Source organism: Frankia sp. RB5 (assembly GCF_059816245.1).
In genome coordinates, this window is the sequence record NZ_JCBATA010000023.1 from 57,314 (window position 1) to 101,152 (window position 43,839).

Below are 43,839 nucleotides of genomic sequence, written 5' to 3' on the forward strand. Positions count from 1 at the left end.
CTGGACCGGTCGAACGAGACGCGCCGCATCGCCGCGATGTGGCGGGAGCTCGGCGGCGAACTGCCGGAGACGACGGTCGTCGCGAACGTCGACGATCCGCTGGTCGCCTGGGCGGCCGCCGGCTGGCGGCGCCAGGTGTGGGTGTCGGCCGGCCAGAACTGGACGGCGGACGCGATGGTCTGCCCCCAGTGCGCGAAGCTGCTGTACCGCAACGAGAGTGGCTGGTGGTCCGAGTGCGGCCTGGCCCGCCCGGAGCCGATCGTCGCCGTCACCGGCCCGCGGGAGCTGCTCTGGTACGGCCGGACGATCCCCGCCCGCATCGACCTGCCCGGCCGGGTCAACCTCGGCAACGCGGCGATGGCGGCGGCGGCCGCCCGCGAGTTCGGCGTCGAGGTCGAGGCGTCGCTCGGCGCGATGACCGGCCTTGGGGACGTCCAGGGCCGTTACCAGGAGGTCGTCCTCGGCGAGCCGGGCCGGCGGGGTCGGCTGCTGCTGGCGAAGAACCCGGCCGGCTGGGTGGAGATGATGGAGCTGCTCGCCGACGCTCCGCCGCGCCCCGTCGTCATCGACTTCAACTCGCAGACCGCCGACGGCCGCGATCCGTCCTGGATCTGGGATGTTCCGCTCGAACGGCTGCGCGGCCGCCAGGTGCTCGTCACCGGCGAGCGCAAGGAGGACATGAGCGTGCGGCTCGCGTACGCCGAGGTGGCGCACAGCCTGCATCCCAGCGCCGAGGCCGCCGCGCTCGCGGCGAACGAGAAGGTGGTCGACGTGGTCGCCAACTACACCGCGTTCCGTGACCTGCTGGTCCGGTGCTCCCGGTGAGGGGCGTCTCGGCGACCAGGATCGCGCTGATCTACCCCGAGCTGCTCGGCACCTACGGCGACGGCGGCAACGCCATCGTGCTGGCCCGCCGGCTGCGCTGGCGGGGTCTGCCGGCCGAGGTGGTCAACGTTCCCGCGGGCTCCCCGGTGCCCGACGGGTGCGACATCTACCTGCTCGGCGGCGGCGAGGACGCGCCGCAGGTGCTCGCCGCCGACGGCATCCGGCAGAACCGGGCCATCCTGCGCGCGGTCGGCGGCGGCGCGGCCGTCCTGGCCGTCTGCGCCGGCTACCAGGTGATCGGGACCAGCTACCCGTCCGGCGGGCGGATCCACGAGGGCCTCGGCCTCGTCGACATCGAGACCCGCCGCTCGTTCGGCCCGCCCGACGCCGCGCCGCCCCCGCGCGCCGTCGGCGACATCGTCGTCGAGCCGGACCCGCGGCTCGGCCTGCCTACCCTGTTCGGGTACGAGAACCACGGCGGGCGCACCCGGCGGCTGCCCGGCGCGGGCGGCTTTCCGCTCGGCATCGTGCGCCGCGGCGTCGGAGACGGCTCCGCCGCCGGCGGGGGGGAGGCCGGCGGCCGTGCGGACGACCACGGCGGCGCTCCCGGCACCGACGGCATCGTCGACGGCCGGGTGATCGGCACCTACCTGCACGGACCGGTGCTGGCGCAGAACCCGGCCCTCGCCGACCTGCTACTCGGCTTCGTCCACGGCAGTGCGCTGCGGCCGCTGGACGGCCCGCCGGAGACGGTGGCGCTACGCGAGGCCCGCCACCGCGCGCTGGTCACGCCCTGACGCCCTGACGCCCCATGCCCGCCCCTGCGACCCATGCCCTGACGCCGCACGCCCAGATGTCCCACGCCCTCGCCGCCGGCCCACGACGGGCCGGCCAGGGCGTCATCTGATCACGCGTTTGCGGCGTTTCCCGGCGGGCGGTGTGGTTCGGTTGGATCGTGGCATCGAATCCCCTTGCCGGCTGGTGGGGCAAGAACAAGCGAACCGTGTACATCGTCGCGGCGGTCATCGTCGTGCTGTATCTGTTCATCGGCAACAACGGTGGCACCAAGACCAAGCGGGTCACCATGCCGAAGGAGTACGGCTCGGCGGGGCGGGAGCTGCTCGTGCACGCACCAGGCCATCCGAAGAACCCGATCCCGCTCGTGCTGATCCTGCACGACGACAACGCGGCCGCGAAGAACCTTGACCATGACAGCGGCGCGGGCTCCGTGGCGAACAGCGAGGACTTCGCGGTCGCCTATCCGGAGGCGGTCGGTGGACTGTGGCGCATCGACGGGCCGGACAGCCCCGACGCCCAGTACATCCGGGACGTGGTCAGCTTCGTCGCCGACAGGAAGAGCAAGATCGACCTGAACCAGGTGTACATCTGGGGCGTCGGTGAAGGCGCCCGGCTCGCCCAGACGACCGTCTGCGGCGGCGCGAAGCCGGTCTTCGCGGCCGTCGGCGTCGTCGGGCAGTTCACCCAGGAGCCGCAGTCCCCCTGCCCCGCTCGGGCCCCGCAGGAGCGGGTGGCCGAGACGAAGTGGAACAAGAAGGTCAGCGAGGCGCTGTGGAAGGCGTCCGAACCGCACCGCCTGCCCACCGCCTGACGGCCCGCCAGCAGCCCGTCCAGGCCCGCGCCGTACGGATGTGGGCCGGGCGGGCCGAGCGGCTGGCCTGTGACACCTGGGTTCTGTGACCTGGGCGCACCTGTCACACCTGGGCGCACTGTCACACCTGGGCACACCGTGATGACGGAGAACGGGGTCCGTCGATGCCGCCGGGAGGGGGGTAGCGGCATCGACGGACCCGCGGCCGTGGCTCCCGAAGGCCCGCCGGCCTTCCGCTGCGGATGGGGGGGGAATCCGAGGGAAGGCCGGCGGGGTCGGGGGCCTTCCGGCCGGACGGACGTCAGATGGGGGGGAGATCTGACGTCCGTCCGGCCGGAAGGAGACGCGACTTCGGCCGGGGTCAGGCGCAGGCACGGTCAGGCAGGCACGGTCGGGCACGGCGAACTACGGGGACGGCGTGAGGCGCCCCGCGGGACCAGGCGGACCGTGATCAGGCGGGCGGTGTCAGGGCCCGGCCGATGCTCGTCCTGGGCGGTACTCGTCCGGGTCAGCGGCGATGGTGACCCACACGGCGAAGAAGCGACGCCTACATGGAGTGGCGGGCGTCAGAGCGCATGGCGGCGAGCGCCGAGGCGCCGAGCCGGCGGCACGGACTCTGTCTGGTGGTCGCGGCCGGAGGGGGGAGGCCGCGACCCGGGAGTCTGGGACGCCGGGGAACGGCTCCTAGAGGACTCGGCCGACGTAGTAGGAGGTCGTGTAGATCTTCTGGAGCTTCACGACGTCACCGGTGTGCGGCGCGACCCACATCTTGCCGTCGCCGGCGTAGATGCCGACGTGGTAGATGTTGCCGGGCGTGCCGAGGAAGATCAGGTCGCCGGGCTGCTTGTTGTACATCGAGACCCGGGTAGAGGCGGCGAACTGGGCGTCCGTCGTCCGCGGCACCGTCTTGCCGAGCTGCTTGTAGATGTACTGGACGAGGCCGGAGCAGTCGAAGGAGCTGGGCCCCTCGGCGCCGTAGACGTAGGGCTTGCCCGCCTGCAGCGAGGCCAGGTAGACGGCCTTCTCGCCGATGGAGCTGGTCGGCACCGGCACCGAGACGTTGACCTCGGGGGTGTCGACCCGCACGCCGGCGCTCCGCGAGACCGAGGCGGTCGGCTGCGGGGCCACCGTCAGCGTGGCGTCGTTGGACGAGCGGGCGGACTGCAGGGCGTCGGTGCCGTCGAAGATGGCGGTGACGCTCGTCGTGGTGAGCACCCGCGCCGTGTAGGAGGCGTAGCCGCGCGAGTCCGTCTGCAGGTGCTTGAAGGTGGCCCACCCGGTGGGGAGCTTCACCTGGACCTTGACGAGCTGGTTCGCGAGCGGCTCGTTCGTCGCCTGGTTGTACAGCGAGAACCCGACGTTGATCGCCTCGTTGGCGTCAACGGTCTGCTGGGGGGTGGTGCTCCGCAGACCAACCTGGATCTTGCCGGACAGCGGCGGCGCGTCGACGCCGTTCGTCATGCCCAGCGTCGCGCCGGAGGTGCCGCCATGGGCACTCACGGCCGCCGCGGCGATGCTGCCACCCAGGGCGGCGCGCGAACCGATCTGCGCGGCCAGGGTGACCGGAGCCGTGTTCGTCGACTCGTCCGAGGGGGCGGCGGCGTGAACGTCAGTGGCGCAGCCGGCCAGGGCCACCCCGGAGACCGCGACGGTCCCGGTGGTCATCGCGGCGAAGGCGCGAGCGCGGGCCCTGCTACGGGCGACCGGCGCGGTGGACGGGGCGCGGTGACGGCCGCGACCTGCGATCCGCGAATCTTCGTCGAGCTGCACGCTTTGCGCGGACAACGGTGTATTCCTTCCCGTACGCCTGCGAAGTGAGCTGTCGGGTTCGGGCTGGGCTTGCCCGGTCCGAGGGCGTGACCTTCACGCGCCTCGGACTTCACCCCTAGACCGGCGCCGCGGATCGGTGCCAGCCGGTGGAGGTGGGTCCCCCGCTCCTGCCCCATGTGACGACTCGGAGGGGACACCGGGGCCGGGGGCAGGATTCGGCGTTCGGCCCGGTGTTGTCGTGACGTCGGCGTGAGACTAGTCCACTTGGAGGGGGTGGGTAAACACTAGTCCTTCCCAACTACAGCCAGTGTGCGCTGATGTGCCCGCCGCGCGAAGCCCTCTCCCAGTCTGGCTACCGCTGTCCCGGATCGGCCCCCCATCCCGAAAAACCCTTCCTGTCCTGCGGTTCTGGCGGGCATTCGAGGGCCTGGGAGGGATGCGGAGAAGGGGGTGAACGAGAGTGCCACCCCGGTCGTGCGGCTTCGGGTTGAGTCGGTTCGAGAACAGAAAGTAATTGCTTGCCGCGGGCCCGCCGCAGCGTCTCGGGGCGTCCAGGACGCCGCCGGAGGCGGGTTCGGCGAAGGGCGGCCCGGCCCGAGGTCGCCGCGGATCGTGACGGAGGGATCGCCGAAAGGTGACGCGGGCGGGTGGATGGCTGCGGCGGCCCGGCAGGGCGCGGTGGCCCGGGAGTCAGCGCCCCCGCGCGCGCCGGCTGAGGAAGCCGGCGGCGTCGAGCACCTGAAGCTCGACGGCGAGCTCGTGGACCTCGCGGGGCAGCGACCGGTGGTGGCGCAGCGCGGTGACGGCGGCGCGGGCGCGGTCGGCCAGCTCGTCGAGTGCGTGCTGGCGCTGGCGCATGCGGGCCCGCTCCTCCTGGATGGTCCGCACGGTGTCCTCCTGCCAGCGCCGGGTCCGCACGAGGTGCTCGCTGGCGTCCTTGGCCTGCTGCTCGGCGTCCTCCAGCCGGCTCAGGAGCGTGTCGAGGTCCTCAAGGCGGCTCGCGAGCTCGGCGATGAGGTCGCCCCGGTCGGGGAGGGTGGCGGTCTCTCGCCGCTTGGGGTCAGACGAGGGCATGTACTCCCCTGGCGGGTGGGGGGATCGGTGGGGACCACACCGAGCGGCAGGCACGCGTCCCGGCTGCTCCGACACGGTTGGTTACGGTAGCTGACGAAGGTGGCCGGGTGTAACCCATCGTACGGATACGTCATGACTGTCGACTCATGGCAAGAAAGAGCTATGGGTCGGCTACCCGCGCCAGCGATTTTAGGGCTTATAGCACCCAACATGTTGTTTCTATGGACATTTGCCCGATCTCGCGCCACTCACACCCAACGAGCCGACGCGGCGGTGAATGCCGCCGGGCCGGCCGTCTCGCACCCGGTCCGGCGCACTGTCGGCAACCTATCACCGTGTGTGACAGATCGGCCGGTTGCCGCGGGTCGGGTGGGGCTGCCCGCGGCCCGCGACCGGACCCGCGCCGCCCGTGTGGGCGGCGAACACGTCCTACAGCCAGCCGTTGCGCTTGAACGCCCGATAGAGAAACAGGCAGGCCACGGCCATCAGCGTGAGAACGGCCGGATATCCCCAGGTCTGGCGCAGTTCCGGCATGTGCTCGAAGTTCATTCCGTAGATTCCTGCCAGGGCGGTGGGGACGGCGGCGATCGCCACCCAGGCGCTGATCCGGCGCATGTCCTCGTTCTGCGCGATGGTGAGCTGGGTCAGGGTGGCCTGCAGAACCGACGAGAGCAGCTCGTCGAAGTGCGAGATGCGCTCACTGACCTGTTCAAGGTGGTCGGCGACGTCCCGGAAGTACCGCCGCATGGCCACGTCGATCATGCGCGGGCTGTCCGAGGTGAGCGTGCGCAGCGGCCCGGCCAGCGGCTGGACGGCGTGCTTGAGCTCCAGCAGCTCCCGTTTCATCTGGTAGGCGGTTTCCGTGGACGGAGCGCGTTCGCGCCGGAACACTCCGGCCTCGATCTGGTCGATGTCGACCTGGATCTTTTCCACCGTGTCCACGTAGTCGTCCACGATGCTGTCGCAGATCGCGTGCAGCACCGCGGTGGGACCGTGCCGCAGCATCTCCGGGGCGGCCTCCAGCCGGCCCCGCAGCTTCGTCATCTCGCCATGCTGGCCGTGGCGCACCGTCACGACGAAGTCCTCACCGAGAAAGATCATGATCTCTCCGGTGGTGACGACCTCCGAGGTTCCGGTGACCTCCGTGTGGGCGACGTAGGTCGTCGTCTTGAGCACCATGAACAGGTGGTTCTCGTAGTACTCCAGCTTGGGCCGCTGCCCGCCGGTGACCGCGTCCTCCACGGCGAGCAGGTCCAGCCCATACTCCTCGGCGACCGCCACGAGCTGCTCGTAGGTCGGCTCGAACAGGCCGAGCCAGGCGAAGCCGTCGCGCTCCGTCCGGGCCAGGCGCAGCGCGTCGCGGTGGTCGACCTCCGTCGTCACCCGCTGCCCGTGGCTGTAGACGCCGCAGGCCATCACCCGGCCGTCCGGGGTCGCCGGGATCTCGACCCCCCGGGGCCGGCGGCGCTTGCGGCCGACCCGCACCAGCGACACCGCCGGCCGGCTCAGCGCGCCGGCCAGGCGGTGCGCGTTCGCCGAGGCGTGTTCCAGGGCGTCGAGGACGGGATGCTCCTCGCCCCGCCCGGGCCGCGGCGGACTCCCGCCCGGCGGACTCCCGCCCGGCTGGTCCGTGCCGGCCTGGTCCGTGCCGGCCTGGTCCGTGCCGGCCTGGTCCGTGCCGGGCGGGGCCGCGCGGTCACCGGGTGGCTCCGCCCGCGTCGTGTGCGTGTGCGTGTGCGTCGCGTCGTCTCGCACGCTCGCCTCTTTCCCTCGCTCTTTCCCCGCTGCCCGACCGGCCTGACCCGATCTGACCTGACCTGGGCCTAGCCTCATGGTGGCAAGGCGCTGGCCGGCATCGCGAGGTGATCCACGGCTCGCGATGTACCCGGATGCCCGCCGACTGTGCCAGCGTGGGCGGGGAACGCCGGCGACGGGAGGGTGAGATGACCGAGACAGAGGTTCGCAGGCTGCGGGTGTTCACGGACGAGACCGGCGCCGCGGGCAGTCTGCTCGTCGTGGTCCTCGACGCCGGCAAGCGGTTTCCCGAGCCTGATGAGCGGGAGCGGATCGCCCACGGTCTCGGCCTGCCGGCCACGGTGTTCGTGGACGATGCCGAGCAGGCGGAGCTCGCGGTCTACACGCCCGGCGGGGAACTGCCGACCGCCGGCGACGCCCTGGTCGGCGCTGCCTGGAAGCTCGGGCGCATCCTCGGTGGCCACCCGGCGGTGCTGCGCCCCACCGGCGGGGACGCGGCGAGCTGGCAGGACCAGGGCCGGGTCTGGGTTCGGGTGCCGCTGGCCACCGTGCCGCCCTGGAGACATCGCCAGCTCGCCGACGCGGCCGCGGTCGACGCTCTCACCCTGCCCCGCCCGGTCGGCGAGGATCTCGAGCAGGTCTGGGCCTGGCTGGACGAGCCGGCGGGCATCGTGCGGGCCCGGGCCTTCGGCTCGCGCCACGGGGTGGCCGAGGACGAGGCCTGCGGCTCGGCGACGATGCTGCTCGCCGTCACGCTCGGGCGGCGGCTGACGGTCCACCACGGCGCCGGCTCGATCGTGCTGGCGGCGCCCGGACCGGAGGGCTTCGCGGACGTCGGCGGCCTCGTCGTCGAGGACGAGCGCCTCGTCATCGACGACGTGGAGGGGTTCCTCGCCCACTGAATGGCCCGTCCCGCCGTGGAGACCGGCCCGCTGATGGGTCCCCGCGGGTCAGGTGGGAGACGCGGCGGGCGCGCGCAGCCTGCGGGTCCACGCCCCGGTCACGATCTCGCCGCGCGCGTCGATGATCGCCCAGTCGACGAGGTCGTCGCTGTGGATGCGCAGCGGCAGGCCCATCCGGATGTGGGCGAGTGACGGGTGTGTGCCGTCGGTGAGGCTGCGCCCGCGCAACAGGGCGGGGTGCGGCCAGCTGGACACCCGGGCCCAGGGCCACTCGACCCCGTCCGGCACCGTCACCTGGTGACGGACGATCAGACTGCCCAGAGGTGGCAGGTCGTGGCCGACGAACCGGCGGCGCGCCCCGGCGAGGCGCGAGCGAGCGGCGAATACTGCCTGGTCCCGGGCCATGGGGACGTTACTGGCAACCATGGGGGCAATCGTAGTCGAAACCTCTCTCACGGTAGACATCCCGGCGGACGTCTCGCACGGTTGGTCGGGATATCATCACTCTGTGTAGCTGATTCCAGAGTGCGATCTTGATGTCGAAGGCGTACCTTGGCCGTGTTGGCGACCCTGCGTAGATATCTGGTGTCATTCCGGTGAGGTGATCATGGTTGAGGCCTTGACGACTCTGGTGGACGCGGCGCACAAGGACGCCCGTCACCTCGTGGAGCTGTCCCGTGAGCACGGTGACGCGGCCGGCGCGCCGGACGCCCCGCCGAGCGATCCACGGCAGGCCCTGCACGCCAGCGACGCCGCGGTCGCCGCCATCTCCGCCCACCTCAGCGCGATGGAGGCCGTCGTCTACCCGGAGCTCGCCCGAACGGTGCCCGGCGGCCGGGCGCGGGTCGCCGAACTCGGCCGGCTGGCCCGGCGCTGCTCGTCGGTGATGCGCGGCATCGAGCAGTACGTGCAGGGTGACCTCAACCATCCGCCGGACAGCGTCGCCAGCCTGCGCCGGGACCTCGCGGCCCTGCTCGCCGAGCACGCGCGAGCCGAGGACGGCCTGCTGCGCGAGCTCGACGAGCGGCTCTCGGATTCCGAGCGGGCCCGCCTGCACGAGCGGTTCGCCGACGCCATGCGCCACGCCCCCACCCGTCCGCACCCGCACCTCGGCCACGGCGGGATCTTCGGCGGCCGGCTCGCCATCCGGCTGCTCGGTACCTTCGACCACGCACTGGATGTGATGGATGCCCGCGAGGTCGCTGGCGCTCCGGTGCGAGCCCCCGCGCCCGCCGGCCTATGGGGCTGGTACCTGCTGGGCCGGCCGACCTCGCCCGCCCCCGAATGGCAGACTCCGGGCCGGGCCGCGCCCGCGGATGATCCCGCTCGGCGCTCCGCCGGGCTGACCTGAGGGTGAAAGTGTGCTGACCTTGGTCGGGTAGCCGTGGGACCGGGCAGCCCGTCCGCCATTTCGCTGCGCGCGTTCGCCCCTCGCCATGCCATGCTTCGGGTCCAGGTTGGGCCGGTATGGCCCGCACGTCGTGCACTGCCGAGGAGATGTGAGCCGAACCGAGAGCGCCGCGGTCCGTGCGCCCCAGCCCAGGCCGGCAGAGGTGGTCTGGCCGATTCTCCTCGTCGAGGACGATGACGCGGATGCCTACCTGGTGTCCGAGCTGCTCGACGAGGCCGCGGCGCCGGTCGAGGTGACCCGGGTGCGCACCGTGGCCGAGGCGGTGCGGGGCAGCGCCGGCACCGCCTGCGTCCTGCTGGACCTGGGCCTGCCCGACAGCGAGGGCCTGTCCGCCCTGAAGCGGCTGCTGGAGGTCGAGTCCGGCGCCCCGGTCGTCGTGCTCACCGGCCTCGTCGACGAGTACCGGGGCGCGCAGGCGGTGGCCGCCGGCGCGCAGGACTATCTGGTCAAGGGCCAGGTCGACGGGCGTGACCTGGTGCGCGCCGTGCGCTACGCGATCGAGCGCAAGCGGGCCGACACGGCCGCCCAGGCCCTGCGCGAGTCGGAGCTGCGCGCCCACGAGCGGGCCCGGCTCGAACGCGGCCTGCTGCCCCGCCCGCTCTACGACGACGACCGGCTGCGCCTGGCCGCCCGCTACCGGCCCGGCCGGCGCCAGTCCCTGCTCGGCGGCGACTTCTACGACATGGTGTCGACCCCCGACGGCACGGTGCACGTGCTGCTCGGCGACGTCTGCGGGCACGGGCCGGACGAGGCGGCCCTCGGGGTCAGCCTGCGCATCGCGTGGCGCACCCTGGTGCTCGCCGGGGTCGACGAGGCCGACCGGCTGGGGTATCTCCAGCGGGTGCTGGTCAGCGAGCGGGAACACGACGAGATCTTCGCCACCGTCTGCGCGCTGTCGATCGCGCCCGACCGGGCGAGCGCCCGCATGCGCCTGGCCGGCCATCCGCCGCCGGCCCTGCTGCACCCGAGCCTCGCCGCGCTGCCGGGCGGCGTCGTCGGCCCCGCCCTGGGCATCCTCGACGAGGATCTGACCGAGGAGGTGCTCGTCGAACTCGGCCCCGGCTGGGCGCTGCTGCTGGCCACCGACGGCCTGCTGGAGGGCCGCGACGGCCCCGGCGGCGAGCCGCTGGGCTGGGAGGGCGTGCTGCCGGAGATCGCCCGGCTGTGGCCGGAGACGGGGCCGGAGGCGCTGCTCGACGACCTGATCGACCGCGTCGAGGCCCGCAACGGCGGCCCGCTCACCGACGACGTCGCCCTCATCCTGCTGCTATGGGGAGCCGACTGATGGGAACCGGCTGATGGGGATCGGCTGATGGGGATCGGCGACCCGGCGGTGGGCGGCTGGCCGCTGCGCCGGCGGCTCGGCGTCACCTACACGGTGGCGGCGACGGTGATGCTCGTCCTCGTCGGGCTGGTGTCGTGGTCGCTGATGCGCCTCGACGACGCCATCCACACCCGCAGCGACGTGCTCGCCCCCGCCCTGCTGAGTTCCACCCAGCTCGTCGGCAGCCTGGTCGACCAGGAGACCGGGATGCGCGGCTACCTGCTGCAGGGCAGCGAGGACTTCCTCACGCCGTACAACACCGGGCGCACCGTGGAACGCGCGCGTATGGACGATCTGCGCCGCCGCCTGGCCGACCAGCCGGACCTGTTGGGCCGGGTCGCCGCGCTGGAGGCGCGCATCCGCGCCTGGCACGTCGACTACGCCGACCCGGCGATCACCGCGGTGCGCGCCCGCGGCCCGGCGGCGGCCCGCACCGTCCCGCTCGAGCTCGGCAAGACCCGTTTCGACGCGGTCCGCGCCGCCGCCACCGACCTCGAGTCCGGGCTGCGTGCCCGGGCGGCCACGGCCCGCCGGGAGGTCAACAGCGCGCTGCGCTTCCTGGTCATCGCGCTGGCGATCACCGCCGCGGCGCTGGTCGCCCTGCTGAGGCTGATCGCCTGGGCGCTGCGCAGCTGGGTCACCCGCCCGATCGAGCAGGTCGCTGCCAACGCGCGCACCGTCGCGTCCGGTCATCTCGATCACATCGTCGAGCCGACCGGGCCGCCGGACATCGTGGCGCTCGCCGCCGACGTCGAGTCGATGCGCCAGCAGCTCATCGGCGAGCTGGGCGTCGCCCGCTCGGCGCGCAGCGCGGTCGAGGCACAGGCCGAGGTGCTGCGCCAGTCCAACCGGGATCTGGAGCAGTTCGCCTACGTCGCCTCGCACGACCTGCAGGAGCCGCTGCGCAAGGTGGCGAGCTTCTGCCAGCTGCTGGAGCGCCGCTACGGTGACAAGCTCGACGAGCGCGGCACCCAGTACATCGCCTTCGCCGTCGACGGCGCCAAGCGGATGCAGCAGCTCATCAACGACCTGCTGGCCTTCTCCCGGGTCGGGCGCACCAGCGAGAGCTTCGTCGAGGTGGAGCTGGGTGAGCTGTTCACCCGGGCCACCACGACCCTGTCGATGAGGATCGAGAGCCTGCGGGCCGAGGTCACCGCGGCCGAGCTGCCGACCGTGCGGGGCGATCCGGTACTGCTCACCCAGTTGCTGGTGAACCTCATCGGCAACGCGCTGAAGTTCCGCGGCGAGGCGCTGCCGACGGTGCACGTCGGGGTCGAGCAGCGGGCGGACGAGTGGGAGTTCTCCTGCGCGGACAACGGCATCGGCATCGATCCCGAATATGCTGAAAAGATCTTCGTCATCTTCCAGCGCCTGCACGGCCGCGAGGTGTACGAAGGCACCGGCATCGGGCTGGCGCTCTGCCGGAAGATCGTCGAGTTCCACGGTGGGCGCATCTGGCTCGACGCCGAGGCCCGCCCGGGCACCACGTTCCGGTTCACCCTGCCCCGCCATTCGGTGCTCGTCCCGATGACCGAGCCCGCCGCCCTGGTCCACGGGGACGGCACCGTCAGTCCAGCCGGAGGAACACCGTGACCGAGCCGATCGTCCCGGTCGAGGTACTGCTCGTCGAGGATGACCCCGGCGACGTCCTCATGACCCGGGAGGCGTTCGAGGAACACAGGCTGCGCAACCACCTGAACGTGGTCAGCGACGGCGAGGAGGCGCTCGCCTACCTGCGCGGCGAGGGCCGCTACGCCGGGGCACCGCGCCCCGACCTGATCCTGCTCGACCTCAACCTGCCGCGCCGCGATGGCCGGGAGGTGCTGCGCGAGGTCAAGAACGACGAGCGGCTGCGGCGGATCCCGGTGGTGGTGCTCACCACCTCCGAGGCGGAGGAGGACGTGCTGCGCAGCTACGACCTGCACGCCAACGCCTACGTCACGAAGCCCGTCGACTTCGAGCGGTTCGTCGCCGTCGTCCGCCACATCGACGACTTCTTCATCACCGTCGCCCGCCTGCCCGGGCAGTAGGACGCCGCGCGAGCCACGTTTCCGGCCATGCGTCGCCTAGAGTGCGGACATGGCCACCGGACCGCAACCCGTGACCCGCCGCGCCCGCCTGCAGCGCCAGGCGCTGGCCGAACTGCTCGGCGAGCTGGGCCCGGGCCATCCCACCCTCTGCGCGGGCTGGACGAACCACGACCTGGCGGCCCACCTCGTGGCTCGGGAGCGGGTGCCCTGGGCCGCGCCCGGCCTGCTGATCCCCTGCCTGCACGGCCTCACCGAGCGGGCTGAGCGGGCCACGATGCGCGCCCACACCTACCCGGAGCTTGTCGAGACCTTCCGGTCAGGCCCGCCCTGGTGGCAGCCGAGCCGCATCGGCCCGGTCGACGACGCGACGAACCTCATCGAGTTCTTCGTCCACGCCGAAGACGTCCGCCGCGCCGGCGCCGGCTGGGAGCCGCGGGAGCTGGATGCCACCAGCCGCGACGCGATGTGGGCGGCGCTGCGGCTGGTCGGGTTCGCCGGGTTCCGCCGCGCCGGCGTCGGAGTCGTCGCCGAGCGGGTCGACCGCCCCGGGCGGCGCACCCTGCGTTCCGGCCCGCCGGCGGTGGAGATCGTCGGCCTGCCGGAGGAGATCGTGCTCTACGCCTTCGGCCGCGGGCGGGTGGCCCGGGTCGAGCTGCGTGGCGACGATGCCGACGTGGAACGCCTGCGCGAGGCCCCCGTCGGCCTGTAGACACGACAGCGTGCCGTCGCGAACCCGCCGGGCCGCGCGAGTCGTGCTCGTCGACCCCACCGACACGATCCTGCTCATCCGCTCCCACGACCCGACCCTCGAGGCCGCGCCGCAGTGGTGGCACGTCCCCGGCGGCGGCCTCGACCCCGGCGAGACGCCGGCGGCGGCCGCCGTCCGCGAGGTCTTCGAGGAGGTCGGCTACCGCCTCGACGACCCCGGCCCGCCCGTCGCCACCCGCCGGGCGTCCTTCACCTACCTGGGCGAGGACTACCGGCAGGCCGAGACGTTCTACGTCGCCCGGGTGCCGCGCCGGCTCGTCCTCGACCCGTCCTCGTGGACGGCGACCGAGCAGCGCTCCATCCTCGGCTGGGCCTGGTGGAGCGTGCCCGACCTGCGGGCGACGACGGAGACGGTGTACCCGACCGGGCTGGTGCGTCTGCTCGACGACTGGCTCCGGTCGGGCCCGCCGGCCAGGCCGCGGCGCCTGTGACCCCGCGGCTGACCGGCGTCGGACCCACGGCTACCAGAGGGAGGCGTAGGTCGCCGCGCCGCTCGGGTTCTCGTTCGGGTTGACCAGCGAGGAGTGGACGTTGCCCGCCTGCGAGTCGTTGAAGTACGTCTCGTAGGCCAGCACGTCGCTGTTCGCCTTGAACGTGTTGTACATGTTGCGGATGTAGACCGGGTTGTCGCCGCCGGCCGCCCCGGCCCGGCCAGCGCCGGTGTCGGACTTCGAGACCAGCCCCCACTCCGGCACCGAGAACTGTTTGCCGTGCTGCCGGGCGAACCTGATCACCGAGCACAGTCCGGTGTCGGCGTTGCACTGCTGGCTGAAGGCGGCGTCGCTGGTGCTCGCCGGCCACTGGTCGTAGCTGTCGATCCCGATGATGTCGACGTAGGCGTCGCCCGGGTAGGCCGTGAAGCCGCCGGGGCTGTGGGCGTTGAGGGCCCAGTCGATGCGCGCCTGCGGGTCGGTCGAGCGGATGGCGCTCACCACCTGCCGGAAGCAGTTGATCCAGGTGGTGGTGTTGGTCTTCGAGACCGACCAGGGGAACCAGTTGCCGTTGAACTCCCAGGCGAGCCGGACGATGCTCGCCGGGCGGCCCTTGCTGACCAGCCAGCGGCCGAAGCTGGCCCACTGGCTGGAGTAGGCGCCGTTCGCGCACGAGTTCATGTCGCCGCCGCCGTTCGGGAAGAACGGCTGTGAGATGACCCAGGTGCCGTTGAAGGTCGAGAACTTCTCCGGGCCGCTGCCGATCCACGGGTTGGTGATCGTCTGCCAGCTCGACCGGTCGGAGAAGGTGTTCACCACGTTGACGGGCGAGCCGCGGAAGGCCTCCCAGGCCCGCACCTGCGTCATCGAGCCGGCCGAGACGCCGCTCATCCCGCCGGGGACGGCGCCGCCACCACCGCCGGCCGGCACGACCGGCGCCGCGGGCGGCGCAGGGGCCGGAGGCTTGGTGGTCGTGGCCGGCTTGGGAGCCGTGGCGGGCTGCGTCGGCGTGATGCCGCCGCCGGTCCCGCCGGTGCCCACGCCGATCGGGCTGGCGCTGGGGGAGGGTGAGCCGCCGACGGCCGTGCCTGCGGTGGCGCCGGGCCGCGGCCGGGCGGTGGAGGTGGGCTTCGGCTTGTGGTGGCGCTGGTGCAGCCCGACGGCGGCCGCCTCGACGGTGGCGGACCCGCCGTCGTCGTGGCCGCTGGGGGCGAGGTTCCAGCCGAGCCCGGCGGCCAGCAGGGCCAGCACGCCGAGCGAGGCGATCCAGGCGGGGTGGTGCGGACGGCGACGGCGCCCACGCCGCGAGCCGGCGCGGGTTCGGGGCGGACTGGGGCTGGGTGTGCCCTCCGCTCGGTGTCTCACCGCGGTATCCCTCCGTGCGTGGCGTGTCGGCGTCAGAACCCCCCCGGGTCCTCGCTTCGAGATCGAAGCCGTTGACCTCCATGTCGCGCAGCGGCCAGAGATGTGTGGGTCAGAGATCCATGGGGCGGATGCCGGGGTACCCCCTCGGTGTCCCGACGTCCTGCCTGGTCAGATATGGCCAGACATTACACGGCCGAATTCCCGCCTGCTGTCCCAGGTCGGGCCATATGGTCGATTTGTCCGGCTCGATAGGCTGTGAACTGTGTGTAGCCCTTGTTCCGTCGGTGTGTTTCGGTGTTCATCCGAGATTCGGGGGCCCTCGGCGGGACTCCCGCGTCACCCCGTTTCCGCCCGTGTCGTGGGACTGGGACGGAGCCGGGTTGACCGGCCCCGGTTGTGCCACAATCGGCTCCGCTCGACAGCTCCACCAACATCCGCTACGCCGACATGCAGGAGCGCCCCATGTCCCAGCCCCCCGAGTACCCGCCGGGCGGATATCCCCAGGGCGGCTACGGTCAGGACCAGGGCGGCTACAACCAGGGCGGCGGCTACGGCCAGGGCGGTCAGGACCAGGGCCAGGGCGGCCATGGCCAGGGCGGTTACGGCCAGGGCCAGGGCGGTTACGGCCAGGGCCAGGGCGGTTACGAACAGGGTCAGGGCGGCTACGAACAGGGTCAGGGCGGTTACGGTGGTGCCCCCGGCTACGGCCCGCCGCCAGGCGGCTATGGTGCCCCCCAGGGCTACGGGGCGCCCCAGGGTTACGGCGCGCCGCAGGGCTATGGCGCGCCGCAGGGCTACGGAACGCCGGGCGGGTTCGGCCCGCCGCCGCCGTTCGGGCAGCCGATCCCGAACTATCTCTGGCAGTCGATCGTCGTGACGGTGCTGTGCTGCCTGCCCGCCGGCGTGGTGGCCATCGTCTTCGCCACCAAGGTCGACAGCCGTCGCGCCATGGGCGACATCGACGGCGCCCTGGACGCGTCGAAGAAGGCCCGGACCTGGTGCATCGTGTCGGCCGGCGTTGGCGTCGCGGTGACCGTCCTGGCGATCATCCTCGCTGTGGTGGGCGCGTTCGGCGCCAGCTCGGACTCGGCCTACTCCACGCTCGGTCCCTTCGCCGGCTGAGCCCCCGTGCCGCCCGACCCCGACGCCGAGCCGTCCCGCTGGGCGGATCCGCCCCGCGGCTCCTGGGCGTCTGATGAGGACGTGCCGACGAGCGAGAGCGCCCAGCCGACAGCGGACGCCCAGCCGACAGCGGACACCCAGCCGACAGCGGACACCCAGCCGATCGAGGGGACGGTGTTCCCCGCGGGTGCGGGGATGGGCGAGCCTGGCGCGGCCGAGCGGCCGGTGCGGACGTACCTGTGGCAGTCGCTGGTCGCGACGCTGCTGTGCTGCCTGCCCACCGGTGCGATCGCGCTCGTCTACGCGGTGCTGGCGCAGAACCGGCTGCAGACCGGGGACGAGTACGGGGCCCGGCAGGCGTCGGCCCGGGCCCGGCGCTGGTGCCTGGTGTCGCTCGTCGCCTTCGTCGTCGTCCTGCTCGTCTACGTCGTCGCCGTGGTGATCATTGTGGCGATCGCGCGGGACCGGCACTGACCTGCCCGCCGGCCTCCGGTGCGTCCACCGGCGCCGGCGACCAGGCGGGATGGGCCCGTGCGGCTCAGGTGGCGGGAACCATCCCGGTGCGCATCCCGACCAGCGCGACCGGGTCACGCGCGGCCATCCACACGTGGCCGGGCACCCCGAACAGCAACCCGTAGGCGAGCACGTCGTGCACGAACGTCGTGCTGGTGCGGTCGGCGACCGGCAGCCCGCGCAGCGGCCCCGCCCCCCACTGCATGATCACGCCGGTGGCGAGCATGACCAGGACGCGGCGCTGAGCCCGGCGGCCCGCATCGGTACCGGCAGCTCTCGGTGTAGCTTCCGTCGAACGAGCGGAAGGTCAGCGCCCGTGCCGCCGGCTGGACGCCGACGGCGGCGAGCAGGTCGCGCAGCAGCACGCCGGACCAGCGCACCCCGCCGACCCGCCGAGTACGACGCGTCGCCCCACCGGCGAACCGTCGGATGCCACCCGTCCAGGAGAACACCCGTCAGCCGCGGTGCCCGCCGCCGGTCGCGGCGAGCGCGGCGAGCAGGAGCATGCCGGCGGCGGTCGCGGCGAGGGACCAGGCACGGCCGCGCCGCGCCACCCGGCGTGCGCCGGGGACGTCGCCGCGGGCCAGATGGTCGGCGGCGCGCAGGGCGTGTAGCAGGCCGAGCGCCCCGACCGGCGCGCACAGGATGGTGGCGACGATCGACAGGCCGAGATGGTCCCGCACGCGCTGGCGGTCGTCCCGGCGCGGCGCCCGCCCGTCCGGCTGACCCGCCGAGACCGAGCGGCCCTGGTCCACCGTGGCCGCCGGCTGGGGCTGGCGGACCGGGCGAGGGTAGCCGGTGGCGAAGTGGTTGCCGCTGGCGGAGAAGCAGGCGACCGGGCCGGCGGCACCGCGGGCGGGGACGGTCGCGGCCGGCCGGGGCACCGGCGGGCGGCGGGGGGCGGGAATCGAGCCGATGGGGTGGGCGACGCGGGTGTGGCGGGCGTCGTAGACGTCGCGCCACCGGGCGAGCAGCTCGTGGGAGACGGTGAGCAGCTGCATGGTGCGGGCGGCCTCCGGCCCACGGGCCGCGGGGTTGTCGGGATGGTGGGCTCGAGCCCTGGTCCGGTAGGCCCGGCGGATCTCGGCGCGGTCGGCGAGACGGCCCACGCCGAGGACCGCGTAGGGGTCGGATCCGCCGAGCTCCCGAACCAGCCGCTCGTACGGGCTCACCGGGCGATGCGTCCGAGCGCAGGCATGGCATCTCCTATCGTCGTCGTCCGCACACGCTAGGTGTCAATTGTAGTCAGGTTCTCTCAAACGGTGACGTCTCGGCGTGTCAGCGTGATTGTCCCGAGGGCGGCCGCGCCGACGGCGTACGCGGCGCCCACGAGCAGCGCCGTCACGTAGCTCGCGTCGGCGACACCACCCTGGCTGACCGCGTCGAACGCCAGCCCGGGGAACACCCTGGAGGCGCCGCTCCAGGAGTTCTGGATGATGTGCTCGATCGGGAACATCCAGGCCACGCCGATGGACAGGGCCAGCGCGGTCGAACGCAGCACGAGCCCGAGCACCGTTCCCGCCACGGCGAAGAACGTCGCCGCGAGTAGCACGTTCAGGTAGCCGGAGGCGAGTGCCCGCGCGCCGTCGGCGCTCCACCAGGCGGACGTGTCGATGCCGCGCACGCCCGCTACGGCGACGGCCACGGCGACGCTGAGCACCAGCGCGGCGAGGAGGGCGAGCGCGACGAGTGTCAGTGTCACCGCGACCCGCCCGGCGAACCAGCCGCGTCGGCCCGGCTCGCGCAGGAACAGCGTCCGCAGCGTCCCCTGGCCGTACTCCAGGGTGATGGCGATCGCGCAGACGAGGAAGATCAGCAGGCCGACGAAGGTGGCTCCGCCCGTGAAGCCGCGGGCGATCCCGGTGGCGCCCGCCAGCTGCTGGGTCGTCACATCGAAGCCACCCGGCCCGTTGCCGTCGCCGGGTCGCGGCCCGCCTGGGCTGGCCGGATCGGCGAGACTGACGACCAGCACGGTGGACAGCACGCTGAGCGCGGCGAGCAGGCCCATCGCCACCGCCGTGCTGGGCCGCCACAGTTTGATGAGCTCGGCGCGGAAGGACCGCCGGGCCGCGAGGACGACGTTCATCGAGTGAGCTCCATCTCCGGGGCGCGGGACTGGGTGACCAGCCCCTGGTAGCGGTCCTCCAGGCTGTGCCGGCGAGGGGACATCTCGATGAGGGTGATGCCGCGCGACGCCGCGGCCCGGTTCACGGCGGCGAGCGCGCGGGCGTACTCGCGGGCGCCGTCCGAGCCGGGAGTGGTGAGGGTGGCGACGACCTCCGCCGGCCCGCGCGTGGCGGGGACGGAGAGACCGGCGAGCAGGTCGGCGAGCGGGGCGACGTCCTCCTCGTGCTCCGGGCGCAGCACGACCTCGGTGGACGTGCTGGCCATCAGCCGGTCTGTCGGGCCCTGATAGGCCAACCGGCCGCCCTCGACGACGATCAGCCAGTCGCACATCTGCTCCACCTCGGCGAGCAGATGCGACGAGACGAGCACGGTGCGGCCATCGCGCGCGGTCAGCGAGCGGATGAGCGTGCGCATCTCGCGGATGCCGATCGGGTCCAGGCCGTTCGTCGGCTCGTCGAGGATGAGCAGGTCCGGGTCGGTGAGCAGGGCCGCGCCGATGGCCAGGCGCTGCTTCATCCCGAGGGAGTAGGAGCGGACCTGGTCGCCGCCGCGCCCGGCGAGCCCGACCTGGTCGAGGATCGCCGCGACCCGCGCGGGCGCCTCGGCCCGGCCGAGGCCGGCGAGTGCGGCGAGCGCGGCGAGGTTGCGGGTGCCGGACAGCGTGGGGTAGAGCGCCGGGCTCTCGATCAGCGCGCCGACCCGCGGCAGGTAGGCGGCCGGGGCGCGCAGCGGCTGACCGAGCACGGTGCCCTCGCCCTCGGTGGGGCGCACGAGGCCCAGCAGCATCCGCAGGGTCGTGGTCTTGCCGGCGCCGTTGGGCCCGACGAAGCCGGCGACGACCCCCTCGGGGATGGTGACGTCCAGACCGCTGACCACGGTCCGCCGCCCGTACCGCTTGGTCAGGCCGCGGACGTCGATGGCGCCCCGGCCCGGGGGATGGGTGGTTGTTGTCATGGCACTGAGCGTCCCGGCAGACCGCGTTCGCGTCGTCCGCCGACGGGCGACACCGGTGTACGCAAACGGACGCAGCCGGGGGCGAGGGCTGTCGTCGACGTCCTCCCCCGTGTGAACTGAACGCGGGGGATTCCAACTTCTACACATCCACCGGGGGAGGTGCGGAATGTCGAGGTTCGCGGTTTCACGGGCACGGCCAGCGCCGTGCCTCCCCGCGCGGTCACGGCCCGTCCGGCGATGACCATGGCACGGGGAGGACCCGCGCCCTAGGCCGTTCGCGGCCGGCGGTCGGTGACAGCGTTCTGACACTGTCACGGCGTTCTCTGCCAGAAACCTAGGGACAAACCGGACACGACACACCAGGAAACTGGCATCACGCCGCCTTCCCCGGCGGCTACTCCCCCTCCACGGGAAGTCCCCCGCCTCCCCGGCCTTCCGGTCGCCACCCACACCGAGGTTGATCATGAACGGGTGGTGTCGGGGGTCGGGGCACGGTAGGCGGGCGGCGGGTGGCGAGCGGACGTGTCCACACGAGGACGGCCCGAGAGATCACAACTCGACACGCGGCCTAGGCGAGGCCGGCCTGGCCGGCGAGGACAGCGAGCTGGGTGCGGTCGCGGGCGGCGAGCTTCACCATCACCCGGCTGACGTGGGTGCGGGCGGTCGCCGGGCTGATCACCAGATGGGCGGCGATCTCGTCGTTGGACAGACCGCGGCCGACCAGGCCCATCACCTCGCGTTCGCGCTCGGTGAGACCGCGCAGGTCGGGGGCGTCGAGGGTGGGTCGGCGGGCAAAGGTCTCGATGACGAGCCGGGTCACCGTGGGGGACAGCAGCGAGTCGCCGGCGGCCACGACCCGGATCGCGCGCAGCAGGTCGGCGGCCTCCGCGTCCTTGAGGAGGAAGCCCGACGCGCCGCCGCGCAGCGCCGCGAAGACGTACTCGTCCACCTCGAACGTGGTGACCATGACGACCCGGGTGCCGGCGAGGTCGGGCTCGGCGACGATCGCGCGCAGCGCGGCCAGACCGTCGAGCACGGGCATCCGGATGTCGAGCAGCGCGACGTCCGGGCGGGTGGCCCGTACGACGTCGACGGCGGCGCGCCCGTCCTCGGCCTCGCCGACGAGCTCCAGATCGTCCTCCGTCTCGATGAGGACGCGCAGCCCGAGACGGACCAGCGGCTGGTCGTCAGCGATCACGACCCGGATCACCGCCTGGCCTCCACCGGCACCGCGGCGGCGGGTACCGGGAGTTCCGCGAACACCCGCCAGCCGCCTGCCACGGGGCCTGCCGTCAGCGTGCCGCCGAGCTCGGCGGCACGTTCCCGCAGCCCTGTCAGCCCATGACCACCACAGCCACCGGCCCCGGCCGACGTCGTTACCTCACCCACCCCAACCACCCCAACCACCTCAGCCGGCTGAGCCGACCCAGCCGTCGGTTCAGCCGGTAGGAGCGGGTCGGGGCTGTCGGTGATGTCGACGCAGAGGCGATCGGCGGCGAGCGCGAGGCGCACCCGGACCTGGGTACTGGCCCGCGGTGCGTGGCGCAGCACGTTCGTCAGGGACTCCTGGATGATCCGGAAGGCGGCGAGGTCGACATCGACGGGCAGCTCGCCGAGCCGCGCGGAATCACCGTCAGTGACCAACTGAACCGGCACGTCGCACAGCCGCACCTCCCGTAGCAGCGACGGCAGCCTCCCGAGCCCGGTCAGCGGCGCCTCCACCGGGTCACCATCCGGAACCCGTCCCGCGCCCGGGTACCCGGCGGCCGCTGCCGAGCCGCCGATCTCCGTACCGCGGACGCCCAGCTCACCGCCGCCCGGCCCATCGCCCCCCGTCCCGTCGGCGCCCGGGCCATCGCCAGCCGGGCCGGCGTCCTGGCCGGCTCGGGTGAGGGCAAGGGTGGACCGCAGTTCGCCGAGGGCGTCGACGCTGGCCCGGCGGATCGCCTCCAGCGCGAGCTGAGCCTGCTCGGGCCGGCGGTCGAGCACGTGCAGCGCCACCGCGGCCCGCAGCGAGATCACCGACAGGCTGTGCCCGACGACGTCGTGCACCTCGCGGGCCATCCGCAGCCGTTCCTGCTCGACCCGGCGGCGGGTGGCCTCCTCCTTGACCTGCGCGGCGGCCGCCCGACTGCCGCGGGCCAGCGCGCCGACGAGAGCCGGCACAGTACACAGGAGCACGGCCCCGACGGCCTGGAAGGCCATTTCCCACCGGCCCGGGGCATACCCCTGGGCGGCGCCGAGGGCGGACCCCGCGAGCACGACCGCGGTCGCGCCCGCGGCCGCCCGCCACACGACGCGCAGCTCGTGCCGCAGCCCGACGGACACCGACGCGACGACCACCGGCAGGAACGACGGCCCGTGCGGGTAGCCCGCCCCCAGCAGGGTCCCGAGCAGCAGCGCGGATGCCGCCAGCATCGCCAGCGGTGAGCGCCGCCGCAGCGTGACGGTCGCGGCGAGCAGGGCGAGCAGGGTGAAGGCCAGCGCGTCCAGCGGCCGCGCCGGCGGCACCTGATCGTGGGCGGCGCCGTGCGACGCGCCGACGACGACCAGGCCGGTGGCGAGCAGCGCGGCGACATCACGCAGGCGGATGACGCCGCGCACGCGCGAGGACAGCTGCCCCACCCGCCGCACCGCCGTGTCCACCGCCATGCCGCGACGGTAGCCGGCGCCGAGGCCCGGCACATCCGCCTGCGGGCGTAGCCCGCCTACGACAGCGGGCGTACGGCAGGCGGCGCACGCGCACGGCGGCCTGCGGGCGACGCACCGTGCACCGCGTGCCGTGGTCAGGCACACGGCGGGCGGCGCGCCCAGGCGTATGTCGGCGTGGGCTAGGCTCGAGCGCATGCTCGTGTCGGGAACGCCGCCGACGCTGTTGTCCCTGTGGTATCTCGCGGCCTGTCTGGCCGAGCGGGGCGACCGGCTGGAGTACCGGCATCCCCTCGTCGCCGTCCGCAACGCGAACAACCTGGTGACCGGCGGGCTGGACGTGGTCCGCGGGGAGCCCGCGGCCTCGGCGGTCATCCGCGGCGAGGGCTGGTGGTCGCGCCCCGTGCTCGGGACGGCCGCGGCGGGCATGCCACCGATCGAGGGCCGGGTGTTGACCGGCCTGTGGGCGCAGTTCCAGGGCAAGGCGGCGGCGCTGGCGCTGCTGCCGCCGGAGCTTCGCTTCGCCCGCCTCGAAGCGGCGGCGGCCCGGGCGGGTATCGCCCCCACGCTCGCCGGCCGGCTGCTCGGCTGGTCCGACGCGGTCGTCGAGCACTTCCGCCGGCAGCCGGTGGCAGGATGATCATCGCGATCGAGGGGCTCGACGGCGCAGGGAAGAACACGCTGACCACCCGGCTGGTCGCCCGGCTGACCGGCGTCGGGCGCAGCGTCGCCACCCTCGCCTACCCGCGCTACGAGGCGCGCCCGCTCGGCCCGGCGCTGCGCGGGCTGCTCACCGGGGACGCCGGTCTCGCCGCTGTCGCGGCCCAGCCGAGAGCGACGGCGATGATGTTCGCGCTGGACCGGGCGGCGTCGCGGCCCGAGCTTGACGCCCTGCTTGCCGAGCACGACGTCGTGCTCCTCGACCGGTATGTCGCGTCGAACGCGGCGTACGGTGCCGCCCGGCTGGCCGAGCCCGAGCGGGCCGCCTTCCAGTCCTGGATCGCCGACCTGGAGCTGGGCTCACTCGCCCTGCCCGTGCCGGACCTGCAGGTCCTGCTCCGGATAGAGGTCGACCGGGCCCGTGCCGACGCGAGCGCCCGCGCCGACGGCGACCCGGGCCGTCCCCGTGACACCTTCGAGGCCGACGACGGCCTGCAGGCCCGCTGCGCCCACATGTACGAGGATCTGGCGGCCCGGAGCTGGCTGTCGCCGTGGCTGGTCGTGGACCGCGAGACCGGCGTCGACGCCGTCGACGGCTGGCTCACCGCCGCCAGCGCCCACTGAACCGCATCCTCCGACCAGCCCACGCGCGGCCCAGCCCAGCCTCTGACCAACGCGGCCGCTGCCGGTCAGCAGCCGACGATGCAGCTGGGCAGGTCGACGGCGGGCAGCCGCAGGTCGCCGGAACCCCGGCCCGGGGGACGGTGGGCGCCGGACTGCTGGGCGCTCGGCGGCCGCCCCGGGCGGGGCGCGCCGGCACCCGCCGCCGAGGTCACGCCCCGATCGCCGGCGCCCGTGCTGGCGTCCTGCGCGCGGTTGGCGCCGGTGCCGGTCTCGGCGCCACCCGGCGCCGACGAGGCGAGGCCGGACGCCTCGGCGGACGTGCTCTTGCGGTCGGCCGCCGGCGGGGGCGCACTGGTCGCGGCCGGCGACGGGGTGGCGCCGCCGCTGCCGCTGGAGTCACCCGTGGGGCTGGACGCGCCGGGCTGCCCGATGAGCACCGCGACCGTCACCGCGGCGATGGCCACGATGCCCAGGCCGAGCTGCGGGATGCTGATCCGGCCGCTGCGCCGATGCGAGGTCACGCGGACTCCGTCCGTTTCCGTCGGTGGTCGCGACGGCCGGACCGTAGCACGTACGACCCACATGCGGACACTCCGGACGGCCGGCTGGTCCGAATCGCGGGCTAGGCGGAGGCGAGGGCCTCGCTGCGTCGCTCGGCGCGGGCGCGGGTCTTCGCGATCTTCTCGTCCTGCTGGGTCGCCGCCGCGTCGAGTCCGGTGAGGAACGCGGCGACCTCCTCGCGGGCCTTCTCGGCCTCGGCGTCCAGGCCCTCGAGGTCGAAGAAGCGCCACTGGCGCAGGATGGGCGCGATGACGTCGTCGTGGTGGATGCGCAGGTTGTAGACGCCGGCCACGGCGATCTTGATGGCCTTGCGGCCGAAGTCGCGGATACCGACGCCCGGCATCTGGAAGCCGACGATCTCGTCGCGGATGATGGGCACCATGCGGGACGGCGCGAGTTCGAGCGCCGCCGCCACCATGTTCCGGTAGAAGATCATGTGCAGGTTCTCGTCCGCGGCGACGCGGGCCAGCAGGCGCTCGGCGACCGGCTCGGCGCAGACGCGACCGGTGTTGCGATGGCTCACCCGGGTCGCGAGCTCCTGGAAGGACACGTAGGCCATCGCCTGCAGCGCCGAGGCGTCGGCCTTGTCGTAGCCCTTGCACATCTGGTACATCCGGTCCTGCTCCAACGTCACCGGATCGGCGCCGCGGGTGACCATCAGGTAGTCGCGCATGACGATCGCGTGACGTGCTTCCTCGGCTGTCCACCGGTGCACCCAGGTGCCCCAGGCACCCTCCCGGCCGAAGCCCTCGACGATAAGGCGGTGGTAGCTGGGCAGGTTGTCCTCGGTGAGCAGGTTGACCTCGAAGGCGATCTGCGCCGCCTTCGGCAGCACCGACTGGCCAGGCTCCCAGGGCAGTTCGTCGAAATCCCGTCCCTGGCTCCAGGGGACGTACTCGTGTGGCATCCACTCCGGAGCGATGCCGAGATGCCGGTTGACGTTCGCCTCGGCGACGGGCTCCAGCTCGCGGAGCAGGTCGATGTCCGTGGGGGATCGCATTGGTAAACAGTTCCAGGCTGCGAGCCTGTCAACCATGGCCGCCGAGTGTGGATTCGCGATCGCCGGACTGTCCCGGCGGAGCAGTTGTGGCCGCCGGCGGCATGCTCACATGGGACTCACATGCTGTTCCCATGGACTCGGGACATCCCATTGGACTCGGGACATCCCATTGGACTCGGGACATCCCATTGGACTCGGGACATCCCATTGGACTCGGGACATCCCATTGGACTCGGGACGTCCTGGACACCGGCCGAGGGAGCGGACATGGCGCAGGTACCGCGGGTGCTCGTCGTCGACGACGAGCCGAACATCGTCGACCTGCTGCGGATGGCCCTGCGTTTCCACGGCTTCGACGTCCTGACCGCGACCACCGGCCGCGCGGCGCTCACGCTCGCCGCCGACGCGCGCCCCGACCTCATGATCCTCGACGTGATGCTGCCCGACATGGACGGCTTCGGGGTCTGCCGGATGCTGCGGGCTGACGGCCTGGACGTGCCCGTCGTCTACCTCACCGCCCGCGACGCCCACCGGGACAAGATCGCCGGACTGACGTACGGCGGCGACGACTACGTCACCAAGCCGTTCGCCGTCGACGAACTCGTCGCCCGGGTGCGGGCGGTGCTGCGCCGGACCAGCCCGCCGAGCCCACCCGCCGAGCCCGACCGGACCGCCGTCCTGCGCTTCGCCGACGTCGAGCTCGACACCGACACTCATCTCGTCACCCGGGCCGGCACGCCGATCGAGCTGTCCCCGACGGAGTTCTCGCTGCTGCGCTACCTGCTGACCAACCCCAACCGGGTGCTGTCGCGGGCCCAGATCCTCGATGCCGTCTGGAGCTACGACTATGCCGGCGAGCCGACCGTCGTCGACCAGTACGTCAGCTACCTGCGGCGCAAGCTCGGCCAGCATGGCCCGTCGCTCATCCACACCCAGCGCGGCTTCGGCTACGCCCTGCGCCTGCCGTCGGGCACCTCGCCGGCGGGCACCTCAACGTCGGGACGGTGACGGGGATGACGCTGCGGCTGAGACTGATGGCCGGCCTGCTCGCCCTGTCCGCGCTGGGCCTCGCCGGCGCCGGAATCGCCAGCGTGTTCGCGCTCCGTTCCTACCTCTACCAGCGCGTCGACCAGCAGTTGAGCCGGGCGGAGCTGCTCGGCGGCCGGCCACTGTCGGCGCTGCTGGCCCGGCCCCGGCTGCTCGACCCGGCGAGCGCGGGTCAGGCCGCGGGCCCCAGCGACTACCTGGTCGAGATCCGCCAGGCCGACGGCACGCTGCGCCGCGTCACCGGATCCGCGAGCCCGCCGCCGCCAGCCACGGCACTGCTCGACGCCGCCGGCGTGCGGTCCGTCGCCGGCGGCGCGCAGCGGGCCGGCCCGTTCACGGTGGTCGCGGACGGCGACCGGTACCGGGCCGTGGAACGCACGTTTCCCGGCGGCGCCCAGGTGCTCGTCGCGCTGCCGCTGCGGCCGGTCAGCGAGACGGTCCGGCGGCTGGTGCGCGTGGAGATCGCCGTCGGGCTCACGGTGCTCGCGGTCATGGCGGTCCTTGCCTGGCTGTGGCTGACCCGGGGCCTGCGCCCGCTGCGCCAGATGATCGGCACCGCCGCCGCCATCGCCGCCGGCGACCTGGACCGCCGGGTGCCCGCCGGCCCGCCCCGCTCGGAGACCGGTGAGCTCGCCGCCGCCCTGAACACCATGCTCGGCCAGATCCAGGCCGCCTTCGCCGCCCGCGTCGCCTCCCAGGAGGCCGAACGCCGCTTCGCCGCTGACGCCTCCCACGAGCTGCGCACACCTCTGACGTCCATCCGCGGCTACGCCGACCTGCTGCGCGGCGGGATGGTCCCGCCGGACGAGGCCGACGCGGCGTTGCGCCGCATCACCGAGGAGGCGACCCGGATGGGCGCGCTCGTCGACGGCCTGCTCTACCTGGCCCACCTCGACGAGGTCCACCCCATCCAGATGACCGAGCTCGATCTCGCCGCCCTGGTCCGCGACGCCGTCGCCGACCTGCGCGCCGCCGCCCCCACCCGTCCCGTCCACGTCGACCTGCCCGCCACCTGCTCCGTCCTCGGTGACGCCGACGCCCTGCGCCAGCTCGTCGGCAACCTCCTCACCAACGCCCGCGTCCACACCCCACCCACCGCCGCCATCGACATCCGCCTCACCCCGATCCCCGCCACCCCCTCCGCCGCCCTCCCCGCCACCGCCACAGGGCCAAGCGGGTCCGGTCCCGCGGGACCGGCGGGCGGTGTCGCGCTGGAGGTGACCGACCACGGTCCCGGCATGCCGCCCGAGGTCGCCGCCCACGTCTTCGACCGCTTCTACCGCGCCGCCGACAGCCGGGCCAGCGGCACCGGCGGCAGCGGCCTGGGTCTCGCCATCGTCGCCGCCACCGCCCGCGCCCACGGCGCCTCGATCGACCTCACCACCGCCCCCGGCGCCGGCACCACCGTCCGCCTGCGGCTTCTCCCGGCGGCCGACCTCGCGCTACGGAAGCTCGATCGCGCCAGTGAGTAGGGCGGGCGCGAGACTGTCGCGCAGCCGCGTCGCCGTGCGGACGACCTCCCGATGAGCTGCGACCTGCTGGTCGAGGGCGTCGAGGGCTTCGGCGATCGCCTGCTGCCTGTCATGGGGCGGGAGCCTGAGCCGAAGGTCCCGCAGGATCGCGGAGGTGAGGATCGGAACGACGGTGCTGGTGATGCGGCTGGACAGCCAGTCCTGCACGGATGGCAGGCGTAGATAGTGGTTCAGATAGGTAGCGAGTATTCGCCCATCTGGACGCAGGCGGATGCAGGCTCCACCGAGCAGCGAGCCGTCGTGTTCTTCTGACACCAGGGCATGGCGCCGTGTGTCTCCGATGCGGGTGCATACGATGTCGCCCGGACGCAGGACGTAGCGGTACATGTCCTCTGCGGTCTCCCGGTCGAGGTAGGTCTGGCCCTGCTCTGTGAGCTGACCGTGCTGGATGCTTGCGGGGTTGATCACAGAGACGTCTGTCTCCGCCCGTCTGGCCTGTTGCGGGGCGCGACCGGACGGCCCGGCCTGAACGTCGCACAGCGCGTCGAGTCTGACCTCAGGCCAGTCGGAGGGCATCCGCCGCGATGGGAGACTCATGGCGTGATCCACGCCAGGAGATGAGCCACATCGGCGTCTGCCTGGCGCGCACGGTACTCGCAGGACAGGAGTTCCTCATGCAGCGCGCGGGCCTTGGCCCGCGTGGCGCCCGCGTCGGCGTGGGGAAGTCCGGAGTGTAGGTGCACGGCGGGGTTGAGCTGCCAGTCGTGCACGCGGAGCTGCTGCATATCGACCGCCACCGCGAAGCCCGGAATGGTGTTGAACGTGTGGGCCGCGCTGTCCCGCCAGGACCGATAGGCGCCTACGATCTTCGCCGTGTCGTCGTCGGTGAGGATCCGACGGCCGCGTCTCCGTCTGGTTCCCAGGGCGCGCGCGTCGATGAGAAGCACGTCGCGACGGCTCCGGTGGTCTTTGCCACGCAGGATCCAGACGGCCACGTCGAGGTCGTTCTCTCGGAACAGCTCCCCGGGCATCGCGATCACGCACTCCACGGCGCCGTTTTCGGTCATTTTGGCGCGCAGCCGTCTCTCGGTGGGGTTCTCTGAGGCCGCGGCGCTTGTGGGCATGACCAGGGCGGCGCGTCCGCGGTCGTCGAGGATGGCGGCGGCGTACTGAAGCCAGGCAAAGGTCGCGCTGTGTGTGGGCGGCTCTCCGTATGGGAAGTGGAGTCGGCCTCCCTCGTCCCAGCCAGGCATGCGGAACGGGGGGTTCGCCAGAACGACGTCGTAACGTGGGACCGGCGTGATCTTGTTGGTGGACTCCCCGTCCGCGGCCGACGCCGACGTGACGGCGTCGGCGTTGGAGACCGGCTCTGCCTCGCCCTTCAGCGGCTCGCGAGGCGACGCGCCGACATCAATTCGAAGCCCACGGATAGCGGCACTGAGCAGCGTGAGTTGTCGGGACATGGGACTCAGGGCGCTGCCGTCCAGGACCGATCGTCCGATGACGGCCGGTCCAGGGAGACGGTTCCACGTTCCGGCCGCGATCAGGAGTTCTCCGGAGACGCAGCAGGGGTCGCAGATCCTGGCGTTCGGTTGAGGATCGAGGAGTGCAACGATCGTGCGGCTGAGCGAGAGCGGCGTGACGTGCTCTCCGCCGCGCGGGCCGTGGGCAGCCGCCGTCTGCTCAAGCAGGAACCGGCTGGCCAGTGATTCGAAGCCCTCGGCAACGTCATGACGCCGGGCACGCAGACGGACCTGGTCTGCGGCCTCGTCAATAGGCCTGGCGAAGGCCGCGATATCCACGTTGTCCTTCATAGCTCTCTCGAGGCGCCTGTAGGCCGGAGCGAGTCCCTGTGCTGCCTGGTGCCGAAGGTTCGCCAGTTCCCGGAGATCCAGTGCGCCGGCCCCCTTGCTGCTGGTGAGCTGTACCCAGAAGCGCCGGTTATGACGCCGGATAGCGAGCAGGGCAAGAAGTAGATCAAGGTTGGGGGCGATGCTCTGCCCACGTTGTATATCTTCTAGGGGCTTCCAGAGTGCCCTATCCAGGATCTCTTCGGTTGGCTCGGCCTCCGCGCTGATCGGCGCCACGGGAGGCATGTTTCGATTTCGACGGAATCGCTGCCCATAGGTGGCGCCCGGGGCCTCTCCTGGGTGCCGGCCTCCGGCGGAGATCTTCCGGCTGTCAAGCCAGGCGGCGACCTGGGCAGCCGAGTAGACGGTTTGGCCGGCAATTACCCGAGGCGGAGGGAATTCATGCGGGTGCCGGCGGGCCCAGTTGTTGACGGCCGCCGGCCTCACCCCGGCGGCACGGGCCACTTCCTGCCGCGACAGCGTGTCGTCCGGGCCTGCTGTCATCGCTCGTCGCCCCGGTGCCGGGACCTCATCAGGTCGGACAGCCGGCGAGTGCGGGCGTCACTGCTGACGACCCAGGCCAGAAACAGAAGCAGGAGTAACACCACGGCCATCGCCGCCTCGCCACCCCCGCCGAGCACCGCGAGCATCGTCTGTGCTGCCTCTCTGTTCGGCGGCGACCATCGTGATCACCGCCTCCGCTGCCTTCCCCGTGGCAGGAGGGACTCTCGCCGCTGCCGGTCGGGTTGTCGCCGAGGCGTCGTGGGCCGGCGACAGGACAGATGGTGGCAGGTGCACGAGCGACGTCGGGTCGCGCAGCGATCGTACTCGACGATCTGTTTCTCAATATTCAGACAACGAAGTTGGTTGCCTGTAGTGGATAGGCGGGTTCGAGGGACGCCTTGCCTGGCCTTCGGCGTCGAGGCTGGGCGGTCGGTCGACGTTGTGGCGTGGCAACGTCATTTGTCAGGCAACCGAGATTGTCGACTCTCGGGCTGTGATGGACAATCTTCATTGTCGAATGAGGGTGACAATGAAGGTTGTCCACGCTTGAGGCTGCGGGCGGGTGTGGTGCCCCCTGTAGGGCCGTTCTGGAAGAGGGCCCCGTGCGGCGTGGGCAATTGTTGTTGTCGGGTGTGGGTAATAAGCGTTGTCGAATGGTCTAGGGTGCAGAGGTGGACGCATCTGGGAGGAACTGGCTGCCGCGCGGTGTCAGTCCGCGAGCCGTCGCCCTGGACTATCTTGAGGAGCTGACCCGGCGGTTGCATGCGCTGGCCCTGGAGCGTGATCAGGCGGTTGCCGACGCGGTGGCGGCGGGCGCCGACTGGGTTCAGATTGGTCAGGCAGCGGGCCTGACCCGTCAGGGGGCGCGGCAGCGGTGGAATCGTCGGCTTCCTGATCCCCGGCTGGTCGCGCATGACGACTGTCTTCCGCCGGACCCTGTTGATGCGCCGGTTGACCTGACTCCATCGGGGCCTTCTCCGCTTGCGGAGATTCCTGACCCCATGTTGTCGGCCCTGCTCTTCACCTGGCAGGTCTTTCACGAGCAGCCTCCAGAGGAGGAGTAGATTCACCCGCGAGCTTCTTCTTCTTAACGTCGAAAACGTGCGACGGATCGTAGAGCGCGGCGAGAGCGGTGGCGGCGGTGCGGAGGGCGGGTGGGGTGAGGACCTCGACGTCGGGGCCGAGGGAGAGGAGTTCGCCGGTGGCGTGGCGCACGGATTCGATGGGGATGCGGGCCTCGACCCAGCCGTCGGTGTCGGCGGGCCCGGTGGCGGTGGCGCGGATGGCGCGGGTGACGGCGGGTGGGAGGCGGTAGGGGGCCATCGTCACGCCGGTGGGGGAGAAGCGGATCGTCGCCGTCTCGCGGTAGACCTCGGACTCGTAGCGGGCCGTCCAGGTAGCCCAGTAGGCCGCCAGGTCGAAGTCGGGTGGGCGGTCGCGGTCGCCGGTCGTCGTGAGGGCGAGGATCTTTCCGACGCGGTAGGTCCGCGGATCCGTCGGAGCCGGTCCCGATCCCGGCTGCGGTGCGGCGCGGGCGACGAGATACCAGGTGCCGCTTTTGAGGACGACGCCGAGGGGTTCCAGTACCCGCTCCACCTCCTGGGGCGCGCGCCAGCGGTGGTAGGTGACGTGGATGCGGTGCTGGGACCACACGGCGGCGGCGACGTCGGCGAGCAGGGGGGCGTCGAGGTGGAAGTGCTCGCGGGCGCGGCCGGCGCGTTCGCGCAGCGGCGGCGGGAGGGCGGCGAGCAGCTTGAGTTCGGCGGTGGCCGCCAGGGCGCCGAGGCCGAGGTCGTCGGCGGCGGACGGCAGGCCGGCGAGGAACAGCGAGTCGGCCTCGTCGGCGGTCAGACCGGTCAGGCGGGTGCGGTAGCCGTCGAGGAGGCGGTAGCCGCCGGTGGCGCCGCGATCGGCTATCACCGGGACGCCGGACTCGGCCAGCGACTCCAGGTCCCGGTGCACCGTGCGGACGGAGACCTCCAGCTCGTCGGCGATCTGGCGCGCCGTCAGCTTGCCGCGGGTCTGCAGCAGCATCAGGACGGACAGCAGCCGGCTGGCACGCACATCCCGGATTCTGCCGGGGGAATCCTGACAGTGGAAGTCAGGTATCCCGTCCAGCATGGGTACCGCACAGGCGTTGACCAAGGAGAACGATCCGGGAGGACAAGGACATGACCATGGTGACGTGGGCCGGGATGATGCTGGACTGTCCGCATGCCGGTGAGCTCGCTGCGTTCTACGGCGAGCTCACCGGGTGGGGGGTCGGTGGGGCGGACCCGGAGGGGGCCTGGGCGTTCCTGTCGCCGCCGGGGACGGAGATCATGATCGGGTTCCAGCGGGTCGACGACTACCGGGCGCCGAGCTGGCCGGGACAGGACTCGCCGCAGCAGTTCCACCTGGACTTCCGGGTGGCTGACCTGGACGAGGCGGTCGGACGCGCCGAGCGGCTCGGCGCGAAGGCGGCCGACGTCCAGCCCGGCGGGGACCGCTGGCGGGTGATGCTCGACCCGGCCGGGCATCCGTTCTGCCTCTGCCCGCCCGCCCCGGACGCCTGAGCCGACGGCGGCGGGTTCAGCCCATCGTGCGGGTGCCGTCGATGGCCTCGCGCAGGATGTCGGCGTGGCCGCTGTGCTGGGCGGTCTCGCCGATGATGTGCATGAGGACCTGACGGGCCGAGCGGGTGGCGCCGGCGGGGAACCAGGGGGCGCGGGTCCGGTCCGGCGGCCTGGTCAGGGGAGGGCGTAGACGCGGCGGGCGTTGTCGGCGCAGATCAGGCGGGCGACGCGGGTGGCGTCCGCGAATGTCCAGGCGTCGTCGTCGATGCCGGCCGTCAGGAAGGCGGCGAGGCCGCGGCGGAACAGCGTCGAGCCGAGCAGGAACAGTTCGGCGAGCGCGAAGGCGTCGGTGGAGAAGAGGACCTTGGCGAACGGGGCGAGTTCCAGCGCCTCGGCGAGCAGGGCGGCCGAGCCGTGGCCGGTGTTGTGGATGGCGAGGCCGAGGTCGAGGTGCACGTTCGGGAAGACCTGGGTCAGGTAGGCGGCCTCGCGGTGGAACGGGTAGCAGTGCAGCAGCATGATGCTCGCCCCGGTCGGCGCGAGGGCCCGCAGCAGGCCGGTGAGCAGCAGCGGGTTGGTGCGGGCCAGGTCGAGGTCGGCGTCGCCGTAGCCGACGTGGATCTGGACGGGCAGCTTCTCCTCGACGCCGCACCAGATGAGGAAGGAGTGCAGCACCGGGTCGCGCAGCCGGATGGCGGCGCCGTCGCGGATCTCGCCCAGCCAGGTGCGGGTGGCGGCGGCCACCTCACGGTCCGACGGGCGGTCGGCGGGCAGGTCCAGGCCGGCGCGGTAGGCGGCGACGGACTTCACCGCGATCGTCGTGGGGGCGCGCTCGGCGATGCGGGCGCGGACTGTCTCGGCGAAGTGGCCGACGCCGATCTGGCCGGTGAGCAGGTCGACGGCGGCGAGCTCGGCGATCCGTTCCAGTCGGGCGACGTCGAAGCCCTGGCCGCCGACCCAGCGGGCGAGATCCGCGGAGCCGGTCAGCGGCTCGGGCTGGAAGCCGGTGTCGACGCAGAAGCTCGCGATCCCGGCGGCGCTGAGCAGCCGGCGGTGCACCTCCTCGTGGCCGAGTTCGACCCGGCGTGCCAGGTAGGCGTCCGGCTCGGCATGGGGCGGCAGGCCGAGCACCGGGGCGCACCAGCGGCGCACGGCGAAGCCGATCTGGCTGTCGAACAGGGTCGTTCCGGGCGGGCCGGGCGTGTCGGCCTCGGTGAGCATGCCCTCGAACTCGGCCCGGGACAGATCCCGCCGGACCAGACCGTGGCAGTGATGGTCGACGAGCGGATGGTCGACGAGCGGGTGGTCGACAAGCCGGTCGGCGAGGAGGTCGATGCGCCCCATCGAAGTGGCATCCCCCCTGGAGGGGGTGGTCATGCCTGACGGTAATCGTCGCGCTGTGTCATCGAAGTCCGTGCACAGCACCTGTGGATAACTTGTGGATGACTACGGTGCTCCTGGGGACAGTCGAGGCAGGCATCAGTGATGTTGGCGCGTTTCACGCTCTTCTTGTCGGGTCGATAGCTGTGGATAACGCGTGGACGGCTGAGGATGGAGCGCGGGCGATCCGCCATCTCGGAGCGGTGATCATCGACGCTGCGTGACGTCGGCGCCGGTGTGGGTGGCATCTCGTCGGGTGTCCTGGGCGACATCCCGCCCCGGCGCGCGCGACCATGGTGCGAGGCGGCACCCCGGGAGGCGATCGATGAACGAGCCCGGCACCTCAGGCGGCCGCGACCGGCTCGCCGCGGCGGCCCGGCACGCGGCGACCAACCTCGAGGTCCGCGGCGTCGTCTGCGTCGCCTGCACCTTCGTCGACAACAGCGGGATCACCAGGGTCAAGGGTGTGCCTGTCGGCCGGCTGGACGCGGCGGTCGTCTGGGGCGTCGGCGCATCGCCCGCCTTCGACGCCTTTCTCGCCGACGACGCGATCACCACCGGCCGTTTCGCCGGCGGTCCTGTCGGCGACCTGCGTCTGCACCCGGACCTCAGCCGGCTGATCATGCTGGCCGCGCAGCCCGGCTGGGCGTGGGCGCCGGTGGACCGGCGTGACCAGAGCGGCCTGCCGCACCCGCAGGACAGCCGGGAGCTCGTTCGCGGCCAGGTGGCGCGACTGGCCGAGCGGGGACTCGGCGTCGCCGTCGCCATCGAGGTCGAGTGGGTCGTCGCAGCGGCCGGCGCGGGCGTGGCGGAGGGCGGTTTCACCCCGGCCGCGCGCGGGCCCGCGTACGGCATGACCCGGGTCACCGAGCTCGGCGACTACCTGCGTGACGTGCTCACCGCGCTGACCGACGAGGGCCTGGTCGTCGAGCAGATCCATCCCGAGTACGCCGCCAGCCAGTTCGAGGTGTCGGTCGCCGCGCAGGACCCGCTCGCCGCCGCCGACACGTGCGTGCTGGTCAAGGAGACAGTGCGGGCCGTCAGCGGGCGGCACGGGCTACGCGCGGCGTTCGCGCCGCAGATCGTCGCGGACGGGGTCGGCAACGGCGGCCACGTGCATCTCAGCCTGTGGTCGGACGACCCCGACCCCGACGCCGCGGTGCGGCCGGCCCGCGGTGGCGGCGGCCCGCTCACGCCGACGGGTCTGCCGGACGTCGCGCCGCCCGGCCTGTCCGCCTACGGCGTCCTGTCGAGCGGTGGCCCGTACGGCTCGGGCGGCTTCGGTGGTCCAGGCGGCTTCGGTGGTCCAGGTGGCTTCGGTGGTCCAGGTGGCTTCGGTGCTGCCGGTGGTATGGGGGGTCCTGGTGGGTTCGGCGGGCCGGCTGGGTTCGGTGGGCCGGGTGGCTACGGGAGCGCCGGCGGTGGGTCGGCGGGGGGCGGGTGGGCGGCCGGCAGGCGGGTGAACCTGATGGGCGGCGGGGACGGGCCGGTCGGCCTGACGGCGGCGGGGGAGGCGTTCGCCGCGGGCATCCTCGGCCATCTGCCGGCGCTGATGGCGCTCGGGGCGCCCAGCGTCGCGTCCTACCTGCGCCTCGCACCGTCGCGCTGGGCCGGTGTGTACGCCTGCTGGGGCGCGGAGAACCGCGAGGCCGCGCTGCGGATGATCCCCGGCCCGCCGGCCGCGGCCGGTCGCGCGGCGAACCTCGAGATCAAGTGCTTCGACCTGGCCGCCAACCCGTACCTGGTGGTGGCCGGCCTGCTGGCCGCCGGCCGGGCCGGGCTCGAGGCGCGCGCCCGGCTGCCACCGCCCGTCGACGTCGACCCGGCGACGCTCGCCCCCGCCGAACGGGACCGGCGCGGCATCAGCCGGCTGCCGACGAACCTGGCCGACGCCGTCACCGCGTTCGAGGCGGACGACGTGCTGCGCGCGGCGCTCGGCGAGGAACTGCACGACACCGTCGCCACCGTCCGACGGGCGGAGATCGACCGTTTCGCCGGCGCGGACGCCGAGGCCGTCGTCGCCGCGACCCGCTGGCGCTACTGAGACTGGCGGTCGGCCGGTTGCGGCCGCCGTGACGCCGATCACGTTACTTTGGCGCGTCAGAGTCCAACGCCCCCACAATGATGCGCACTCGTCCAAGGAGGCGCGCGTGCGTAAGGTCCTGGTCGCAAACCGCAGTGAGATCGCCGTCCGTGTCTTCCGTGCCGCCCAGGAACTGGGGCTTCGCACCGTCGCCGTCTACACGCCCGAGGACGTGGCCGCGCTGCACCGGACGAAGGCCTCCGAAGCGTACGAGATCGGCGGCCCAGGGCATCCGGTGCGCGGCTATCTGGACATCGACGCGCTGCTGACGGTCGCCAAGCAGGCGGAGGCGGACGCACTGCACCCCGGCTACGGGTTCCTGTCGGAATCGGCGGTGCTGGCCGAGGCGTGCGCGGCGGCGGGGGTGACGTTCGTCGGCCCGCCGTCGTCGGTGCTGCGGCTGACCGGGGACAAGGTGGCGGCGCGGGACGCGGCGATGGCGGCGGGCCTGCCGGTGCTGCGGGCCAGCGCGCCGCTGCCGGACGGGGCCGGAGCGGCGGAGGCGGCCGAGCGGGTGGGCTTCCCGTTGTTCGTGAAGGCGTCGGCGGGTGGCGGCGGGCGGGGTCTGCGCCGGGTCGAGCGCCCGACGGACCTCGCGGACGCGGTGGCGAGCGCGTCGCGGGAGGCCGCGGCCGCGTTCGGGGACGGGACGGTGTTCCTGGAGCAGGCGGTGACCCGGCCGCGGCACATCGAGGTGCAGGTGTTCGCCGACTCCTACGGGAACATCATTCATCTGTACGAGCGGGACTGTTCGGTGCAGCGTCGGCATCAGAAGGTCGTCGAGATCGCGCCGGCGCCGCAGCTGGACGAGGCGATCCGGGCGAGTATCTGCGCGGACGCGGTGCGTTTCGCCCGGCACGTCGGCTACGTGAACGCCGGGACGGTCGAGTTCCTGCTCGCCGCGGACGGTCAGTACACGTTCATGGAGATGAACCCGCGCATTCAGGTGGAGCACACGGTGACCGAGGAGGTCACCGGCGTCGATCTGGTCGCGGCGCAGCTGCGGATCGCCGACGGGGAGAGCCTGGCCGATCTGGGCCTGGAGCAGGAGCGGATCGCGCTGCGTGGCACGGCGATCCAGTGCCGGGTGACGACGGAGGATCCGGCGGACGGATTCCGCCCGGACACCGGGACGATCAGCTTCTACCAGTCGCCGGGCGGGCCGGGCGTGCGCCTGGACGGGGCGACGTACCCGGGTGCGGAGGTCAGCCCGTATTTCGACTCGCTGCTGGTGAAGCTGACCGCGCGGGGTTCCACCCTGGAGAAGGCGTCGCGCCGCGCGCGCCGGGCGCTCGGCGAGTTCCGGATCCGTGGGGTGCGGACGAACATCGACTTCCTGGCCGAGGTGCTCGCCGACCCGGGCTTCCTCGCCGGCGGTGTGCCCACGTCGTTCATCGACGAGCGGCCGCATCTGCTGCTGCCCGGGCGCGGCACCGACCGGACCAGCCGGATGCTGGCCCGGCTCGCCGAGAGCACCGTCAACGGCTTCACCCGCCCCGCCGGCGTCGCGCTGGTCGACCCCCGCACCCGGCTGCCCGAGCTGACCGACCTGCCGGCGCGCCCGGACGGGCAGGGCGTGCTGGTGCCGGACGGGTCGCGGCAGCTGCTCGCGCGGCTGGGGCCGGCGGGCTGGGCGGCGCGGCTGCGCGCGCAGGAGACGCTGGCGGTCACCGACACCACGCTGCGTGACGCCCATCAGTCACTGCTGGCGACCCGGCTGCGGTCGTTCGACATCCTGGCGGCGGCGCCCGCGTTCGCCGCGCTGACGCCGAGCCTGCTCAGCCTGGAGGCGTGGGGCGGGGCGACGTACGACGTGGCCCTGCGGTTCCTCGCCGAGGACCCGTGGGAGCGGCTCGCCGCGCTGCGGGTGGCGGCGCCGAACATGTGCCTGCAGATGCTGCTGCGCGGCCGCAACGCCGTCGGCTACACCCCGTATCCGGACGACGTGGTGCGGGCGTTCGTCGCCGAGGCCGCGGCGACCGGCGTCGACATCTTCCGGATCTTCGACGCGCTCAACGACTTCGACCAGATGCGCCCCGCGATCGACGCCGTCCTCGAGACCGGCACCGCGATCGCCGAGGGCACCCTGTGCTACACCGGCGACCTGTCCGACCCGGCCGAGTCCATCTACACACTCGACTACTACCTCCGGCTGGCCGATCAGCTCGTCTCCGCCGGCGTCCATGTGCTGGCGGTCAAGGACATGGCCGGGCTGCTGCGGCCGGCCGCGGCGACGACGCTGGTCACGGCGCTGCGGGAGCGGTTCGACCTGCCCGTTCACCTGCACACCCACGACACCGCCGGCGGCCAGCTCGCCACCCTGCTCGCCGCTGCGGCGGCCGGGGTCGACGCGGTGGACGCCGCCGCGGCGCCGATGTCGGGCGGCACCAGCCAGGTGAACATGTCGGCCCTGGTCGCCGCGACCGACCACACCCCCCGAGCCACCGGGATCGCGCTGTCGGCGCTGTCGTCGATGGAGGCCTACTGGGAGGCCGTGCGTGACCTGTACGCGCCGTTCGAGGCGGGCCTGCGGGCCCCGACCGGTGCCGTCTACCGGCACGAGATCCCCGGCGGGCAGCTCACCAACCTGCGCCAGCAGGCCATCGGGCTGGGCCTCGGCGACCGCTGGCCCGCCGTCCAGGAGGCCTACGCTGTCGCCAACGAGCTGCTCGGCAAGCCGATCAAGGTGACGCCGACCAGCAAGGTCGTCGGTGACCTCGCACTGTTCCTCGTCGGCGGCACCGTCGACGTCGACGCGCTGCGCGAGCACCCCGAGCGCTTCGACCTGCCCGCAAGCGTCCTGGGCTACCTCGCCGGCGAGCTCGGTACCCCGCCGGCCGGGTTCGCCGAGCCGTTCCGCGAGCGCGCCCTGGCCGGACGCCGCCCCGCCCCGCCGAGCGCCACCCTCGACCCCGCCGACGCCGCCGAACTCGCCGCCGACAGCACCACCCGGCGGGCCGCCCTGTCCCGGCTGCTGTTCCCCGGCCCGTGGAAGGACTACCTGACCGCCGTCGACAACTACGGCGACAGCTCCGTCATCCCCACCGAGGGTTACCTCTACGGACTGCGCTCCGGACAGCCGATCGCCGTCCTGCTCGAACCCGGCGTCGAGATCATAGTCGAGCTCGACGCCCTCTCCGACCCCGACGACGCCGCCATGCGCACCCTCTACCTGCGGGTCAACGGCCAGCCCCGGCCGGTCCGCGTCCGCGACACGTCGATCACCGCGACGACCACGGCCGCCCGGCGTGCCGACCCGTCGGACCCCACCCAGGTCGGCGCCGGCCTGCCCGGCATCGTCACGTTCGTCGTCGCCCCCGGCGACACCGTCACCGCCGGTCAGAAGCTCGCCGTCGTCGAGGCGATGAAGATGGAGGCCGCCGTCACCAGCCCCGCCGCCGGCACCATCGTGGAACTGGTCCGTTCCAGCGGCGACAGCGTCGAGGTCGGCGACCTCCTCCTCGTCCTTCGCCCCTGACCGCCGCCCTGCCAATCCCGGGGTTTCGCCTGTGCGGACCCCGGGGTTGGCGGGGCGAAACCTGGTGAATCCTCGCGGCGCCCACCCGAATCGCCGCTGTCGGTCGCGGGAATCCCCCATGCGCAGCCGGGAACAATGCTCCGGCGAACAGGGGGCATCATGGCATTCATTCGGAAATCCTTGTTGCTGAGTTCCGCCATGGCAGTTCCGAGCGCGGTCGTTCTGTTCGCCGCGCCGGCCGTCGGGGCGGCCTCCCCGTCGGCGCCGTCGAACGTGACCGTCACGGGTGTGGGCGCCGGTGCCGCGCGCGTCTCCTGGACGGACACGTCGTCCGATGAGACCGGTTTCGACGTCGCCAAGGGTTCGGAGACACGCCACGCCGGGCCCAACGCGACCTCCTTCGACTGGGGTGGCCTCGGGAGCGGTCCGGCCTGCTTCAAGGTCCGTTCCGTCAACGCGGCCGGCACCTCCGCCTGGGCCCCGTCCGGCGGCCTCTGTCTCGCCGGAGCCGGTGCGGGCGGCGGAGGCAGTGCGGGCGGGGCGGTGGCCGGCGGTGCCGCGGTGGGCGGCGCCGGCGCCGGGGGCGGCCGGGCGACATCCGGGGGTACGACCGCCGGGGGTACGGCCGTCGGGGGCGCCGGGGGTGGCAACACCGGGGGTGGCACGACGGTCGGTGGCCGCGGCGGCAACACGGCCGGCGGAACGACCGTCGGTGGCACCGGCAATGTCGTGAACACCCGGACGAACCAGACCACCAACAACCTCAACCTGGGAGGCATCGGCATCAACTACGGCGGAACCAGCGGGCCCCCGAGCGGCGGTCCGTCGCAGTCCCCGGGCTCCACCAGCCCGTCGACGCCCGGCACGACCACCCCGTCGACGCCCGGCACGACCACCCCGTCGATGCCGAGTGGCACCAGCTCGACGCCGCCGAGCACCGATGGTTCGAGTTCGCCGGGAGCCGGTGGTTCGACGACGCCGAACAACAGCAGTCCTGGCACCACGGGCAAGGGCACCGGCGCACCGGCGAACGGCGGCACGCCGCCTCCGCCGAAGGCCGCCAGCGCCCCGACCGCCCCCGACGCGACTACGACGGGGGAGAACACGGCGACCGTGCCCGTGGCAACGTCATCCTGACCGACAGGCTCCTGGTCGATAGGCGTTCTGATCATAACGGGCTGCCCCGCCCGGCATTCCGCCGAGCGGGGCAGTGCTGGTGCGGTGGATCGGTTGGGGTGTGCTGGTCCCGACGCCTGCCCTCGACACCCTCATCGCTGACGTTCGGGGGCCACGGTGGCCGGGCGGGGGCGGAAGACCCAGGCGCGCATGAGCAGGAAGCGGATGATGGTGGACAGAAGGTTCGCCAAGACCAGTACCGTCACCTCCAGACCACGGCCCGGGTGGTCGCTGCCCGCGTGCAGTAGTGCGAGTGAGCCGCTGGTCAGGCCCAGGCCGATCGCGAAGACGACCAGCCCCTGCAGGTGGTGGCGGCCGGCCTGGTGCGCGCCGGTGAGGCCGAAGGTGAGCCGGCGGTTCGCCGCGGTGTTCGCCACCGCGGTGATCAGCAGCGCGAGCAGGTTGGCCGCCTGCGGCCCGGTGGCCGTCCGCAGCAGCACGAACAGCAGCAGATAGGCCAGGGTGCTGGCGACGCCGATCGCGGCGAAGCGCAGCAGCTGACCCGCCAGCCCGCGGGGCACACCCGGCACCTGCACCCCGCCGCCTCCGATTCCCGGGGCCGCCGCGGGCCCGCCGTCCCCATCGTGGGCGGATGGGCCGCCGGTGAGCGTGCCGCCGGCCGCCGTGGTGAGCGGGCCGCGGCCGAACTCGCGGCGCAGGTCGGCCAGTGGCAGCGCGCCACTGCCGAAGGCCCGCAGCAGGCGGACGACGCCCTTGAGGTCGGCGAGCGCGGTGGCGACCACGTCGACGCGGCTGTCGGGATCATCGACCCAGTCGACCGGCACCTCGTGGATGCGCATCCCCGCCCGTTCCGCGAGGACGAGCAGCTCGGTGTCGAAGAACCACCCGGCGTCCTCCACCAGCGGCAGCAGCGCCGAGGCCGCGTCGGCCCGGATCGCCTTGAAGCCGCACTGCGCGTCCGAGAAGCGGGCGGCGAGCGTCCCACGCAGGATCAGGTTGTAGCAGCGGGAGATCACCTCGCGGCGCGGGCCGCGCACCACCCGGGACGTGCGCGCCAGCCGGGTCCCGATCGCCAGATCCGAATGCCCGCTGATCAGCGGCGCGACCAGCGGCAACAACGCGGCGAGGTCGGTGGACAGGTCGACGTCCATGTACGCGAGCACCGGCGCGGACGACATGCTCCACGCCGATCGCAGAGCCCGGCCGCGCCCCTTGGCGTCCAGGTGCACGACACGCACCCCGGCGAGCTCGCCCTCCAGCGCCATCGCGACGCCGAGGGTGCTGTCCGTGCTGGCGTTGTCGGCGATCGTGATCTGAAAGGGATAGGGGAAGCTGTTCCGCAGATGCCCGTGCAGTCGCCGCACGCAGGGGGCGAGGTCGTTCTCCTCGTTGTAGACGGGGATGACGACGTCCAGGATGGGACCTGATCGCGGGTCCGCGGTCAGGACGGCCCCGGCCTGCGGCTGCTCGGCGGTACCCGCCCGGGGCTGCTCTGCGGTCCCCGCCCGGGGCTGCTCGGTGGCAACGCGCTGCGCGGGGGCGGGTACGGGGGTTCCGGTCGCCGGCGATGGCATCGACGTCGTCATGGTGCCGACTCTCGGTCGGCGACCTGTGCCACCCGTATGGCAATCCTGTGCGCCACCTGTGAGAAGTCGGTGGCAATTCCCCGAAGGTGCCGCGCCCCGGTGTCCCGGGAGAGAACGCGCTGGCCAGCGCCCTCGGACGGCCTGCGAGGATGGCGGGCACGGTGATTGTCCACACACGGCACAGGGAGCTTCGGATGCGCGCTCTGATCGTGACGGCTTTCGTGTCCGTCGACGGTGTCATGGAGGCGCCGGGCGGCGAGGCGGACTACCGCAACACCGGCTGGACCTTCAAGGACATCGCGTTCGACCCGGCCGCCTACGAGATCAAGGGCCGGGAGCAGGAGGAGGCCGCCGCGCTGCTGCTGGGCCGGACCAGCTACGAGGCGTTCGCGCCGATCTGGCCGACGATGACGGAGTTCGCCGGCTACAACGCGATGCCCCGCTACGTGGTCTCCACGACGCTGGAGCGGGACGACGAGCGCTGGCCGGCGACGATCCTGCGCTCCGTCGACGAGGTCGCCGCGCTCAGGGAGACCGACGGCGGCCCGATCGCCGTGCACGGCAGCGCCACGCTCGGCGCGAGCCTCGCCGACGCCGGCCTGGTCGACCGCTACCACCTGCTGGTCTTCCCCGTGCTGCTCGGCGCCGGGAAGCGGCTGTTCAGCGCGGCCGACAAGGACAAGACCATGCTCAGGCTCGTCGAGCAGGAGGCCTACCCCAACGGCATCCAGAAGCAGGTCTTCGACGTCGTCCGCTGAGATCCTGGCGAGAGTTCGCGACGGAGGACACCGGCCGTCTCGCCACTTTCAACGGGACAAATCGGGCGCGAAGCCAGGTGAAACTGGCAGGCGAGACCGTTCTCGCGCACGACCCACCCACCTGGCCGTCCGAATCGCAACGCGGCGACCGAATGCCGCCGCGTTGGTGACCGTCCGCATTCGATGCTCCCCGCTGGGTGATCAGGTGCGACGATCGCTCGGGGCGGGGCGGGGCGGGGCGGGGCGGGGCGGGGCGGGGCGGGGCGGAGATGTGGGACGGCCGTGGGGCCCCCCCCGGGGGGGGGGGGGGGGGGGGCGCGCCGGCGGGGGGGGGGGGGGCGCCCCCCGGGGGGGGGGGGGGGGGGGGGGGGGGGGGGGGGGGGGGGCCATGGTCGGTCAGTCAGCCGGTTGGGTCGGCGAGGGCACGCGCGGCGAGCTCGGCGTAGAGGGCGGCACCGTCGGGCAGGACGCCCTCGTCGAACCGGGCTCGCGCGCTGTGGTTGAACGGCGCGGTG

General features: G+C 72.8%; 42 protein-coding genes, 1 pseudogene and 1 riboswitch (1 of these 44 running past the window's edge). Of the genes and pseudogenes, 22 read left to right on the plus strand and 21 right to left on the minus strand.

Annotated elements, in window-relative coordinates:
- From AC6EXY_RS14515 to AC6EXY_RS14525, 3 genes are all read left to right on the plus strand, one after another.
- Positions 1–825: the 3' portion of a MurT ligase domain-containing protein gene (locus AC6EXY_RS14515; protein ID WP_101833611.1), read on the plus strand. 426 nt of this gene lie to the left of the window's left edge; 825 of the gene's 1,251 nt are visible here — the last part of the coding sequence; its start codon lies beyond the left edge, outside the window; its stop codon occupies positions 823–825.
- On the plus strand, positions 822–1,622 hold the full coding sequence (locus tag AC6EXY_RS14520; protein WP_101833634.1) for a type 1 glutamine amidotransferase: 801 nt from the start codon (positions 822–824) through the stop codon (positions 1,620–1,622). Before AC6EXY_RS14515 ends, AC6EXY_RS14520 begins: the two co-directional genes overlap by 4 nt.
- 158 nt (positions 1,623–1,780) lie before the next feature.
- Positions 1,781–2,434, plus strand: coding sequence for an alpha/beta hydrolase family protein (locus AC6EXY_RS14525; protein ID WP_499817471.1), 654 nt, complete (start codon positions 1,781–1,783; stop codon positions 2,432–2,434).
- 684 nt (positions 2,435–3,118) lie between these two features.
- Here the strand turns inward: AC6EXY_RS14525 and AC6EXY_RS14530 are convergent.
- From AC6EXY_RS14530 to corA, 3 genes are all read right to left on the minus strand, one after another.
- Positions 3,119–4,219 (minus strand): C40 family peptidase, encoded by a 1,101-nt coding sequence (locus tag AC6EXY_RS14530; RefSeq protein ID WP_207770469.1) that lies wholly within the window; start codon positions 4,217–4,219, stop codon positions 3,119–3,121.
- A gap of 5 nt (positions 4,220–4,224) precedes the next feature.
- Positions 4,225–4,404, minus strand: a riboswitch (cyclic di-AMP (ydaO/yuaA leader).
- A 490-nt stretch (positions 4,405–4,894) separates the two neighbouring features.
- The gene (locus AC6EXY_RS14535; protein ID WP_101833609.1) at positions 4,895–5,278 is read right to left on the minus strand and encodes a hypothetical protein; all 384 of its coding nucleotides are present in this window, start codon (positions 5,276–5,278) and stop codon (positions 4,895–4,897) included.
- A 429-nt stretch (positions 5,279–5,707) separates the two neighbouring features.
- Positions 5,708–7,033 carry a magnesium/cobalt transporter CorA gene (gene corA / locus AC6EXY_RS14540; RefSeq protein ID WP_499817472.1) on the minus strand — a complete coding sequence of 442 codons (1,326 nt, stop codon included), beginning with the start codon at positions 7,031–7,033 and terminating at the stop codon, positions 5,708–5,710.
- Positions 7,034–7,221: 188 nt separating this feature from the next.
- Between corA and AC6EXY_RS14545 the strand changes: the two genes are divergently transcribed.
- A complete protein-coding gene (locus tag AC6EXY_RS14545) occupies positions 7,222–7,935 on the plus strand; it encodes a PhzF family phenazine biosynthesis protein (protein ID WP_101833631.1) in 714 nt (237 codons plus the stop codon).
- A gap of 48 nt (positions 7,936–7,983) precedes the next feature.
- On the opposite strand, the gene AC6EXY_RS14550 is transcribed toward AC6EXY_RS14545, so the two are convergent.
- Positions 7,984–8,361: a hypothetical protein gene (locus AC6EXY_RS14550; protein WP_243407893.1), complete on the minus strand. Its 378-nt coding sequence runs from the start codon at positions 8,359–8,361 to the stop codon at positions 7,984–7,986.
- 193 nt (positions 8,362–8,554) lie between these two features.
- Here AC6EXY_RS14550 and AC6EXY_RS14555 point away from each other — a divergent pair, with 193 nt between their 5' ends.
- From AC6EXY_RS14555 to AC6EXY_RS14580, 6 genes are all read left to right on the plus strand, one after another.
- Positions 8,555–9,286, plus strand: coding sequence for a hemerythrin domain-containing protein (locus AC6EXY_RS14555; RefSeq protein WP_499817473.1), 732 nt, complete (start codon positions 8,555–8,557; stop codon positions 9,284–9,286).
- Between the two features lie 148 nt (positions 9,287–9,434).
- Entirely contained in the window at positions 9,435–10,631 is a 1,197-nt protein-coding gene (locus tag AC6EXY_RS14560) for a PP2C family protein-serine/threonine phosphatase (protein WP_101833607.1), read from the plus strand.
- A 27-nt stretch (positions 10,632–10,658) separates the two neighbouring features.
- A complete protein-coding gene (locus tag AC6EXY_RS14565; protein WP_101833606.1) occupies positions 10,659–12,263 on the plus strand; it encodes a sensor histidine kinase in 1,605 nt (534 codons plus the stop codon).
- Positions 12,260–12,700, plus strand: a complete 441-nt coding sequence (locus AC6EXY_RS14570; RefSeq protein ID WP_499817474.1) for a response regulator — start codon at positions 12,260–12,262, stop codon at positions 12,698–12,700. The genes AC6EXY_RS14565 and AC6EXY_RS14570 overlap by 4 nt, the downstream gene beginning before the upstream one ends.
- Before the next feature lie 49 nt (positions 12,701–12,749).
- The gene (locus tag AC6EXY_RS14575; RefSeq protein ID WP_101833604.1) at positions 12,750–13,409 is read left to right on the plus strand and encodes a TIGR03085 family metal-binding protein; all 660 of its coding nucleotides are present in this window, start codon (positions 12,750–12,752) and stop codon (positions 13,407–13,409) included.
- Between the two features lie 10 nt (positions 13,410–13,419).
- Positions 13,420–13,899: an NUDIX hydrolase gene (locus tag AC6EXY_RS14580; RefSeq protein WP_243407891.1), complete on the plus strand. Its 480-nt coding sequence runs from the start codon at positions 13,420–13,422 to the stop codon at positions 13,897–13,899.
- 30 nt (positions 13,900–13,929) lie between these two features.
- On the opposite strand, the gene AC6EXY_RS14585 is transcribed toward AC6EXY_RS14580, so the two are convergent.
- Positions 13,930–15,264 (minus strand): glycoside hydrolase family 26 protein, encoded by a 1,335-nt coding sequence (locus AC6EXY_RS14585; protein WP_101833603.1) that lies wholly within the window; start codon positions 15,262–15,264, stop codon positions 13,930–13,932.
- A gap of 462 nt (positions 15,265–15,726) precedes the next feature.
- Here AC6EXY_RS14585 and AC6EXY_RS14590 point away from each other — a divergent pair, with 462 nt between their 5' ends.
- Positions 15,727–16,386, plus strand: coding sequence for a CD225/dispanin family protein (locus AC6EXY_RS14590; RefSeq protein WP_499817475.1), 660 nt, complete (start codon positions 15,727–15,729; stop codon positions 16,384–16,386).
- 6 nt (positions 16,387–16,392) lie between these two features.
- On the plus strand, positions 16,393–16,860 hold the full coding sequence (locus AC6EXY_RS14595) for a CD225/dispanin family protein (protein ID WP_243407890.1): 468 nt from the start codon (positions 16,393–16,395) through the stop codon (positions 16,858–16,860).
- Positions 16,861–16,924: 64 nt separating this feature from the next.
- On the opposite strand, the gene AC6EXY_RS14600 is transcribed toward AC6EXY_RS14595, so the two are convergent.
- The 7 genes and pseudogenes from AC6EXY_RS14600 to AC6EXY_RS14630 form a co-directional block, all read right to left on the minus strand.
- Entirely contained in the window at positions 16,925–17,125 is a 201-nt protein-coding gene (locus tag AC6EXY_RS14600; RefSeq protein WP_499817486.1) for a hypothetical protein, read from the minus strand.
- A gap of 52 nt (positions 17,126–17,177) precedes the next feature.
- Positions 17,178–17,351 (minus strand): annotated as a pseudogene (locus tag AC6EXY_RS14605) (molybdopterin-dependent oxidoreductase); the annotation flags it as partial.
- Positions 17,352–17,354: 3 nt separating this feature from the next.
- Positions 17,355–18,071, minus strand: a complete 717-nt coding sequence (locus AC6EXY_RS14610; protein WP_499817476.1) for a CD225/dispanin family protein — start codon at positions 18,069–18,071, stop codon at positions 17,355–17,357.
- 83 nt (positions 18,072–18,154) lie between these two features.
- Entirely contained in the window at positions 18,155–18,985 is an 831-nt protein-coding gene (locus tag AC6EXY_RS14615) for an ABC transporter (RefSeq protein WP_499817477.1), read from the minus strand.
- On the minus strand, positions 18,982–19,980 hold the full coding sequence (locus AC6EXY_RS14620) for an ABC transporter ATP-binding protein (RefSeq protein ID WP_101833522.1): 999 nt from the start codon (positions 19,978–19,980) through the stop codon (positions 18,982–18,984). Before AC6EXY_RS14620 ends, AC6EXY_RS14615 begins: the two co-directional genes overlap by 4 nt.
- A 568-nt stretch (positions 19,981–20,548) precedes the next feature.
- Positions 20,549–21,190 carry a response regulator gene (locus AC6EXY_RS14625; RefSeq protein ID WP_499817478.1) on the minus strand — a complete coding sequence of 214 codons (642 nt, stop codon included), beginning with the start codon at positions 21,188–21,190 and terminating at the stop codon, positions 20,549–20,551.
- On the minus strand, positions 21,187–22,632 hold the full coding sequence (locus tag AC6EXY_RS14630) for a sensor histidine kinase (RefSeq protein WP_207770346.1): 1,446 nt from the start codon (positions 22,630–22,632) through the stop codon (positions 21,187–21,189). Before AC6EXY_RS14630 ends, AC6EXY_RS14625 begins: the two co-directional genes overlap by 4 nt.
- 193 nt (positions 22,633–22,825) lie before the next feature.
- Here AC6EXY_RS14630 and AC6EXY_RS14635 point away from each other — a divergent pair, with 193 nt between their 5' ends.
- A complete protein-coding gene (locus tag AC6EXY_RS14635; RefSeq protein ID WP_101832449.1) occupies positions 22,826–23,269 on the plus strand; it encodes a hypothetical protein in 444 nt (147 codons plus the stop codon).
- Complete coding sequence (locus AC6EXY_RS14640) at positions 23,266–23,913, plus strand: dTMP kinase (RefSeq protein WP_101832450.1); 648 nt, start codon at positions 23,266–23,268, stop codon at positions 23,911–23,913. Before AC6EXY_RS14635 ends, AC6EXY_RS14640 begins: the two co-directional genes overlap by 4 nt.
- Before the next feature lie 65 nt (positions 23,914–23,978).
- On the opposite strand, the gene AC6EXY_RS14645 is transcribed toward AC6EXY_RS14640, so the two are convergent.
- Positions 23,979–24,434 carry a hypothetical protein gene (locus tag AC6EXY_RS14645; RefSeq protein ID WP_115537968.1) on the minus strand — a complete coding sequence of 152 codons (456 nt, stop codon included), beginning with the start codon at positions 24,432–24,434 and terminating at the stop codon, positions 23,979–23,981.
- Positions 24,435–24,535: 101 nt separating this feature from the next.
- On the minus strand, positions 24,536–25,474 hold the full coding sequence (locus tag AC6EXY_RS14650) for an acyl-ACP desaturase (protein ID WP_101832452.1): 939 nt from the start codon (positions 25,472–25,474) through the stop codon (positions 24,536–24,538).
- 267 nt (positions 25,475–25,741) lie between these two features.
- Here AC6EXY_RS14650 and AC6EXY_RS14655 point away from each other — a divergent pair, with 267 nt between their 5' ends.
- Positions 25,742–26,482 (plus strand): response regulator transcription factor, encoded by a 741-nt coding sequence (locus AC6EXY_RS14655; RefSeq protein WP_101832453.1) that lies wholly within the window; start codon positions 25,742–25,744, stop codon positions 26,480–26,482.
- 5 nt (positions 26,483–26,487) lie between these two features.
- The gene (locus AC6EXY_RS14660; RefSeq protein WP_499817479.1) at positions 26,488–27,993 is read left to right on the plus strand and encodes a sensor histidine kinase; all 1,506 of its coding nucleotides are present in this window, start codon (positions 26,488–26,490) and stop codon (positions 27,991–27,993) included.
- Here the strand turns inward: AC6EXY_RS14660 and AC6EXY_RS14665 are convergent.
- The 3 genes from AC6EXY_RS14665 to AC6EXY_RS14675 all read right to left on the minus strand — a co-directional run bounded on the left by AC6EXY_RS14665 (position 27,964) and on the right by AC6EXY_RS14675 (position 30,493).
- Positions 27,964–28,590 carry a restriction endonuclease subunit S gene (locus AC6EXY_RS14665; RefSeq protein ID WP_499817480.1) on the minus strand — a complete coding sequence of 209 codons (627 nt, stop codon included), beginning with the start codon at positions 28,588–28,590 and terminating at the stop codon, positions 27,964–27,966. The two genes, AC6EXY_RS14660 and AC6EXY_RS14665, sit on opposite strands and share 30 nt — an antisense overlap.
- Positions 28,587–29,807, minus strand: a complete 1,221-nt coding sequence (locus AC6EXY_RS14670) for an HsdM family class I SAM-dependent methyltransferase (RefSeq protein WP_165818526.1) — start codon at positions 29,805–29,807, stop codon at positions 28,587–28,589. Before AC6EXY_RS14670 ends, AC6EXY_RS14665 begins: the two co-directional genes overlap by 4 nt.
- A gap of 536 nt (positions 29,808–30,343) precedes the next feature.
- Positions 30,344–30,493: a hypothetical protein gene (locus AC6EXY_RS14675; RefSeq protein WP_165818525.1), complete on the minus strand. Its 150-nt coding sequence runs from the start codon at positions 30,491–30,493 to the stop codon at positions 30,344–30,346.
- Between the two features lie 525 nt (positions 30,494–31,018).
- On the opposite strand from AC6EXY_RS14675, the gene AC6EXY_RS14680 reads away from it, so the two are divergent.
- Entirely contained in the window at positions 31,019–31,411 is a 393-nt protein-coding gene (locus AC6EXY_RS14680) for a hypothetical protein (RefSeq protein WP_133150780.1), read from the plus strand.
- Here the strand turns inward: AC6EXY_RS14680 and AC6EXY_RS14685 are convergent.
- On the minus strand, positions 31,368–32,411 hold the full coding sequence (locus AC6EXY_RS14685) for a helix-turn-helix transcriptional regulator (RefSeq protein ID WP_499817481.1): 1,044 nt from the start codon (positions 32,409–32,411) through the stop codon (positions 31,368–31,370). The two genes, AC6EXY_RS14680 and AC6EXY_RS14685, sit on opposite strands and share 44 nt — an antisense overlap.
- A 107-nt stretch (positions 32,412–32,518) precedes the next feature.
- Between AC6EXY_RS14685 and AC6EXY_RS14690 the strand changes: the two genes are divergently transcribed.
- Positions 32,519–32,902 (plus strand): VOC family protein, encoded by a 384-nt coding sequence (locus AC6EXY_RS14690; RefSeq protein ID WP_499817482.1) that lies wholly within the window; start codon positions 32,519–32,521, stop codon positions 32,900–32,902.
- Between the two features lie 16 nt (positions 32,903–32,918).
- Here the strand turns inward: AC6EXY_RS14690 and AC6EXY_RS14695 are convergent, their stop codons facing one another.
- A complete protein-coding gene (locus AC6EXY_RS14695; protein ID WP_480014660.1) occupies positions 32,919–33,005 on the minus strand; it encodes a mycothiol transferase in 87 nt (28 codons plus the stop codon).
- Positions 33,006–33,076: 71 nt separating this feature from the next.
- Positions 33,077–34,246, minus strand: coding sequence for an amidohydrolase family protein (locus tag AC6EXY_RS14700; RefSeq protein WP_207770428.1), 1,170 nt, complete (start codon positions 34,244–34,246; stop codon positions 33,077–33,079).
- Between the two features lie 361 nt (positions 34,247–34,607).
- On the opposite strand from AC6EXY_RS14700, the gene AC6EXY_RS14705 reads away from it, so the two are divergent.
- The 3 genes from AC6EXY_RS14705 (at position 34,608) to AC6EXY_RS14715 (ending at position 40,980) form a co-directional block, all read left to right on the plus strand.
- A complete protein-coding gene (locus AC6EXY_RS14705) occupies positions 34,608–36,326 on the plus strand; it encodes a type I glutamate--ammonia ligase (protein ID WP_499817483.1) in 1,719 nt (572 codons plus the stop codon).
- A gap of 106 nt (positions 36,327–36,432) precedes the next feature.
- Positions 36,433–39,843 carry a pyruvate carboxylase gene (locus AC6EXY_RS14710; RefSeq protein WP_101833070.1) on the plus strand — a complete coding sequence of 1,137 codons (3,411 nt, stop codon included), beginning with the start codon at positions 36,433–36,435 and terminating at the stop codon, positions 39,841–39,843.
- A 198-nt stretch (positions 39,844–40,041) separates the two neighbouring features.
- Positions 40,042–40,980, plus strand: coding sequence for a fibronectin type III domain-containing protein (locus tag AC6EXY_RS14715; RefSeq protein ID WP_499817484.1), 939 nt, complete (start codon positions 40,042–40,044; stop codon positions 40,978–40,980).
- A 131-nt stretch (positions 40,981–41,111) separates the two neighbouring features.
- On the opposite strand, the gene AC6EXY_RS14720 is transcribed toward AC6EXY_RS14715, so the two are convergent.
- Entirely contained in the window at positions 41,112–42,566 is a 1,455-nt protein-coding gene (locus AC6EXY_RS14720; RefSeq protein ID WP_101833464.1) for a bifunctional glycosyltransferase family 2/GtrA family protein, read from the minus strand.
- A 194-nt stretch (positions 42,567–42,760) separates the two neighbouring features.
- On the opposite strand from AC6EXY_RS14720, the gene AC6EXY_RS14725 reads away from it, so the two are divergent.
- Complete coding sequence (locus AC6EXY_RS14725; protein WP_499817485.1) at positions 42,761–43,324, plus strand: dihydrofolate reductase family protein; 564 nt, start codon at positions 42,761–42,763, stop codon at positions 43,322–43,324.
- The last annotated feature ends 515 nt before the right edge of the window (positions 43,325–43,839 follow it).

Coding starts and splice junctions, on each gene's coding strand:
- AC6EXY_RS14705 (WP_499817483.1), top strand. CDS start 34,608: ATGAACGAGCCCGGCACCTCAGGCGGCCGCGACCGGCTCGCCGCGGCG.
- AC6EXY_RS14700 (WP_207770428.1), bottom strand. CDS start 34,246: ATGGGGCGCATCGACCTCCTCGCCGACCGGCTTGTCGACCACCCGCTC.
- AC6EXY_RS14535 (WP_101833609.1), bottom strand. CDS start 5,278: ATGCCCTCGTCTGACCCCAAGCGGCGAGAGACCGCCACCCTCCCCGAC.
- AC6EXY_RS14725 (WP_499817485.1), top strand. CDS start 42,761: ATGCGCGCTCTGATCGTGACGGCTTTCGTGTCCGTCGACGGTGTCATG.
- AC6EXY_RS14675 (WP_165818525.1), bottom strand. CDS start 30,493: ATGCTCGCGGTGCTCGGCGGGGGTGGCGAGGCGGCGATGGCCGTGGTG.
- AC6EXY_RS14615 (WP_499817477.1), bottom strand. CDS start 18,985: ATGAACGTCGTCCTCGCGGCCCGGCGGTCCTTCCGCGCCGAGCTCATC.
- AC6EXY_RS14715 (WP_499817484.1), top strand. CDS start 40,042: ATGGCAGTTCCGAGCGCGGTCGTTCTGTTCGCCGCGCCGGCCGTCGGG.
- AC6EXY_RS14550 (WP_243407893.1), bottom strand. CDS start 8,361: ATGGTTGCCAGTAACGTCCCCATGGCCCGGGACCAGGCAGTATTCGCC.
- AC6EXY_RS14630 (WP_207770346.1), bottom strand. CDS start 22,632: ATGGCGGTGGACACGGCGGTGCGGCGGGTGGGGCAGCTGTCCTCGCGC.
- AC6EXY_RS14695 (WP_480014660.1), bottom strand. CDS start 33,005: ATGCACATCATCGGCGAGACCGCCCAGCACAGCGGCCACGCCGACATC.
- AC6EXY_RS14620 (WP_101833522.1), bottom strand. CDS start 19,980: ATGACAACAACCACCCATCCCCCGGGCCGGGGCGCCATCGACGTCCGC.
- AC6EXY_RS14600 (WP_499817486.1), bottom strand. CDS start 17,125: ATGCTCGCCACCGGCGTGATCATGCAGTGGGGGGCGGGGCCGCTGCGC.
- AC6EXY_RS14720 (WP_101833464.1), bottom strand. CDS start 42,566: ATGACGACGTCGATGCCATCGCCGGCGACCGGAACCCCCGTACCCGCC.
- AC6EXY_RS14545 (WP_101833631.1), top strand. CDS start 7,222: ATGACCGAGACAGAGGTTCGCAGGCTGCGGGTGTTCACGGACGAGACC.
- AC6EXY_RS14690 (WP_499817482.1), top strand. CDS start 32,519: ATGACCATGGTGACGTGGGCCGGGATGATGCTGGACTGTCCGCATGCC.
- AC6EXY_RS14655 (WP_101832453.1), top strand. CDS start 25,742: ATGGCGCAGGTACCGCGGGTGCTCGTCGTCGACGACGAGCCGAACATC.
- AC6EXY_RS14635 (WP_101832449.1), top strand. CDS start 22,826: ATGCTCGTGTCGGGAACGCCGCCGACGCTGTTGTCCCTGTGGTATCTC.
- AC6EXY_RS14575 (WP_101833604.1), top strand. CDS start 12,750: ATGGCCACCGGACCGCAACCCGTGACCCGCCGCGCCCGCCTGCAGCGC.
- AC6EXY_RS14670 (WP_165818526.1), bottom strand. CDS start 29,807: ATGAAGGACAACGTGGATATCGCGGCCTTCGCCAGGCCTATTGACGAG.
- AC6EXY_RS14650 (WP_101832452.1), bottom strand. CDS start 25,474: ATGCGATCCCCCACGGACATCGACCTGCTCCGCGAGCTGGAGCCCGTC.
- AC6EXY_RS14665 (WP_499817480.1), bottom strand. CDS start 28,590: ATGAGTCTCCCATCGCGGCGGATGCCCTCCGACTGGCCTGAGGTCAGA.
- AC6EXY_RS14660 (WP_499817479.1), top strand. CDS start 26,488: ATGACGCTGCGGCTGAGACTGATGGCCGGCCTGCTCGCCCTGTCCGCG.
- AC6EXY_RS14590 (WP_499817475.1), top strand. CDS start 15,727: ATGTCCCAGCCCCCCGAGTACCCGCCGGGCGGATATCCCCAGGGCGGC.
- AC6EXY_RS14565 (WP_101833606.1), top strand. CDS start 10,659: ATGGGGATCGGCGACCCGGCGGTGGGCGGCTGGCCGCTGCGCCGGCGG.
- AC6EXY_RS14640 (WP_101832450.1), top strand. CDS start 23,266: ATGATCATCGCGATCGAGGGGCTCGACGGCGCAGGGAAGAACACGCTG.